Here is a 57288-nt window from a genome sequence, read left to right on the forward strand (position 1 = left end):
CAAACATCGAGCATCGTGATGCTAAGGCCGTGAAACCGCCGGGTGCGTCTTCGGACAATCTCGGAGTGGTGGAGCCGCCGGCCCAAGCGGTTAGTAGGTGAGTGATGGGGTGACGCAGGAAGGTAGTCCATCCCGGGCGGTGGTTGTCCCGGGGTAAGGGTGTAGGCCGGACGGTAGGTAAATCCGCCGTTCATCAAGGCTGAGACCTGATGCCGAGCCGATTGTGGTGAAGTGGATGATCCTATGCTGTCGAGAAAAGCCTCTAGCGAGTTTCATGGCGGCCCGTACCCTAAACCGACTCAGGTGGTCTGGTAGAGAATACCGAGGCGTTCGGGTGAACTATGGTTAAGGAACTCGGCAAAATGCCCCCGTAACTTCGGGAGAAGGGGGCCATGTCTGGTGAGCCGTCTTGCACGGTGAGCTGGGTGTGGCCGCAGAGACCAGCGAGAAGCGACTGTTTACTAAAAACACAGGTCCGTGCGAAGCCGTAAGGCGATGTATACGGACTGACGCCTGCCCGGTGCTGGAACGTTAAGGGGACCGGTTAGTCACTCTTCGGGGTGGCGAAGCTGAGAACTTAAGCGCCAGTAAACGGCGGTGGTAACTATAACCATCCTAAGGTAGCGAAATTCCTTGTCGGGTAAGTTCCGACCTGCACGAATGGCGTAACGACTTCTCGACTGTCTCAACCATAGGCCCGGTGAAATTGCACTACGAGTAAAGATGCTCGTTTCGCGCAGCAGGACGGAAAGACCCCGGGACCTTTACTACAGTTTGATATTGGTGTTCGGTTCGGCTTGTGTAGGATAGCTGGGAGACTGTGAAGCTCGGACGCCAGTTCGGGTGGAGTCGTCGTTGAAATACCAGTCTGGTCGTGCTGGATGTCTAACCTGGGTCCGTGATCCGGATCAGGGACAGTGTCTGATGGGTAGTTTAACTGGGGCGGTTGCCTCCTAAAGGGTAACGGAGGCGCCCAAAGGTTCCCTCAGCCTGGTTGGTAATCAGGTGGTGAGTGTAAGTGCACAAGGGAGCTTGACTGTGAGACCGACGGGTCGAGCAGGGACGAAAGTCGGGACTAGTGATCCGGCGGTGGCTTGTGGAAGCGCCGTCGCTCAACGGATAAAAGGTACCCCGGGGATAACAGGCTGATCTTCCCCAAGAGTCCATATCGACGGGATGGTTTGGCACCTCGATGTCGGCTCGTCGCATCCTGGGGCTGGAGTCGGTCCCAAGGGTTGGGCTGTTCGCCCATTAAAGCGGTACGCGAGCTGGGTTTAGAACGTCGTGAGACAGTTCGGTCCCTATCCGCTGCGCGCGTAGGAGTCTTGAGAAGGGCTGTCCCTAGTACGAGAGGACCGGGACGGACGAACCTCTGGTGTGCCAGTTGTTCTGCCAAGGGCATGGCTGGTTGGCTACGTTCGGGAGGGATAACCGCTGAAAGCATCTAAGCGGGAAGCCTGCTTCGAGATGAGGACTCCCACCCACTTGATGGGGTAAGGCTCCCAGTAGACGACTGGGTTGATAGGCCGGATCTGGAAGCCAGGTAACTGGTGGAGGTGACCGGTACTAATAGGCCGAGGGCTTGTCCTCAGTTGCTCGCGTCCACTGTGTTGGTTCTGAAACCACGAACGATCAGACCGTGTTTTGTTACCGGTTGCTGGTTGTGTGTTTCACAGTGTTTCGGTGGTCATAGCGTAGGGGAAACGCCCGGTTACATTCCGAACCCGGAAGCTAAGCCTTACAGCGCCGATGGTACTGCAGGGGGGACCCTGTGGGAGAGTAGGACACCGCCGAACAAATATTGAGGAAAACCCCGCACCATTTGGTGCGGGGTTTTCTGCGTTTAGGGTGTCCGGTATGCGCTATGACCTCGTCCTCTTCGACAACGACGGTGTCCTCGTCGACAGCGAGCCCCTGTCCAACACCCTTCTCGCCGCCTACCTCACCGAGCTGGGACATCCCACCAGCTACGAGGACTCGTTGCGCGACTACATGGGCGCCGCCCTGCACCGGGTGCACGACCTCGTGGAGGAACGGACCGGGCAGCGGTTGCCGGAGGACTTCGACGACGTCTTCCACGCGCGCGTGTTCGCCGCGTTCGAGCGGGAGTTGCGGCCGGTGGCCGGCGTGGACGCCGTGCTGGGGAAGCTGGCGGCGGACGGGGTGCCGTACTGCGTGGCCTCGTCGGGGAGCCATGAGCGGATCCGTGTGGGGCACCGGGCCGCCGGGCTGGACCGGTGGTTCGAGGAGAGCAGGATCTTCTCCTCGCAGGACGTGGGACGCGGAAAGCCGGCGCCGGATCTGTTCCTGTACGCCGCGGAGCGGATGGGAGTGCCGGTGGAGCGGTGCGCGGTCGTGGAGGACAGCCCGCTCGGGGTGCGGGCGGCCGTGGCGGCCGGGATGGACGTGTACGGGTTCACCGCGATGACGCCGCCCGAGCGACTGGCGGGGGCCACACGACTGTTCGGGGAGATGGGGGAGTTGCTCGACCTGCTGCGATGAGGCGGGGGGTGACCGCGTCCACGGTCGCGGCACTGACATTTGTCATGCGGAGCTCGGGACGAACGTTTCTATCGGCGGAGGGGGCCCCGACGCGAAGCTTTACCCATGACGACGAAGACCGCAGCAGCCCGCCGGAGTCCTCTCGCGAACCTCAAGCCGCTCCTCATCGACGTCGGCCTGCCCATCGGGTCGTACTACCTCCTCAAGGACGCCCTCGGCCTCGGCACGGTCGCCGCGCTGGCCTGGAGCAGCGTCGGCCCGGCCCTGCGCACCGGGTGGAGCGTGGTGAAGAAGCGCGAACTCAACGGGCCGTCGAGCCTGATCCTGCTCGTCAACGTCGCCGGGGTGCTGCTCAGCTTCCTCACCGGTGACCCGCGGCTGATGCTGGCCAAGGACAGCGGCGTGAGCAGCGTGATCGGGATCGGCGTCCTCGTCTCCGTCGCGCTGGGCCGGCCGATGATGACGTCGGCGGTCAAGCCGTGGCTGGTGAAGGGGGACGCGGGGCGGGAGGCCGCCTGGGAGCGGCTGCTGGGCGGGTCGCCGGAGTTCCGGCGGGCCGAGCGGCGGTTCTCGCTGGTGTGGGGTGCGGTGCTGCTCGGCGAGTGCGTGGTGCGGGTGGTCGGGGCGTACACGGTTCCCGTGGACACGATGGTCTGGCTCGGCTCGGTGATCATGGTCGTGAGCATGGTGCTCGGGTTCCTCGTCAGTGGTGCGACGGGTGCCGTGCCGATGGCGCACCTGCTGATCGCCGAGGCGGGCGGCACGGAGTGCGCCGCGGAGTGCGCCGCGGAGTGCGCCGCGGAGCAGGACGCTCCCGCCGCCCCGGCCGTCCTCGCCACGCGCGCCGCCGTCCCGGCCGTCTCCGCGGGGCCGGTCGTCGCGGCCGTCGCCCGGTGACACGCTGCCGGTGACACACCGCGGGAGGAACCGCGCCGGGGCTCGGCGCAGTTCCTCCTCCACCGCATCTACCCACCGGTAGTCCGGGGCCCTACGCTCGCCGCCATGACAGAGATGCTGCGGCGCGGCAGGGCCTCGTTGGCATTCGGCTTCTTCGCCCAGGGCGTCGCCTTCGCGCTGCTCGTCACGCGCATCCCCGCCATCCAGGACCGGTACGGCGTCTCCGACGCGCTGCTGCCGGTCTTCCTCGCCGCGGTGCCGATCCTGGCGGGCGTCGGCAGTGTCACCACCGAGCAGTTGGTGAAGCGGGTGCGGCCCAGCAGGGTGCTGCGGTGGTCGCAGCCGGTGGTGCTGCTGGCGCTGGTCGGGGTGGGCTCGGGGGACCGGATGCCCGTGCTGGGCCTCGCGCTCGCCGTGTTCGGTCTGTCCGTCGGGGCGCTGGACGCGTCGATGAACATGCTCGGGGTGAGCCTGCAACGGGCGTACGGGCGGAGCATCATGCTCGGTTTCCACGCTTCGTACAGCCTGGGCGGCATCCTCGGTGCCTCGCTGGCGTGGGCGGGGGCGCACTGGCATCTCGCACTGTGGGTCTCGTACGCGCCCGTGGTGCTCGTGCTGCTGCCGGCGGTGTTCGTGGGCAGCCGGTGGTACGTCGACGGGGGCGGGAGCGAGCCGGGAGAGGGCGAGCGGGAGGAGGCGCCGGAGGCGGCCCCGGAGGCCGGGGCCGGGAGCGGGCCGCTCGTCTTCCGGATGCTGCTGCCCTTCTGCCTGGTGATGACCTTCGCGTACATCGGGGACTCGACGGTCTCCAACTGGAGCGCGAAGTACCTCCAGGACGTCCTCGGCAGCAGCGAGCAGCTCGCGACCGTCCCTTACAACGTGTACATGGTGACGACCCTGGTGGGCCGCTCGCTCGGGGACCTCGGGGTGCGCAGGCTCGGTGCCGCGACGGTCGTGCGGCTGGGGGCGGTGACGGCGGCGGTGGGGTTCGCGGTGGTGGCCGCGGCGCCGGGGGCCTGGGTGGGGATGCTGGGGTTCACGCTGCTGGGGCTCGGGTTGTGCGTGCTGGTGCCGGGGACGTTCGCGGCGGCGGGGCGGCGGGCCTTCGAGCAGGGTGGGGCGGGGGCCTCGGACACGGCGATCGCGCGGCTCAACGTGTTCAACTACGTCGGTTTCCTGATCGGGTCGCCGTTGGTCGGAGCGCTGGGGGACGCGTGGAGCTACCGCGGTGCCATGTGCGTGCCGATGGTGCTCGTGCTGGCGACGCTGGGATACGCCCGCTCGTTCGCGCCGCGGGCGGCCGGATACGGTGACGGGCATGAGCGGGCGCGCACGGCTGATGTGGGACGAGCGGGTAACGGGCTATGACTTCGGGCCGGACCATCCGATGGATCCGGTCCGGCTGGCGCTGACCAAGGACCTGGTGGACGCCCTCGGGCTCGACCGGCACGTCGACGTGGTCGCGGCCCGGGCCGCCGGGGAGTCGACGCTGCGGCTCGTGCACCGCGAGGACTACGTGGCGGCGGTGCGGGCGGCGTCCGCGGATCCGGCCGCGGCGGACACGAAGTACGGGCTCGGCACGCTGGACGATCCCGCGTTCGCCGGGATGCACGAGGCGTCGGCGCTGATCGCGGGGCAGTCGGTGGGCGCGGCGGAGGCGGTGTGGCGGGGCGAGGCGCTGCACGCGGTCAACTTCTCGGGCGGGCTGCACCATGCGATGCCGGCCGCGGCGTCCGGGTTCTGCGTGTACAACGACGCGGCGCTCGCCGTCGCACGGCTGCTCGAGCTGGGTGCGGAGCGGGTCGTGTACGTGGACGTCGACGTGCATCACGGGGACGGGGTGCAGGCGGCGTTCTGGGAGGACCCGCGGGTGCTGACGATCTCGCTGCACGAGCATCCGCGGACCCTGTTCCCGCAGACCGGGTGGCCGGAGGAGACCGGGGCCCCGGGGGCGGAGGGCTCGGCGGTGAACGTGGCGCTGCCGGCCGGGACGGGGGACGCGGGCTGGCTGCGGGCCTTCCACGCGGTGGTGCCGGAGCTGGTGGCGGAGTTCCGGCCGCAGGTGCTGGTCTCGCAGCACGGGGCGGACACGCACTTCGAGGATCCGCTGGCGCATCTCGCGGTGTCGCTGGACGCGCAGCGGGCGGTGCAGCTCGCCTGCCACGAACTGGCGCACCGTCACGCGGACGGGCGCTGGGTGGCGCTGGGCGGGGGCGGTTACGCGGTCGTGGAGGTGGTGCCACGGTCCTGGACGCATCTCGTGGGCATCGCGGCGGGGCACGAGATCGCGCCGGAGACGGTGATCCCCGAGGGGTGGCGGCAGCGGGTGTACGCGCGGACGCGGCAGCTCGGTCCGGGGCGGATGACGGACGGGCGGTGGCCGGTGGCCCACGCGGACTGGGAGGCGGGCTACGACCCCGCGGACCGGCTGGACCAGGCGGTGCGGGCGACGCGGCGGGCGGCGTTCCCCCTGCGAGGGCTCCTGCCGTGAGGTTCGCGCTGCGCGGGGCTCCTGCCGTGAGGGGTGTGCTGTGCGGGGGGCCTGCCGTCAGGGGGATGCCGAGTCGGGTTCCCGCCGTCAGGGGCGTGCTCCTGCCGTAGGGGGCCGGCCGGCGTCGTGTGCGGGACGTCGGAGAGCGCCTCCCGCGGGGCGCCGGAGCCGTAACATTCCGTGGCGTGGTGCTTACCAGGGAGCTGCGGGCCCATCTGTTGCGCACGGGGCTCGCCGGGGTGGTGGGGACGCCGCGGGAGGTGAGTCTGCGCAGTTACCGACTCTTCGGCCTGCGCGATCCACGGGTGACGATCGGTGTCGATCCCGAAGGGGTATGGGACGAACGCGACGTGCTGCGGCTCATGGCCGAGAGGTGCGGTGTCTCGGACGATCCCCGGTGCACCTCCGGTCAGGATGTGATCGACCCCGGTCGTACCGTTCTCGCGCTGCACGCCTTCGCGGCCCGGCTGGCGCGGGCCGCGCGGCACCGGGAACCCGTGCTGCTCGGTACCGGTCACCCGCACCGGCTCCTGGGTTTCTACGTCGCGCTCGCAGACGCCTTGTCGACGGCGGGATGTGCCGTCCTCACCCCGGCGCAGGGTCGCTGTGTCGACATAACGACCCGGTTCGGTCTACGCACCCACCGTCTCGCGTACGTACGGGGAGTCGGGTGCGTCCGTGACCCCGCCGCCGAAGCCGCCGGTTGTGAGCCCGGCGCGCACACGCACTCCCCGCTGCCCGTCCGGCTGGCCCTGGCGGCGGCCGCGGAGGGCGGCGGGCCGCTCCCCGGGCTCGTGATCGGCGACCACGGGTGGATCTGCGGCGCAGGTCAGCTGGGGTTCGAGGCGGTCGGACCGGCGGACGTGAACGATCCCGCGCCCTTCGTGGGGCAGGCGGAGGGGCGCGTGTCCGTCGTCGTGCCCCTCGATGACGCTGCGCGGTCCTCTTACTACCGGCCGCTTACTCGCTATGTACTCAATCGAGCGTGTCTGTCACAGTAGGCCGCCGGGGAGATCCCCCTCTTCCCCACTTGCATCACCCGCCCCTAGTCTGGGGAGTGAGCACGCAACGACGAAGAGTCACCGGAAGGGGAAGCCGGTGGCCGTCGAGTGCGGAAGGTTCAGGTGTGTCATGGCTGCTGCTGGCGAGAGGCCTCTGAACGAGGTTCAGTTCCTGACCGTGGCGGAAGTCGCCGCGGTGATGCGAGTGTCGAAGATGACCGTGTACCGCTTGGTGCACAGCGGTCATCTGCCGGCGATCCGGGTGGGCAGGTCCTTCCGGGTGCCGGAGCAGGCGGTGCACGAGTACCTCAAGGACAGCTACGTGGGGGTGGAGACGGCCTGACCGAGGAGGCGACCGGACCGTCACAGGCCCCTCGGAACCCTCGATTACAAGCTCGGCGCCCGGGGCGGGTAGGCTGGCCCCTCGTAGGTCGTATGGGCCCATGGCGCCCAGCACCGAGTGATGAGAAGTGAGCGAGGGTAGTCGTGGGCTCTGTTATCAAGAAGCGGCGCAAGCGGATGGCCAAGAAGAAGCACCGCAAGCTGCTGAAGCGCACGCGAGTGCAGCGCCGCAACAAGAAGTAGCCGCGCGGTAGTGCACGGCATGCGGTAACGCACGCGACGCGTCGCGGCGTGTTCTGTGGCCCCCCGTCCTTCCGAGGACGGGGGGCCACAGCCGTCTCCGTACGGTGCCCGGTGGCTCCTCGGGCGGCCGGATCCGGTGGTTGGGCGTGACAGCGCCCGCCCGGTTCTGATCGGATGACCGGGAGCGGATGCGGGCGTGTGCCGGTGTCCGCGGGAACGTGCGGGTTACCGTGCGGGAAGGTACCGCCGCGTGTTCGGGGGTACCGGGAGGCGCACGGCGGCGTGCCGGGGCCGAGGGCGGCGGAAGGGAAGGCACTGGTCTTGGGAAAGGTCGTGCTGGTGACCGGGGTGGCCCGTCCGCTGGCGGGCAGGTTCGTGCGGCGCCTCGGGCGGGACCCCGACGTCGACCGGGTCGTCGCCGTGGACGCCGTCGAGCCCGAGCACGACCTGGGCGACGCGGAGTTCGTGCGGGCCGACATCAGGCAGCCGACCATCGCCCGGGTGCTCGCGCAGACCGCCGCCGACACGGTCGTCCACATGGACGTCAGCGGCACCCCGCTGGGCAGCGGCAGCCGGGCCTCGGTCAAGGAGACCAACGTCATCGGCACGATGCAGCTCCTCGGCGCCTGCCAGAAGTCGCCGAAGGTCAGGCGGCTGGTCGTGAAGTCCAGCACCAATGTCTACGGTTCGGCCCCCCGCGACCCGGCGGTCTTCACCGAGACGACGCCGCCGAAGTCGCTGCCCAGCGGCGGCTTCGCCAAGGACACCGTCGAGGTCGAGGGCTATGTCCGCGGGTTCGCCCGGCGGCGTCCCGACGTGGCCGTGTGCGTGCTGCGCTTCGCCAACATCCTGGGGCCCAGCGGGGATTCTCCGCTCGCCTCGTACTTCTCGCTGCCCGTGCTGCCGACCGTGTTCGGATACGACCCGCGGCTGCAGTTCGTGCACGAGGACGACGTGATCGAGGCCCTGTGGCTCGGCTCCGCCGAGGAGCGGCGGGCCACGCTCAACAGCGGCACCTTCAACATCGCGGGCGAGGGGGTGCTGCTGCTCTCGCAGTGCGCCCGGCGGCTGGGCCGGCCCACCGTGCCGCTGCCGCTGCCCGCCGTCACCTGGGCCGGTTCCGCCTTCCGTACGCTGGGCATGACGGACTTCTCGCCCGAGCAGATCCGCCTGCTGACCCACGGCCGGGTGGTGGCGACGGACCAGATGCGCGACACGCTGGGCTTCGTGCCCGCCCACACGACCGCCGGGACCTTCGAGGACTTCGCGCGCGGCCTGGGACCCGGGCTGCTCCCGCCGGAGGCCGTGGCGGGCGCCGTCGACCGGATCGCCGCACTGCCCGTGCCGGGCGGCACCCGGTCCCCGCACCCGTCCCCGGCGGGCCCACCGGCGCCCGGCGCCGGGGACGCCCACTGACGCAGAGCGCCCAGCAGAGCGCGAACCGAGGAGCGCAGCAACGATGGCGGACGCCAAGGTCATTCCGTTCGACGACGACCGGTCCCGCGGACCCGCCTCGCACCGCCCGCCGCGGCGACGGAGCGGGGCCGGCCGGCGCGGCGGCGAACCGGCGGCGGGCGACCGCGGGGTCAAGGCCGTGCCCGACGGCGCCCCGGCACACGAGGACGACTCGGCCGAGGCGCAGACGGAGGCGATGGACGCGGCCGGGCCGGGCGGGGGCGAGGGCCGGGGCGACGGCCTGGAGCGGCGCATCGCCGGCGGGCTCGCCTTCCTGCGGCGCCGGCTGACCGGTGACTACGAGGTCGACGACTTCGGCTACGACGAGGAACTCACCGACCAGGTCCTGATGTCGCTGCTGCGGCCGCTGTACGAGAAGTACTTCCGGGTCGAGGTGAAGGGCATCGAGAACATCCCGGCGGAGGGCGGGGCGCTCATCGTCGCCAACCACTCCGGGACGCTGCCGATGGACGGCCTGATGATGCAGGTCGCCGTCCACGACCATCATCCGGCGGGCCGTCATCTGCGGCTGCTCGCGGCCGACCTGGTGTTCGTGCTGCCGGTGGTCAACGAACTGGCCCGCAAGCTCGGCCACACCCTCGCCTGCGCCGAGGACGCGGCCCGGCTGCTGGAGCAGGGGGAACTGGTCGGGGTGATGCCGGAGGGGTTCAAGGGGCTCGGCAAGCCCTTCGGCGACCGGTACAAGCTGCAGCGCTTCGGCCGCGGCGGCTTCGTCTCGACGGCGCTGAAGCACGGCACGCCGATCATCCCCTGCTCGGTCGTCGGGGCCGAGGAGATCTATCCGATGATCGGCAACTCCAGGACGCTGGCGCGGCTGCTGGGCTTCCCGTACTTCCCGCTGACGCCGACGTTCCCGTGGCTGGGACCGCTGGGCGCGGTGCCGCTGCCGACGAAGTGGACGATCCAGTTCGGCGAGCCGATCCCCACGGACGGCTACCCGCCGGAGGCGGCCGAGGACCCGATGCTGATGTTCAACCTGACCGACCAGGTCAGGGAACAGATCCAGCACACGCTGTACAAGCTGCTGGTGCAGCGGCGCTCGGTCTTCTTCTGACCGAGTGCCGCGGGCCGTGCGGGCGGCGCCGCGTGCGGACGCGTACGGGGGGCGCCCCCGTCACCAAGGGCGCCCCCGTACGCGTGCGGCTTCCCGCTCTGCCCGCTCGGCTCCTACTCGGCGTCCTCCGTGTCGATGCCGAGGCCCGGCAGCAGGCCCGGGAGGAGCGGCGGGAGGGTGACGTCGGGCTCCATGGTCGGGTTCTTGCTGCTGCCGCCGCCCGTCGACGGGCCGGCGCCGGCGCTGCGCGAGGGCGGGTCGAGCAGGCCGCCGGTGCTGCCGCCGAGCAGGCCCTCCTCGCGGCCGTGGGAGGCGGAGGGCTCGGGCTTGTGGGCGGTGCCACCGCGGTGGCTGCCCGGGGAGCTGCTCCGGCCGGTGCCGGATTCCGGGTGGTCGCCGCGGGCGGAGCCGGTGGACGGGGCGGGGGCGGAGCCCCGCTCGTCCTCGGTGCCGTCCACCGGCGGGGCCGGGGGCAGGAGCGACTGGAGCGGTGCGACCTCGTCGTTTATGGCGGCGAAGACCTCCGAGACCTCGCTCGCCACGTCCCCGAGCTGCACCGGCAGCCGCCTGCTCAGCTCGCTCCAGGCCTCGCGGTGGGAGCGGGAGAAGGCGGAGAGGGTCCTGATGGGGCCCAGGGAATCGGGGTCCTGCGCATAGGCCTCGTGCAGCAGGCGGTGCCCTTCGGAGGCGTCGTGCCGCATGCCGTTGAGGGCGCGGCGGACCTCGCTCAGGGATTCGTGGTCCAGCGGGCCCGAGCGGTCGCGCTCCATCAGCCGGCGCGCCTCGCTCAGCCGGGTGGAGGCCTGGTCGAGGTAGAGGCGGCCGCGGTCGGAGTCGCCGTCGGCGAGGTTGAGCCGGACGTCCTCGATGCCGCGTTTGAGGCCGTAGAGCGAATCCCCGGGCAGGGCGTCCGTGCTGGCGGCGGCGACGCCGCCGAAGGACGCGGCGGCCACCCCGAGGCCGAGTCCGCCTGCGGTCAGGCCCTTGGCCAGCCGGGTGCGCGGACGCAGTTTCGCCAGGGGGCTCGCCCGGTGCGCGCCGCGTTCGCGGGCGTCGCGCTGCTCGGGAACCGCGGGATCCGGCGCCTCGCCCCCGGCCGTTCCCTCGCGCAGCATGGCCTCCATCGCGGCCACGAGCTGTGCGCGCTGCACGACCTTGACCTCGGGGTCGAGCTGGGGTTTGGGCAGCTCGCCGAGGCCCGCGGCGAGGGCGAGCAGACGCTGTTGCCCGGTGCCCTCCTCCGTGCTCGGAGCCGTGTCCGGAAGGTCGGGCTGCTCGGCCGCCGGGCCCCGGTCGGTCAGCTCCTCCAGGGCCTGGGCGAAGGCGTTCGCCCGCCGGTGCGCCGATACGTTCGCGATCACTGGCGGCACCTCCTCTCGTCATGACGGTCGACTCCCCAGGGGGTCCTGAGGGTTGCACACCTCCGACCACTTGCACACGAAAGGGTGAGCAGAGTCGGCAAGGTGTGACCACAGGGAGCCTGTATCCCGCACAACGAGCGGCTTGGCACTTGGGTTACGGACGGCGGGCGATCCGGCCGTACGGCCAACGGGCCGTCGACGGAAGGTGAGTTGAGGTGACGCTCGGTCAGCGGGCGTCAACCGGCGTACGGGGGGCTGTGGATCGGGGCGGGGTCAGCGGGCGTCTTCGGGCAGCAGTCGGGCGAGGGTGCGCACGGCGCGGTACTGCAGGGTCTTGATCGCCCCCTCGTTCTTGCCCATGACCCGGGCGGTCTCGGCGACGGACAGGCCCTGGAGGAACCGGAGCGTGACGCACTCCTGCTGCTGGGGGTTGAGCCTGCGGACGGCGTCGAGGAGGGCGGCGTTGGAGAGGTGCTCCAGGACGGAGTCCTCGGGGGAGCGCTCGACCTCGTTGGCGTCGAGCATCTCGCCGGTGGTGACCTCCAGCCGGAAGCGGCTGGACTTGAAGTGGTCGGCGACGAGGTTGCGGGCGATCGTGACGAGCCAGGCGCCGAAGTCGCGGCCCTGCCAGGTGAAGGTGCCGATCCGGCGCAGCGCGCGCAGAAAGGTCTCGCTGGTGAGGTCCTCGGCCGTGGCCTTGCTGTTCACGCGGTAGTAGATGTAGCGGTGGACGGTGTCGCTGTACTGGTCGTACAGGCGCCCGAATGCTTCGGCCTCGCCGGCCTGAGCGCGTTCGACGAGGTCCATCATGCGGGCGCTGTCACTGTCCGCCGCGGGACGGCGGGCGGTCGTGGCGGGGCCCGGTCGGCCGCGTCTTCCACCGACCGCGGCGCTGCCGTCGGCCAGTGCGTAGCACGGGCCGAGGGGCGCGGCGGCGGCGAAGGCGGGGACGGCGTACGCGGTGGGGACGAGACCGCGCAGCAGGTCGTGGACCGTAGCGCGGAGCGTAGCCAGGCCCGAGGCGTCAACCCCGACGTGTGGGTACACGGGACTCCCAGAGGCAGAGCTTCCATCACGTGCAGTACGGAACCATTCACCCGTCGTAGCGACGGAGGGGTGCCGGATTGCGTCTGAGGAGAATAACGCTTCGTACAGGCTGCGCTACGCCCAGTTGCTCAAATCGTCGATTACGTCGCTTCTGTTGCGCTTCCGTACGCGTTTGCGTATCGCCGACTGAGCGTTTGATGACCGCTCGGCTTCGGGTTCCGCTCACGTCCGACGTGTTGGCGGGCGCCCGGAGGCCGCTGTGCGACGGGTGTTCCCGTGCGGGGCCGGGGCGGGGGCGCGCGAGGAGCTAGCGGCGCCGGCGGGTCAGCGCGATCGCGGCGGCCGTGCCGCCCGCCACGGCGCCGACGCCCGCCGCCGCGGGGATGCCGACCTTCGCCGCCTTGCGCCCGGTGCGGTAGTCCCGCAGGCGCCAGTCGAGCCGGCGCGCGTGCTTGCGCAGCTTGGCGTCGGGGTTGATCGCGTACGGGTGCCCGACGAGGGAGAGCATCGGGATGTCGTTGTGGCTGTCGCTGTAGGCGGCGCAGCGGGACAGGTCCAGGCCCTCCGCCGCGGCCAGCGCTCGCACGGCCTCCGCCTTCGCCGGGCCGTGCAGCGGTTCGCCGACGAGGCGGCCGGTGTAGACGCCGTCGACGGACTCGGCGACCGTGCCCAGCGCGCCGGTCAGACCGAGCCGGCGGGCGATCACCGTGGCGATCTCCACGGGGGCGGCGGTGACGAGCCACACCTTCTGTCCGGCGTCGAGGTGCGCCTGGGCCAGCGCGCGGGTGCCGGGCCAGATGCGCTCGGCCATGTACTCGTCGTAGATCTCCTCGCCGATCGACTGCAGCTCGGCGACGCGGTGGCCCTTGACGATGGAGAGCGCGGAGTCGCGGGCCTCCTGCATGTGCTCGGGGTCCTCGACGCCGGCCAGCCGGAACCAGGCCTGCTGCCAGGCGAAGCGGGCGAGTTCGCGGGTGTCGAAGAACTTCCGCTTGTACAGGCCCCGCCCGAAGTGGAAGAGGGCGGCGCCCTGCATGACGGTGTTGTCCAGGTCGAAGAAGGCGGCGGCCCGGTCGTCGCCGAGGACGGGGAACTCGGGTTCCGGTTCCTCGTGGTCGGGCGCGGCCGGGGTGGTGGCGTCCTGGGACGTCTTGCGCGCGGCCTCCGCCGAGGCCTCGCCTGCCAGCACGCTCCGCGCGGTGGCGGAGCGCCTACGGGGGGTGAGCCATCCGAGAGCGGCCATGCGGTGAGCATAGCCAGTTCCCCCGGGCGTTCCGTGCCGTGGCGGTTGCCGGGTCGTGAACGTCGCGGGCGCCCGCCCTCGCGGGGACGGGGGAGGGGGGCGGGCGCGGGGGAGAATGGGCCGCATGAGTCCGCTGCTGCGCCGCGCGTCCCGCCCCCGTCTCGTCACCCTCGTGCGCAAGCCCGGCTGCCATCTGTGCGACGACGCCGAGGCCGTCGTCTCCCGGGTGTGCGCCGACCTCGGCGTTTCCTGGGAACACAAGGACATCACCGAGGACGAGGAGCTCAACCGCCGCTACTGGGAGCAGATCCCCGTCGTGCTGATCGACGGGGAACAGCACACCTTCTGGCGGGTGGACGAGAATCGCCTCCGCAAAGCCCTGCGGTGACCGGCCGCACTCCCGGGCCTGACCGACCAGTCCAATAAACGGCCCCGGTCGCTTAGGATCGAAGGCGTTCGTGTCTCGGGGGGCGGGATCGTCGAGGAGAGTGTGCGGTTTTGCCCCCTGGAGGAGAGGAACACGTGTGCACCCGCGCCGGTTCCAGCCGAGGCCGCCGAAGCTGCGTGAGCCCGGTCACGTTGGCCGGGCAAATCGGACACCATCTTTGTGCACGCGTTCACAAAGACATAGCCTGCATTCGACGGGGCGGTCCGGGGACACACGACCGCCTGCAGCCCCGCTCTACCCGCAGGAGCACCGTGGCAACTGGCCGAACTCACCGACCGGCGACCCGCAGCCGAGGAATTCCCGAGGCCACCGTCGCCCGTCTTCCGCTGTACCTCCGAGCCCTCACCGCACTGTCGGAACGCTCGGTACCCACGGTCTCCTCGGAGGAGCTCGCGGCCGCGGCGGGAGTCAACTCCGCCAAGCTGCGCAAGGACTTCTCCTACCTCGGTTCCTACGGCACCCGGGGCGTGGGCTACGACGTCGAGTACCTCGTCTACCAGATCTCCCGTGAGCTGGGCCTGACGCAGGACTGGCCGGTCGTCATCGTCGGCATCGGCAACCTCGGCGCCGCGCTCGCCAACTACGGCGGCTTCGCCTCCCGCGGCTTCCGGGTCGCCGCGCTGATAGACGCCGACCCCGCGCTGACCGGCAGGACGGTGGCGGGCATCGCGGTGCAGCACACGGACGAACTCGAGAAGATCATCGACGACAACGGCGTGTCGATCGGCGTCATCGCCACTCCCGCCGGTGCCGCCCAGCAGGTGTGCGAGCGGCTGGTCGCCGCCGGTGTCACCTCCATCCTGAACTTCGCGCCGACCGTGCTGTCCGTCCCCGACGGCGTCGACGTGCGCAAGGTCGACCTCTCCATCGAGCTGCAGATCCTCGCCTTCCACGAGCAGCGCAAGGCGAGCGAGGAGAACCCGGGCGCCGGCATCGACGGCTCCCTCCCGGCCGCCGAGGAGCCTCCGGTCGTCGCCAAGCGCGCCGCCCGGAACCAGACCCCGGCCGCCGGTGCCGAGCGGTCCGCCTCCCCCGACCAGGGGCCCGACGGGGACGTCCCCGCCGTGATGCCGGCATGAGTCTCCTCGTCGTCGGACTGAGCCACCGCAGCGCCCCCGTCAGCGTCCTGGAGCGCGCCGCTCTCGGCGCGGACGCCCAGGCCAAGCTGCTCACGGACACGGTCGCCGCCGAACCGGCCACCGAGGCCGCGGTGCTCGCCACCTGCAACCGCATCGAGCTCTACGCCGACGTGGACAAGTTCCACGCGGGCGTCGCCGAACTGTCCACGCTGCTCGCCCAGCACAGCGGGGTCGGCCTGGACGAGCTCACTCCTTATCTTTATGTGCACTACGAGGACCGCGCCGTCCACCACCTGTTCTCGGTGGCCTGCGGGCTGGACTCGATGGTCGTGGGCGAGGGGCAGATCCTCGGCCAGATCAAGGACTCCCTCGCCACCGCGCAGGAGCTGCACACCGCGGGACGGCTGCTGAACGACCTGTTCCAGCAGGCCCTGCGGGTCGGCAAGCGCGCCCACTCCGAGACCGGCATCGACCGCGCCGGGCAGTCCCTGGTCACCTTCGGCCTGGAACAGCTCGCCGCCGGTGCCCCGGTGGAGGGCTGGGCCCGCGGCAAGCGCGCCCTGGTGATCGGCGCCGGCTCCATGTCCTCGCTGGCGGCGGCGACGCTCGCCCGGGTCGGCGTGGCCGAGGTCGTGATCGCCAACCGCACGCAGGAGCGGGCCGAGCGGCTGGCGCGGATACTCACCGAGGGTGACGACACGGACGTCGCCGCGAGGGCCGTCCCGATGGAAACGGTCCCTGACGAGCTGACACGTGCCGACGTCGCGGTGTCCTGCACGGGCGCTACCGGCCTGGTGCTGACCGCCCAGGACATCGCCGCCGCCGTCGAGGGCCGCCTCCCCGCGCCGCGCGTCCCGGCCCCCGCGCCCGCGAGCGGACCGCGCGCGCACGGCGAGCGTCCCACCGACGCGGCCGGGGACGAGAACTGCCCGCTGGACCTTTCCGCGATGCCCGGCGCGACCAGCGGATTCTCCGTCGCGGGCGAGGCCGCCGTGGCCGGCATGGACGCCGCGACGCTGGAGCAGCACGCCGTCTGGGTCGACAAGGGCACCGACACCGCCGACCGCCGCGAGGGCGGCCGCCGCGCGCCGGCCCTCGAGGAGGACGCCGAGCTGATCGCCGCGCTTGCCGCCACCGCGGCCGCCGTCGGACGCATCCCCGAGCGCCGCCTGCCCGAGCCGGTGGCCGAGGTCCCGCGCCCCGCGCCCGCGCTCTCGCTGCTCGACCTGGCGATGCCCAGGGACGTGGACGCGGCTGCGCACCGGCTGCTCGGTGTGCGCCTGGTCGACCTGGAGTCGCTGGCCGAGGCCTCCGCGGACGCGCCGATGGCCGCCGACGTCGAGCAGGTCCGCCGGATCGTCTCCGACGAGGTGGCGGCGTTCGGCGCCGCCCAGCGGGCCGCGCACATCACCCCGACGGTCGTCGCGCTGCGTACGATGGCTGCCGACGTGGTCGCGAGCGAGATCGCCCGGCTCGACGGACGCCTGCCGGACCTCGACGAGAAGCAGCGCGGCGAGATCACCCAGACCGTGCGGCGCGTCGTCGACAAACTGCTGCACGCCCCGACCGTACGGGTCAAGCAGCTGGCCGCCGAGCCCGGCGGCGCCGGGTACGCGGACGCGTTGCGCACCCTGTTCGACCTGGACCCCGAGACGGTCGCCCGGGTCTCCCGGGCGGACGGAGCGGACCGGCCCCCGGCCGACGCGGTCGGCGCCCTGAGCGGCGCGGGGATCACGAGCACGGCCGCCGAGGGCGCGCGGAGCGGCACCAGCACCATGAACAACACCGAGAACGCCAAGAACCGAGGGCGAGCATGACTGAGCAGGCACTGAGGCTGGGGACCAGGCGCAGCAAGCTGGCCATGGCCCAGTCCGGACAGGTGGCCGATGCGGTCGGTGAGGTGACCGGACGGCCCGTCGAGCTCGTGGAGATCACGACGTACGGGGACACCTCGCGCGAGCACCTGGCGCAGATCGGCGGCACCGGCGTGTTCGTCGCCGCGCTGCGCGAGGCGCTGCTGCGCGGGGAGGTCGACCTCGCCGTGCACTCGCTCAAGGACCTGCCGACCACGCAGCCCGAAGAGCTGACGCTGGCCGCCGTGCCCCTGCGTGAGGACCCGCGGGACGTGCTGATCGCCCGGGACGGGCTGGCCTTCGCCGACCTGCCGGAGGGCGCGCGCGTCGGCACCGGCTCGCCGCGCCGCATGGCACAGCTCAACGCGTACGCCCGCGACCACGGGACGTGCATCGAGACGGTGCCGATCCGCGGCAACATCGACACCCGCATCGGATACGTCCGCAAGGGCGAGCTGGACGCGGTGGTGCTGGCCGCCGCCGGGCTCAACCGGATCGGCAGGACCTCCGAGGTGACCGACTTCCTGTCGGTCGACACCGTGCTTCCGGCCCCCGGCCAGGGGGCCCTGGCGGTCGAGTGCCGGACGGCGGGCAACCCCGCCGACGCCGCACTCGCCGCCGCGCTCGCGCAGCTCGACGACCCGTTCACCCGGGCCGCCGTCACCGCCGAGCGAGCCCTGCTCGCCGCTCTGGAGGCCGGCTGCAGCGCACCCGTGGGTGCGCTGGCCGACCTTCTGAACGACGGGCAGATTGACAAGGAAATGCGCCTGCGCGGCGTCGTCGGCACCACCGACGGCTCGACGCTGGTGCAGCTGTCCACCACCGGTCCCGTGCCCGAGACGCACGACCAGGCAATGGCGCTCGGTCGCGAACTCGCTGCCGAGATGCTGGCCAAGGGCGCGGCCGGTCTGATGGGGGAGCGAGCACAGTGAGCCCCACCAACCTTCCCGTCGGCCACGGATCCGGGCACGTCACCTTCCTGGGTGCCGGCCCCGGTGACCCGGGGCTGCTGACACTGCGCGCCGTGGAGGCGCTGGCGCACGCGGACGTCCTCGTCGCCGAGCCGGACGTGCTCGACGTCGTACGTGTGCACGCCCCGCCGGGCGTCACCGTGCTGTCCGCGGACGCGGACGCACCGGGGGCCTCCGCGGGCCTCGCGGGCACGGGCACGCCTCAACTGGCAGTCGTTGACGAGGCGTCAACAACCGCCGTCCTCCCCGCATCCAGGGATGCCGCCAATCTTGTCATGCAGGCCGCGCGGGGCGGCAGGCGGGTCGTGCGTGCGGTGACCGGGGACCCCGGGCTCGACACGTGCGCCGCCGAGGAGATGCTCGCCTGCGCCGCCGCGGGCGTGACCTTCGAGGTGGTGCCCGGCATCGCGACCGCCGTCGGCGTGCCCGCGTACGCCGGTGTGCCGCTGCGGGACGCCGAGGGCACGGACGTCCGCTTCGTCGACGCCCGTACCGCCTCCGACCGCTGCTGGAGCGAGGTCGGCGCCTCCGACTGCACGGTGGTCGTCTCCACCACGCTGGACGCGGTGGCCGCCACCGCGGGCGAACTGGTGACCGGGGGCCGCAAGCCGGACACCCCGCTGACCGTGACCGTCGGCGGTACGACGACGCGTCAGCGGACCTGGACCGCCACGCTCGGCACCATCGCCCAGACGCTGAAGCAGGCCAAGGTGCTGCCCTCGCCGGAGGGCGGCCGTCCGGTGATAGCCGTCGTCGGCGAGCGTTCGGCCGCGGCCCAGCGCGAGCGGCTGTCCTGGTTCGAGTCCAAGCCGCTGTTCGGCTGGAAGGTGCTCGTCCCGCGCACCAAGGAGCAGGCGGCCTCGCTCTCCGACCAGCTCCGCTCCTACGGCGCGGTGCCGCACGAGGTCCCGACGATCGCCGTCGAACCGCCGCGCACGCCCCAGCAGATGGAGCGCGCGGTCAAGGGCCTGGTCACGGGCCGCTACGAGTGGATCGCGTTCACCTCGGTCAACGCGGTCAAGGCGGTCAGGGAGAAGTTCGAGGAGTACGGCCTGGACGCGCGCGCCTTCGCGGGCATCAAGGTCGCCGCGGTCGGCGAGCAGACCGCGCAGGCGCTGATCGCCTTCGGCGTGAAGCCGGACCTGGTGCCGAGCGGCGAGCAGTCGGCCGCGGGGCTGCTGGAGGACTGGCCGCCGTACGACCCGGTCTTCGACCCGATCGACCGGGTCTTCCTGCCGCGCGCCGACATCGCCACCGAGACGCTGGTGGCCGGCCTGATCGAACTGGGCTGGGAGGTCGACGACGTCACCGCGTACCGCACGGTGCGTGCCTCGCCGCCGCCCGCGGAGACCCGTGAGGCGATCAAGGGCGGCGGCTTCGACGCGGTCCTGTTCACCTCGTCCTCGACGGTGCGGAACCTGGTCGGCATCGCCGGCAAGCCGCACAACGTCACGGTCATCGCCTGCATCGGTCCGGCGACGGCGAAGACGGCGGAGGAGCACGGGCTGCGGGTGGACGTCATGTCGCCCGAGCCCTCGGTGCAGAAGCTCGCCGAGGCGCTGGCGGACTTCGGCGCCCGCCGTCGCAGTGCGGCGCTGGAGGCGGGCGACCCGGTCACCCGCCCGAGCGAACGCCGTCCGGGCTCGCGCCGGAGACGTACGACGAGCACGACGTAACGGTTCGCTGCGGCGTTCTTCGTACGGCGGTGCCCCCGCACCCGAGTTGGCTCGGGTACGGGGGCACGGTCGTGCTTGGTGGGCTCGGTGCCGTGTGGGCTCAGCGGAACGCCTCGACGTGACGGGCGGCCCAGTCGGCGAAGGTGCGCGGGGCGCGGCCCAGCACCCGCTCGACGTCCGGGCTGACGCGCAGCTCGGCCGGGCTGGGGGAGCCGAGGATGTCCAGGGTGTCCTCGGCCAGCTCCGCCGGCATGGCCCGCCTCAGCCCGGCCCCGGCCTCCTCCCGGGTCAGCTCGTGGAAGGCGACGGGCAGGCCCAGCGCGGTGGCCAGTGCCTCCGTCTGCTGCCGGGGGGTGATCACCTCCGGGCCGGTCAGCTCGTAGGCGCCGCCGGTGTGCCGGTCCTCCAGCAGGCAGGCCGCCGCGACCTCGGCGATGTCCGCCGGGTCGACGAGCGGCACGCCGACGTCGCCGAAGGGCGCGGCGACGACCCGCCGGGTGCGGACCGACTCCGCCCACCACAGGGCGTTGGAGGCGAAGCCGCCCGGCCGCAGGAGGGACCACTCCATGCCGGACTCCCGCAGGGTGTCCTCCAGCGCCCGCATCGCGACCCGGGTGGGACCGAAGGGGCGGGTGACCACCCCCAGCGTGGAGAGCAGGACGACCCGCCGCACCCCGCTGTCGGCGGCCCGGGCGAGGAGACCGGCGTGCTCGGCGCCAGTCGCGTGCAGGTCGCCGGAGAGCAGCAGGAAGAGGGATTTCGCGCCGGTCAGCACGGGCGTGAGGCCGGCCGGGTCGGCGAGGTCGGCCACCACGTGGCGGACGCCGTCCGGCACCGGCGCCGCGTGCCGCGAGACGGCCGTCACCTGTGCGCCCGACGCGGTGAGCGCGCGCGTCAGCGGTCGCCCGATGTTCCCGGTGGCCCCGGTCACCACGATCATGTTCTGCTCCTGGGTCTCGTGCGTGTTCTCGTCGTCTGTGCCTCGCACGCTAGGAGAACGGGCTAACTTTCGGTAAGGACGTACCTCCGGGTAAGCTCATGACATGGTGGAAGGCGTGCAGCGCAGACAGGTCGAGTCGGGCGAGCGGTATGACGTGTTTCACACCGACTGCCTCGCGCGGACGATGGTCGATCACGTGACCAGCCGGTGGGGCGTCTGGGTGCTCATCTCCCTGCGGAAGAACGACCTCCGGTTCTTCGAGCTGCGCGAGAGCATCCAGGGCATCAGCGAGAAGATGCTCGCCCAGACCCTGCGGACGCTGGTCGAGGACGGCCTGGTCTGGCGCAAGGTCGAGCCGACGACGCCGCCCCAAGTGACCTACGGGCTGACGGATTTCGGCCGGGAGGTCGGCCGGCCGCTGACCGAGCTGTTCGACCGGATCACGGACCGGCTGTCCCGCGAGGAGCCACGTCCCTGATACCTGTCCCCCTGGGGAGCTACAGGCAGGTGTCCACGGTGGGGTGACGATTGCGACGGCGGACATCCATAGCGTTCAGTCATGGCCGCAGGGACTGGGCCGAGGGCCTGGTGAACGGGTCCACCGTTCGCTGATCGCTTCCTTGTCCGCCTGGAGGATCCCCATGAACCGCATGCTCAAGGCCACCGCCGTCGCCGCCCTTTGCTGCACCGCCGCCGCCGGTCTCGGATACGTCGGCGTGGCGCAGGCCGAGGGGGACGGCGGGCTGGGGGTGCGGGACGCCGCGAGCGCCGCGTGGACCCCGCGCACGGGTCACGCCGACCGCGGGGACGCCTTCCTCGGAGAGAAGAAGATCAACGTCGGTGGACACGCGGTGAACGTGTCCTGCGAGGGCCGGCAGTCGCGGCGGGGGCCGGTGGTGGTGCTGGTGGCGGGCCTCGGGGACGGTCTGGACAAGATGGCCGACCTGCAGAAGACGCTGAGCAGGAAGAACAGGGTCTGCTCCTACGACCGGCTCGGCGAGGGCAGGAGCGACAAGCCGGAGGGCCCGCAGAGCATGGCGGACACGGGGCGTGTGCTCACCGGGGTGATCAACCGGGTCGCGGCCGACTCCCCGGTGGTGCTGGCCGGTCACTCCCTGGGCGGTCTGATCGCCGCGCGGTACGCCCCTGACCACCGGGACAAGGTCAAGGGCCTGGTCCTGATGGACGCGACGTCGGCGACGACGTCGGCGGATGTGACGCGGGCGATCCCGAAGTCGGCGACGGGCGACGCCGGGGACCTGCGGGCGCAGACGGTGGCGGTGATGCAGGGCCAGAACCCGGAGAACCTGGTCGTGCCCGACGGCAGGGTGCGCTCGGCCGGGCGGATCCCGACGCAGGTCATCCGGCACGGTCAGCCGTACCTGTCCGAGTTCCCGACGTACGGTCCGCGGCTGGAGGCGGACTGGACGAAGGGCCAGTACGCGTGGACGGCGGTCTCCGGCCGTGCGACGGTCCACAAGGCCGAGGGCAGTGGCCACTACATCTACGTCGACCGCAAGGACATCGCCGTCAAGTCCATCGAACGGGTCGCGGCGCAGGCACGTCGCTGACGACGACGGACGGGGAGGGGCGGCCCGCGCTCACGGAGGTGAGCGCGGGCCGTGCACGTGCGGGTGGTCCACGCCCGGAGGCGTACGGCAGGAAGGCGGTCCCGGCGGCCGGGGCGAGGGCGAGCCGGGGGCCGGTGGGAACGGGGGCGTGTCTCGTGAATGAACACCTGAGTGGCATGAGTGCAGAAAACAGCCGGACCGGCGATTCCGCCGCGGCGGCGGGGCCGGCAGGACTCCGCTTCTCCGTCCCGCTGTCGGCGACGCGGCGCGGCGCGCGTCTGGCCAGGCTGCTGGCGGCCGAGCAGTTCGCGGAGTGGGGCGTGCCGCCTGACCCGGCACAACTGATCGTGGCGGAACTGGCGGCGAACGCGGCTCTGCACGGCAGGGTGCCGGGCCGCGGCTTCCGCCTCACGCTGACGCTGGCCACACCGTGGACGCTGCGGATCGAGCTGACGGACAGGCGGGGTGAACGGATGCCGGAACCAGGGCGCAGGAGCGACGAGTCGCCGGGCGAGTCGGGGCACGGACTGTCGCTGGTGGAGGAGCTGGCGACGAGGTGGGGCGTACGGGTCGGGCCCCCGCCGTCGAAGACGGTGTGGGCGGAGCTGGACCTCGCGCGCGGGACCGCTCCGCTCCGTGGTCCGCGAGGCGGACGGACGAAGGGGTAGGGGCAGGGTGGTCCGGGGCAACGCCCGTGTACCCGTGAGCGGTTCTTCCGTCGGCTCTGGCCGGTGCCCGAGCCCCCGCGTCGCGAACGACGTGGCGACGGGCTACCCCTGGTGCCCTGGACGGTTCTGGACCCGGGGGTGGAGTCGAGAGGGGCGGCTTCCCCCGGGAGAGCTACGAGAGGTGCCCTCTGTGGGGTGACGCTTTCTCAGGCGCCGGACCATAGCGTTCAGTCATGGCCGCGAAGCGCGGCCGGAGGGCCCGGGTGAAGGGGCCCTCCTCCACTGATCCACCATCTCGTGCTCCCGGAGGACCCCCCATGAACCGCATGCTCAAGGCCACCACCGTCGCCGCACTGTGCAGCACCGTCGCCGGTACGGGCTATGTGGGCGTGGCGCAGGCCGCGGGACACGGGGGCGGGTCGGCCAGGACCACCGTCCAGGTGAACCACGCGGACCACAGGGGCCACGCCGACTCCTTCGTCGGGGAGAAGAGGATCCGCGTCGAGGGGCACTCCGTGAACGTCTCCTGCTCGGGCCGGCAGACCGGCCACAAGCCCGTGGTGATGCTGGTCGCCGGCTACGGAGACGGCCTCGACGCGATGGCCGACCTGCAGAAGACCCTGAGCGCCAAGAACCGCGTCTGCTCCTACGACCGGCTCGGCGAGGGCAAGAGCGACAAGCCCGAGGGGCCGCAGAGCCTGAAGGACACCGGGCGGATCCTGACCGGAGTGATCGACCGGGTCGCCGGTGACTCCCCCGTCGTGCTGGCCGGACACTCGCTGGGCGGCCTGATCGCCGGCCGCTACGCCCCCGAGCACCGCGACCGCGTCAAGGGCCTGGTCCTGATGGACGCCACCTCCCCGACCATGACCGCCGACATCACCCGCGAGATCCCCGCGAACGCCACCGGCGACTCGGCCGACCTGCGGGCGGGGACCGTCGCCACGATGCGGGGCGAGAACCAGGAGAACCTCGCCACCCCCGACGGCCCGGTCCGCTCCGCCGGATGGATCCCGACCGAGGTGCTCCGCCACGGCCAGCAGTACCTGGCCGAGTTCCCCACCTACGGCCCCGCCATCGAGGCCGGTTGGACCAGGGCGCAGTACAAGTGGGCCGCGATATCCCACCGCAGCACGGTCCGCGTCGCCGAGGACAGCGGGCACTACATCTACGTCGACCGCAAGGACATGGCGGTCAAGTCGATCCAGCGGGTCGCCGCGGAGGTCACCCAGCAGAACAGCGGCCGGTGGGGGCACGCGGGGCGGTGACGGAGGGGGGGCGGCCATTTGATGCCTGCCTCTTGCTCCTGCAGGTAATGCACAAAAAGGTGGATGAGTCCTTACCGGCCGTCTGTCAGGAGCTCACGGCGGTGGTGATCCACACCGGGGGCGAACTGTGGCACGCCGCCGCGGGGTTCGAGATCTCCTTCGCCCTGGCCCCACCGCGGGCCACCGGCCAGTACCTCGGGGTCTTCGGTCCGGGAGCCGGTCTGGCGGAGGCCTTCGGCCCGGCGCTGCTCATCTGGCTGAGCCTCGGCTGGGGCGCCCCGACCGGTACGTCGTGGGCGTCCTGTCCGCCCTGACGGGCCTGCTCGCACCCGTGGCCGTCCGCCGGGCGGAACGGCACCGAGGGGCGCCGCGGACGGCGGAGTCGGCCTCGGCGGCCTGAACAGGGGCGGGCATCCGTCCGACTCCGCGTCGGTAAAGGCATCGCTCACGCGGGCGTAGCGTGGGTGGTATGACGACGTACGGATCCTTTCCGGGTACGCGGCCCCGGCGTCTGCGTACCACCCCGGCCATGCGCCGCATGGTCGCCGAGACCCGGCTGCATCCGGCCGACCTGATTCTTCCCGCGTTCGTGCGCGAGGGGGTCGGGGAGCCCGTGCCCGTGGGCGCGATGCCCGGGGTCGTGCAGCACACCCGGGACAGCCTGCGCAAGGCCGCGGTGGAGGCCGTAGAGGCGGGGATCTCCGGGATCATGCTGTTCGGCGTGCCCGAGGAGGCCAAGAAGGACGCGGTCGGCACCGCCGGCACCGATCCCGAGGGCATCCTCCAGGTCGCCCTGCGCGATGTGCGCGCGGAGGTCGGCGACGAGCTGATCGTCATGTCCGACCTGTGCCTGGACGAGTTCACCGACCACGGTCACTGCGGTGTCCTGGACGCCGAGGGCCGCGTCGACAACGACGCCACGCTCGAGCGCTACGCCGAGATGGCCCAGGTGCAGGCGGATGCCGGGGCCCACGTCGTGGGGCCCAGCGGCATGATGGACGGGCAGATCGGCGTCATCCGTGACGCGCTGGACCAGATCGGGCGCGAGGACGTCTCCATCCTCGCCTACACCGCGAAGTACTCCTCCGCCTTCTACGGCCCGTTCCGGGAGGCGGTCGGCTCCTCGCTCAAGGGCGACCGCAAGACCTACCAGCAGGACGCCGCGAACATCGGCGAGTCCCTGCGGGAGCTGGCCCTCGACCTGGAGGAGGGGGCGGACATGGTCATGGTCAAGCCGGCCGGGCCCTACCTCGACATCCTGGCGCGGGTCGCCGAGGCCTGCGACGTGCCCGTGGCGGCGTACCAGATCTCCGGCGAGTACGCGATGATCGAGGCCGCCGCGGAGAAGGGCTGGATCGACCGGGACGCGGCGATCATGGAGTCCCTCCTCGGCATCAGGCGCGCGGGGGCGCGGAACATCCTGACGTACTGGGCGGTCGAGGTCGCCCACCGGCTGCGCTGAACCGCGGACGGCCGCGTGGGACGGCCCTCGCGCGGGGGCACTTCCTTCGCGCGCCGACCCGTGCACGCGGCGGACCTCGCCCGCGGTGGATCTCGCCCGCGCCGGGGCGCGGCTGCCTCGTGGCGGCCGCGCCCGTGCGGGGCTGATCAGTACTCCAGGGCGTCGCTCATGCCGCCCTGCCAGTACGTCACCTTCAGCGAGTCGTCGACGAACACCCCGCCCGAGGGCAGCGTGGCGGTGCCGATGGTGCCGTCGTCGAGGGGGATGCTCAGGGTCTTCGCCGTGTAGCCGTTGCGCCCGCTGCCGTCGGCGGAGGACAGCAGGACGCCCGCGTACCCGGAGCCGCCGGGGGACAGCACCACCGTCGACTGCGGCCGGGACGCCTCGACGACCGGCGGCACGGACTGGGCGTCGCCCAGCTTCGCCATCGGGTAGGCGGGCAGGACGCAGGACTTCGTGCCGCGGTTCGTGGCCGTCAGCAGCAGGTGGTTGACCGGGCGGTTCACCTTCGACGCGGTGAAGCGCACGGAGGACGAGGAGCACTTGACGGGCTTGCCGGTGTCCTTCTTGCCGGCGCTCCGCCCGGCGGAGGCACGGGTGCCGCTCTTGCCCGCGGTGCCGCTCCCGGCGCTCGTTCCCTTCGCGGCGGAGGAACCGGAGTCGGCCCCGGAATCGTCGCTACCGGAGGACGTGTCCCCCAGGGCCGAGCCGCCCTTCGAGGAGTGCGAGGAACTGTCCGAGGCGGTCGAGCCGGACGAGGTCGAGGAACCGCTGTTCTCCGTGCCCGTGCCGTCCTCGCAGGCCGTCAGGGCGAACGCGGCCACGGCGAGCGTGGCGGCCGCCAGCAGCCGGGTGCGGGGGGTGCGGAAGGAAGCGCGGGAGGTGGTGCGGGCGTTACCGGACATGGCTGAACTCCTCGACAGGGAAGGGGAAGCGGAGGCCGCTCGACCGGGTGCCGGGAGCGGCGTGCTTGGATGACCACAGCTTGGGTCAGCAGTCGTCCCGGTGGCCACAACCGCCGCCGGATACGGGACAATGGAACGCCAGGAACGCCCCTGACCAGGGGAAACAGTGATCAGCTGGAATGCGCGTCCGGGACGCGGGGAGAGGGAGAAACGGTGGCGGGGGACGATTTCGCCGAACTGCTGCGCACGCTGAAGGAGCGTTCGGGGCTCAGTTACGGAGTGCTCGGCAAGCGGCTGCACATGAGTGCCTCGACGCTGCACCGCTACGTCAACGGCGATGTCGTCCCGGTGGAGTACGCGCCCGTCGAACGCCTCGCCCGCGTGTGCCGGGCGACGCCGGACGAGCTTCTCGAACTGCACCGCCGATGGGTGCGGGCGGACGCGCTGCGCGGGGTGAAGGGGGAGCAGGGGCCGACGGCGGCGCCCGGGACTCCCGGCTCCGCGAAGACGCCCGGGACTCCCGGCTCCGCGAAGACGCTCGGGACGCCCGGGGCCTCCGGTCCCGCCAAGGCCGCCGGGGCGGCGGGGGCCGCGGGCACGCCTTCGGGCGCCCCGGAGACGGCGGCGACCGCGCCGGACGCCCCCGCCGGAGCCCCCGACGACCCCGCCGCGAGTGACACCGGGGCCGAGCCCGGCACCCGCGCCGAGGGCGCCCTTGGCGAGAGCCCCGATGCCGGCACCGACACCGGCACCCGTACCGATGCCGGCACCGATGCCCGTACCGGCGGCGACGCCGATGCCGGCACCGATGCCCGTACCGGCGGCGACGCCGATGCCGGCACCGAGGCCACCTCCGCCGGCGGCGGCGCCGACGGCACCTCCGCCGCCCCCGCCGACACCGGCACCGCCCTCTCGGCGTTCGACGACCCCGTCACCCGGCTCTCCCCCGCCGCTTCCGCCCCCCGCTCCCGGCGCCCGCGACGGACCGCGCTGCTCGCCGGGGGCGGGGTCGCCGCCGTGGCCGCCGTGGCGCTGCTGGTGAGCCTGCTGCCGGGGGGTGACGACCGGGGGACCGGCGCGGCGAAGGGGGCCGCCGCCAGTGTGTCCCCCGAGCGTTCCTCCGCGCACGCCTCCCGCAAGGCGTCGGAGAGCGCGAGCACCTCGCCCTCGCCGACCACTCTCAAGAAGCACTCCGCGTCACCGAAGGCCACCGCCACCCGGGCCGGCGGTTCCGGCGGCTCGGGCGGTGCGCACGGGTCCTCCGGCGTGCCGCTCGCGGTGACCACCAACCCGTACTACTGGGACGCGCCCTGCGAGCAGGCCTTCCTGCTGGACCGCCGTCCGGAGAACGTCCCTCCGCCGCCCACGGAGCAGCAGGTCGTCGGCTGGATCACCCCGTTCGGCGGGGTCGCCGCCGACAGCCAGATGGTCTCGCTCACCCTCCAGGGCACCGGCGCGGAGACGGTGGTCCTGCGTGAGCTGCACGTGCGGGTGGTGAGCAGCAACCCGCCGCTGAACTGGTCCAAGTACGCGATGGGCGTCGGCTGCGGCGGCGGGGTGAACACCAGGTCCTTCGACGTCTCGCTCGACCAGGGGAACCCGCTGGCCATGCCGGTGGCGGGGCAGCGCGACTTCCCCTACAAGGTGAGCGAGTCGGACCCCGAGGTGTTCTTCGTCAACGCGCACACGAGCGGGCACGACGTGCGCTGGTACCTGGAGCTCGACTGGTCCAGCGGCGACCGCAGCGGCACCCTCCGCGTCGACGACCACGGCAAGCCGTTCCGTACGAGCGCGGGCGAGAGGTCGTACTACGCCTACGCGCTGACCGGCGACGCGGGCTGGGAGCGGGTGGACAACCCGAACTGAGCGGTCAGCCGTTCGTGCCGAACCAGGTCTCCGCCAGGATGTCCAGCCGGGGCTCCGCGGGGGTCGGGAGCTCGCTGAAGTAGAACGGCAGATCGCAGTACAGGTGCAGCAGCAGGTAGGACAGCATCTGGTCCGGGTCGAAGGGCTCGCGTCCGTAGGCCCGGAAGAAGCGCCGCATCTGCCGGGGCTGCCCGTAGGTGACGAAGGCGCCCACGCTGGCGAAGTCGTAGGCCGGGTCGCCGATCAGCGCCGTCTCGAAGTCGAACAGGCCGGTCATGCGCCAGTTATCGCGCGGCGCGACGGTCAGGTGCTCGCGCATGAACTCGGTGTGCAGCAGCACGCGTTCGTCCGTGACGGGCAGCCGTACCGAGGCCAGGAAGTCGGGGATCTGCTCCAGCCACACCCGGGGCACCGGCTTGGAGCTGTGCAGCTTCATGGCCTCCACACGGCGCTGGGCGACGAACTCCTCCCAGTTGAGCGGGGGGAGGGCGCCCTTCAGCGGGGTGATGTCCATCTTGTGCAGTGAGGCCAGCACCTCGCCGGCCTCACTGATCAGCCGGTCCTTGTCGGCGGGCGGGATGCGGTGCCAGCCGCGGGCCATGTCGATGCCGGGCAGGCGCGTCATCATGACGTAGCGCCAGCCGTTCACGTACTCGTTCGCGGTGATCAGGCGGGGTGTCTCGACGGGCAGTTGGCGCCACAGGTGGTCGAGCACGACCGCCTCGAAGGAGGACTTCTCGGCCTGGATGCCCGGGTAGAACTTGAACACCATGTCGTCCCCGACCGCGAACACCGGTAGGGAGCCGTCCTCGAAGTGGACCACCGGCGCTCCGTAGAGCCCCAGTTGGTGCACCAGTTCCCGGCAGGCGGCGCGCACCAGTTTCTCGTCGGCGCACACCGCGTCCAGTTCCTCGAATGTGTCCACCTTGGGCAACATGCGCGGCAGCCTACGACTCCCGGCGGCGTTCGTATGGAGAGAACAAGAGCTGTGTAACCCTCCCGGGTTGTTCCTCCCCGAACCGCTTGCGCGGACGCCGGAGACCGTGCTCACGACAGGGAGGGGCGGCACCGCAGCGGTGCCGCCCCCCCCCGGTGAACTCCGTGTCGCTCAGAGGCGCTCGGGCGTCCGGATGCCCAGCAGCGCCATGCCCCGGTGCAGCGTCCGCGCCGTCACGTCGCACAGGAGGAGCCGGTTCTCCACCTGCGCGGGCGACTCCGCCTTCAGCACCGGGCACTTGTCGTAGAACGTCGTGTACAGCGAGGCGAGCTGGTACAGGTACGCGGTCAGCTTGTGCGGGGCGTACTCCGCCGCCGCGTCGGCGACCGCCTCCGCGAACGCGTCGACGTGCAGGCCCAGCGCCCGCTCCGCCGGCGCCAGTTCCAGCTCCGGGTGCGCGGCCGGGGCCGCGTCCCCCGCCTTGCGCAGGATCGACTGGATACGGGCGTACGCGTACTGCAGGTACACGCTGGTGTCGCCGTTCAGCGACACCATCTGGTCGAGGTCGAACTTGTAGTCCCGGTTCGCCGAGGTCGACAGGTCCGCGTACTTCACCGCGCCGATGCCCACCTGGGCACCCCGCTCGGCGATCTCCGCCTCCGACAGGTCCTGCGCCTTCTCCCGGACGACGGCCGCGGCCCGGTCCACCGCCTCGTCCAGCAGGTCCACCAGCCGCACCGTCTCGCCCGCACGGGTCTTGAACGGCTTGCCGTCCGCGCCCAGCACCGTGCCGAAGGCGAGCTGGTGCGCCGTGACGTCCTCGCCGAGCCAGCCGGCCCGGCGCGCCGTCTCGAAGACCATCTTGAAGTGCAGCGACTGCCGGGCGTCCACCACGTACAGCAGGGTGTTCGCCTTGAGGCGGAAGACGCGGTCGCGGATCGCGGAGAGGTCGGTGGCGGCGTAGCCGTAGCCGCCGTCCGACTTCTGCACGATCAGCGGGACGGGATTGCCGTCCGGGCCCTTGACGTCGTCGAAGAAGACGCACAGCGCGCCCTCCGAGCGCACCGCGACGCCGGACTCCTCCAGCAGACGGCAGGTCTCGGCGAGCATGTCGTTGTAGCCGGACTCGCCGACGATGTCCGCGTCCCGGATCTCCATGTCCAGCTTGTCGAAGACGGAGAAGAAGTAGATCTTCGACTCGTCGACGAACTTCTGCCAGGTCGCGAGGGTGTGCGGGTCCCCCGCCTGGAGGTCCACCACCCGGCGCCGGGCACGGGTCTTGAACTCCTCGTCGGAGTCGAACAGGGCCCGCGCCGCCTTGTAGAGGCGGTCCAGGTTGGACATCGCCTCCTCGCCGCTCACCTCGGACGCCTCGTGGTCCAGCTCGCCGGGGTGCTCGTCCAGGTACTGGATCAGCATGCCGAACTGGGTGCCCCAGTCGCCGATGTGGTGCCGGCGCACGACGCTCTCACCGGTGAACTCCAGCAGCTGCACCACCGAGTCGCCGATCACCGCCGAGCGCAGGTGGCCGACGTGCATCTCCTTGGCCACGTTCGGCTGCGCGTAGTCGACGACCGTCGTGCCCGGCCGCTCCGCGCGCGGCACACCGAGCCGGCCCTCGGGGTCGGCGGCCCGCGCCGCGAGGTTCCGCACGATCGCCCCGTCGGCGACGGTGACGTTCAGGAAGCCGGGTCCGGAGACCTCGACGTCCGCGATCACCTCGCCGGTCACCACGTGCGAGACGACCTGCGTCGCCAGCTCCCGCGGGTTCGCCTTCTCCTTCTTCGCGAGCGCCAGGATCCCGTTGGCCTGGTAGTCCGCCCGGTCGCTTCGTCGCAGCAGCGGGTCCGCGCCGGCGGCCTGGGGCAGGGCGGCCGTCAGGGCGGACGAGAGGTGCTGCTGGACGGAGTCGCTGAGGGACGTGACCGAGGTCATAGGAAGGATTGCCGTTCTCCTCGAGGGATCGGATGGGCACGCCCAGTATCCCACGGGGGGTAAAGCGGTTTTCCCGGTCGCGCGCCGGGATGGGAAGATGGTGAGGCCCATCAAGAGGACCGGAAATCAAGAGGACGTGCCGAACGTGGCTCAGAGCAGCGAGACCACCGATTGGGTCTCCCGTTTCGCGGACGAGGTCATCGCATCGTCGGAGCGCCGCGCCCCGGGCAAACCCGTCGTCGTGGCGTCCGGGCTCTCCCCGTCCGGCCCCATCCACCTGGGGAACCTGCGCGAGGTCATGACCCCGCACCTGGTCGCCGACGAGATCCGCCGCCGCGGGTACGAGGTGCGGCACCTGATCTCCTGGGACGACTACGACCGCTACCGCAAGGTGCCGGCCGGCGTCCCCGGCGTCGACGAGTCCTGGGCCGAGCACATCGGCAAGCCGCTCACCTCGGTGCCGGCGCCGCGCGGCTCGGCCCACCCGAACTGGGCCGAGCACTTCAAGGCCGCGATGACCGCCTCGCTGGCCGATCTCGGCGTGGAGTTCGACGGGATCAGCCAGACGGCGCAGTACACCTCCGGCGCCTACCGCGCGCAGATCCTGCACGCGATGAGGCACCGCGCCGACATCGACGCGATCCTCGCGCAGTACCGCACGAAGAAGGCGCCCGCGAAGAAGCAGCAGAAGCCGCTGGACGAGGCAGAGCTGGAGGCCGCCGAGGGCTCCGGCGCCGCCGCCGAGGACGACGGCAGCTCCGGCGGCGCCGGCTACTTCCCGTACAGGCCCTACTGCGGCAACTGCGAGAAGGACCTCACCACCGTCACCGCGTACGACGACGACACCACCGAACTGTCGTACACCTGCACGGCCTGCGGGCACGCGGAGACCGTCCGGCTCGACGAGTTCGACCGCGGCAAGCTGGTCTGGAAGGTCGACTGGCCGATGCGCTGGGCCTACGAGGGCGTGATCTTCGAGCCCAGCGGCGTGGACCACTCCTCGCCCGGCTCCTCCTTCCAGGTCGGCGGGCAGATCGTCGGCATCTTCGGCGGCGAGCGGCCGATCGGCCCCATGTACGCCTTCGTCGGCATCTCCGGCATGGCCAAGATGTCCTCGTCGAAGGGCGGCGTGCCCACCCCGGCGGACGCGCTGCGGATCATGGAGCCGCAGCTCCTGCGCTGGCTCTACGCCCGCCGCAGGCCCAACCAGTCCTTCAAGATCGCCTTCGACCAGGAGATCCAGCGGCTCTACGACGAGTGGGACAAGCTCGCCGCCAAGGTCGCCGACGGCTCCGCCCTGCCGGGCGACGTCGCCGCGTACACCCGGGCCGTCGGCACCGCCGCCGGTGAGCTGCCGAAGACGCCGCGCCCGCTGCCGTACCGGACGCTCGCCTCGGTCGCCGACGTCACCGCCGGGCACCAGGACCAAGCCCTGCGCATCCTCTCCGAACTCGACCCCGCGCACCCGCTCGGCTCCCTGGACGAGGCCCGGCCCCGGTACGACCGGGCCGAGGCGTGGATCAACACGCACGTCCCCGCCGAGCAGCGCACCCTCGTGCGCTCGGAGCCCGACGCCGAACGCCTGAAGACGCTCGACGAGCGGGACCGGGAGTCGCTGCGGCTGCTGCTCGACGGACTCGAGGAGCACTGGTCGCTCGACGGCCTCACCCACCTCGTGTACGGCGTGCCCAAGGTGCGGGCCGGCTTCCCCGCCGACGCCACGCCCAAGGAGCTCCCGGCGGAGATCAAGACCGCCCAGCGGGCGTTCTTCGCGCTGCTGTACGAACTCCTCGTGGGCCGGGACACCGGGCCCCGTCTGCCGACCCTCCTCCTGGCGGTCGGTCAGGACCGGGTGCGGACACTGCTCGGCGCATAGCGGCGCACAGCGAAAAGGGCCCCCTCCCGTCAGGGGAGGGGGCCCGAACCTCGTTCACCGCCGTCGCCGTCGGGCTCAGGCGATGTGGTCGTCCTCCAGCTCCGCCGTGTGGCGGTTGGTGAAGCGCGACACCAGCCGCTTCGTCTCCTCGCCCGCCAGACGGTTGCCGAACTCGGCCTCCACGTTGTCGCCGAACTCCCGCGGCGTCGGGTAGCTCCCGTTGATCGACTGCTTGAACACCTGGTAGTACGCGTCCTCGTCCGGCTCCGCGGCCGGGGACGCGCCGCCCTCGCCCAGCTCCCGCGTCCGGTTCGGCCCCGCCGGGATCGGGAAGCTCCCCGTCTCCTCCGGCGCCGGCGCCTCGAACTGCTCCGGCGGCTGCTCCTCGTACCACTGCCCGTACTGGTCCTCGGGGCCGTACGCCGGGTCGTACGAGGGGTCATAGCCCCCCTGGTAGGGGATGTCACGAGGCGGCCGGAACCACGGGCTCTGCTCGCCCTGGACATCGGGCGGCAACTGCTCCTCGTAGCCCTCGAAGCCCTCCGGACCCTCGTACGCCTCGAACCCCGCGGCCTGCGCCGGCCCGGGGCCGCCCGGCTGCCCGGCGCCGCCCGCCAGCTCGGGCCGCCGGCCGGCGTCCGGGCCCGCACCCGCGAGGGCGGCCTCGCCCGCCCCCTGCTCCACCGCCGAGGAGGCGAGGGACACCGGTGGCAGCACCGCGGGCTCGATGCCCGCCGCCGCCAGACCCGAGGGCGCCGTCTGCGCCAGCGGCACCCCGTACCGGGCCAGCCGCAGCGGCATCAGCGACTCCACCGGGGCCTTGCGCCGCCACGCCCGGCCGAAACGCGAGCGCAGCCGCGCCTGGTAGACCAGCCGCTCCTGCTCCAGCTTGATCACCTGCTCGTACGAGCGCAGCTCCCACAGCTTCATCCGCCGCCACAGCAGGAACGTCGGCAGCGGGGAGAGCAGCCAGCGGGTCAGCCGCACGCCCTCCATGTGCTTGTCGGCCGTGATGTCGGCGATCCGCCCGACCGCGTGCCGGGCCGCCTCCACCGACACCACGAACAGCACGGGGATCACCGCGTGCATGCCCACGCCCAGCGGGTCCGGCCAGGCCGCCGCGCCGTTGAACGCGATCGTCGCCGCCGTCAGCACCCACGCCGTCTGGCGCAGCAGCGGGAAGGGTATGCGGATCCAGGTCAGCAGCAGGTCCAGCGCGAGCAGCACGCAGATGCCCGCGTCGATGCCGATCGGGAAGACGTAACTGAAGTTCCCGAAGCCCTTCTCCAGCGCGAGCTCCCGCACGGCCGCGTACGAACCCGCGAAGCCGATACCGGCGATGATGACGGCGCCGGTGACGACCACGCCGATGAGCACCCGGTGCATCCGTGTCAGCTTCAGTGGCGCGGCCACCCTGACTCCCCTCCCTGTGCGTGTTGTTGCGCGGAACAGAGTGGCACACATGTGCGGGTGTTCGAGCCTCCGGTCCGGAAGCTGCCGGGAACCGGTACGCGAAGGGCCCGGTCCGCGCCGGACCGGGCCCCTCGACGTGCGCGTGACCTCAGCTGTCGGCGGCCGACTTGAGCGAGGCTCCGGCCGAGGGCGCGGACTTCCCGCCGGAATCCTTCTCGTCCCCGGAGTCCCCGGAGTCCTTGGCCTGCGTGGAGTCCTTCGAGCCCTTCGCGTCCTTGGAGTCCTTGGAGCCCTTGGAGTCCTTCGAATCCGACGAGGACTTCGACGCGTCCGGCGAGGAACCGCCGTCCGAGCCGCCGCCCTTGTTCGCCGAGGCCACGGAGGCCACCGCCTCCTTGGCCGCCTTCTTCGCCAGCTTCACCAGACCGTCGGCGTCCGGCGTCTTGTCGCCGGCCAGGCCCGCGCCGTTGTAGTCCAGCGTGAGGACCACGTTCTCCACGCGCGTGACGACCGTCTGCTGCTTGAAGACGCCCTCCTTCTTCTTCAGGTCGTACCGCACCAGCGTCGCCTCGTCGCCCGTGCCCGGCACCGGCTCCGTCTTCGCCTTCTTCGCGCCCTCGACCGCCTGCGCGTCGGCGACCTGCTTGGTGTAGTACTCCTGCGCCCGCTTGTCGCCCTCGCCCCGCGAGGCGTCCGAGTCGAAGCGCAGCATCGCCACGTTCAGCCAGCGGAACTGCGAGCCCTTCACCCCGTTGTTGTCGAGGCTGTCCCAGGAGCAGTTCGCTCGGGTGTCCGTGTCGTCGGACGAGCCCGCCTTGCCCTTCACATCCTTCGGGACCAGGTCCTCCAGGGTCTTCTTCGCCAGCACGGCACACGCGTCCGGCAGCTTCGCGTACGCCGCCTCGCGCACCGCGGGCGGCGAGGAGGACGCGGAGTCCGACGCGGTCGCACTCGCCGCCGGCTTCTTGGCGTCGGTGTCGCCGCCGTTCTCGGACGAGCCGGAGGAGCAGCCCGCGGCGATCAGCATCGCCGGAACGACGACAGCCGCGCCCCACAGCAGCCGGCCGGGCCGGCGCCCGGCCCCCGGGCCGTGCCCCTGGTGCCCCGCGCCGTCCGCGGGCGACTGCTCTCGACGGTCTCGCTGTGCAGGTCGGTGCATGGTTCCTTCACTCATGGCGCTCGTGCTTCGTGCGTGCGGTCGAACGGGTCCGAGGGGCCACGGTACGCGGTGGGAACAGCCCGCGGTTCCGGTTCGGGCGCTTCCTCCCCGGGCCCCGACGGCCGCCGGGAAGCGGCTACCCCTTGAAGGAACCGGCCAGTTGCCGCGCCAGATTCTGGGCCCTGTCCTGCATTTCCTCGCTTCCGGCGACCGTGCCGGTACGCGTCGGCTGCTCCTCGTACTGGACCGTCACGAGCACGTTGGACGTGCGGAACACCACAGTCACCGTGCGCTGCTGGGTGGGACTCAGCGCGTCGTCGAGGAAGGCCTCGTCACCCAGGCCGTCGAGCAGACGCGGCAGCACGCTCGCCGAGGAGGAGCCGGAGGAGGGGTCCGGGCTCTCGGAACCGGAGTTGCCCGGCCCCTTGGCGGCCTCGGCCCCGTCGGCGCCCTTCGCGCCCTTGGAACCCTTGGCGTCCTTGGAGTTCTTGCCGTTCTCGGCGGAGGCCGAGGACGTGGAGGAGGGGCCGACGGAGGTGACGGCACCGTCGCGGGGGATGTCCGCCGCCTCCGCCTTCTCGTCGAAGACCCGCGCCGCGCTGTCGTCGTCGCTGACCGAGGCGTCGTAGGACACGACCCGCTCGAAGTCGATGTAGAGCTGGTCCGAGGCCGCGTCCGACTCGGCCTTCCAACGGCAGCCGGAACGACGGTCGTTGTCGTAGGTGAGAGTCGCGGTGCCGTCGTAGGCCTTCTCGCGCTGCTCCTCGTCCGTCAGCAGCTTCAACCCCGGCAGCAGCGCCTCGAGTTCCTCGCTGTCCGGCACGGTGCAGGCGTCGGAGAGGGTGCTGTACTTGCCGGGCTGCGCGACCGGGGTGGACGTGGCGGAGCCGCCGGCCTTGTCGTCCTGGGCCGAGCCGTCGCCGGAGCCGCCGGTACAGGCGGCGAGCAGGGCCGCGAGGAGCGCGACGGCGGCCGGGACGTACGCCTTCCGCTGCACGGTTCAGGCTCCTCTCCTCGGGTTCCCCGGGCCGGGTCCGGCGGGCGGGGCGGGGCGTGCCCTGCGGTTATTCGGTTGCCGCGCGGTGGGTGCCCCTGCGGACAATGTCTATCGCACGCGCTGCCGTGGACGCCGGTCCGCTGTCCGGTACACCGATCTTGGTGACGGTTTTTGCGCTTTGATGCCTTCGCGTCGTTCATGGGGAAACGCGCGGAAGATTCGGGGAAGTAAGAGGAGTGGGGGACGGCATGTCGTACGTCGAGGTACCGGGCGCGAAGGTTCCGATCCGGATGTGGACCGACCCGGCGTCGGTCGAGGACGCCGCGATGGGACAGCTGCGCAATGTGGCGACGCTGCCGTGGATCAAGGGGCTGGCGGTCATGCCGGACGTCCACTTCGGCAAGGGCGCCACGGTCGGCTCGGTCATCGCGATGCGGGGCGCGGTCTGCCCGGCGGCGGTGGGCGTGGACATCGGCTGCGGCATGTCGGCCGTGAAGACGTCCCTGACCGCGAACGACCTGCCCGGCGACCTCTCCCGCCTCCGCTCGAAGATCGAGCAGTCCATCCCGGTGGGCCGCGGCATGCACGAGGCCCCGATCGACCCCTCCCGCTTCCACGGGCTGGCGACGGCGGGGTGGGAGGGGTTCTGGGAGCGGTTCGGCGGGGTCGCGGAGGCGGTCAAGTTCCGGCGGGAGCGTGCCACGAAGCAGATGGGAACGCTCGGCGGAGGAAACCACTTTGTCGAAGTCTGCACGGATTCGACCGGCTCTGTTTGGCTCATGTTGCACTCCGGCTCCCGGAACATCGGCAAGGAGCTGGCCGAGCACCACATCGGCGTGGCCCAGAAGCTCGCGCACAACCAGGGCCTGGTCGACCGCGACCTCGCCGTCTTCGTCGCGGACACCCCGCAGATGGCGGCGTACCGCAACGACCTGTTCTGGGCCCAGGAGTACGCGAAGTACAACCGCACGCTGATGATGGCGCTGCTGAAGGACGTCGTCCGCAAGGAGTTCAAGAAGGCGCGGCCCACCTTCGAGCAGGAGATCTCCTGCCACCACAACTACGTGGCGGAGGAGCGGTACGAGGGCATGGACCTGCTGGTCACCCGCAAGGGCGCGATCCGGGCGGGCTCCGGCGAGTACGGGATCATTCCGGGATCGATGGGCACCAGCTCCTACATCGTGAAGGGCCTCGGAAACGAGGCCGCGTTCAACTCGGCCTCGCACGGGGCGGGCCGGCGGATGAGCCGCAACGCGGCGAAGCGCCGCTTCTCGACGAAGGACCTGGAGGACCAGACGCGGGGCGTGGAGTGCCGCAAGGACTCCGGTGTCGTGGACGAGATCCCGGGCGCCTACAAGCCGATCGAGAAGGTCATCGACCAGCAGCGCGACCTCGTGGAGGTCGTGGCGAAGCTGAAGCAGGTGGTGTGCGTCAAGGGCTGAGGCGCACCGGCCCGCCCGACTGCCCGCGGCCCGCGGTTCCCCTTCACGGGGCCGCGGGCCGCTTCGCGTCACCGCTCCCGGTGGACCTTCGTGTTGGATGCCTGGGCGCGGGGGCGGACGACCAGGAGGTCGATGTTGACGTGGGAGGGGCGGGTGACGGCCCAGGTGATCGTCTCGGCGACGTCCTCGGCGGTGAGGGGTTCGGCGACGCCCTCGTAGACCTTGGCGGCCTTCGTCTCGTCGCCCGCGAAACGGGTCAGGGCGAACTCGTCGGTCTTGACCATGCCGGGGGCGACCTCGATCACCCGGACCGGGGTGCCGACGATCTCCAGGCGCAGCGTCTCGGCCAGGACGTGGGCGCCGTGCTTGGCGGCGGCGTAGCCCGCGCCGCCCTCGTAGGTGCCGTGGCCGGCGGTGGAGGAGACGACGACCACGGTGCCGTCGCCGCTCGCGGTGAGCGCGGGGAGCATGGCCTGGGTCATGTGCAGGGTGCCGAGGACGTTCGTCTCGTACATCCGGCGCCAGTCCTCGGGGTCCCCGGTGGCGACCGGGTCCAGGCCGAGGGCGCCGCCCGCGTTGTTGACCAGGAGGCCGAGGGTGGGGAAGGCGGTGGCGAACTCGTCCACCGCCGCGCGGTCGGTGACGTCGAGGGCGTAGGCCGTCGCGGAGTGGCCGGCCGCGGTCAGTTCCGCGGCGAGTGCCTCGATGCGGTCCTTGCGGCGGGCGGTGAGGACGACGCGGTGACCGGCGGCGGCGAGCTGCCGGGCCGTCGCGGCACCGATCCCACTGCTCGCGCCGGTGACGACGGCGATGCGGGAGGCGGTGGAGGTCATGGGGTGCTCCTGCGCGGTGTGGGGCGGGTGACGGGGGGCGGGCGGGAGGGGTACGCGGTGGGTACGGGTGTGCGACCTCGTCAGGATAGGCGGCCCGGTTCGGGTGGATGTGGGGTGGTGCCGGGGCACGGGGCGGACGGACGCCGACGGAATACGAGGGTGCGGGGCATCGTTGGAAGGGTATAGTTGAAGCGTCAACAACCTGGAGGGTGAGCGGCCATGCAGTTCGGGATCTTCAGCGTCGGGGATGTCACCCCCGACCCGACCACCGGGCGCACGCCCACCGAGCGCGAGCGCATCAAGGCCATGGTCGCCCTCGCCCTGAAGGCCGAGGAGGTGGGCCTGGACGTCTTCGCGACCGGCGAGCACCACAACCCGCCCTTCGTGCCGTCCTCGCCGACCACGATGCTCGGCTACATCGCCGCCCGCACCGAGCGGCTGATCCTCTCCACCTCCACCACGCTGATCACCACCAACGACCCGGTGAAGATCGCCGAGGACTTCGCGATGCTCCAGCACCTGGCCGACGGCCGGGTCGACCTGATGATGGGCCGCGGCAACACCGGCCCCGTCTATCCCTGGTTCGGGCAGGACATCCGCCAGGGCATCAACCTGGCGGTGGAGAACTACGCCCTGCTGCACCGGCTGTGGCGCGAGGACGTCGTCGACTGGGAGGGGACCTTCCGCACACCGCTGCAGGGCTTCACCTCCACCCCGCGCCCGCTGGACGGCGTGCCGCCCTTCGTCTGGCACGGCTCCATCCGCTCCCCGGAGATCGCCGAACAGGCCGCGTACTACGGCGACGGCTTCTTCCACAACAACATCTTCTGGCCCGCCGACCACACCAAGCGGATGGTCGAGCTGTACCGGGCCCGGTACGCGCACTACGGGCACGGCACGCCCGAGCAGGCGATCGTCGGGCTGGGCGGGCAGGTCTTCATGCGGAAGAACTCCCAGGACGCGGTCCGCGAGTTCCGCCCCTACTTCGACAACGCGCCGGTGTACGGGCACGGGCCCTCCCTGGAGGACTTCACCGAGCAGACCCCGCTCACCGTCGGCTCGCCGCAGCAGGTCATCGAACGGACGCTGTCCTTCCGCGAGTACGCGGGCGACTACCAGCGCCAGCTCTTCCTCATGGACCACGCGGGGCTGCCGCTGAAGACCGTCCTGGAGCAGCTCGACATGCTCGGCGAGGAGGTCGTGCCGGTGCTGCGCAAGGAGTTCGCCGCGCGGCGCCCGGCGGGGGTGCCGGACGCGCCGGAGCACGCCTCGCTGGTCGCGGCGGCGAAGGACACGGGGCGGGAACGGACGGAAGGTGTGAGCACGGTATGAGTGAGGAGAGCGTGCGGGCCGGGGAGGGGCGGGACGCCCTGCGGGTCGTGCTCGTCTCGGCGGGGCTGAGCGTGCCCTCGTCCACGCGGCTGCTGGGCGACCGGCTGGCCGCGGCGGTCGTGCGGCGGGCGGCGGGGGACGGGGCCGGCGGCACGGACGTGATCGACCGCACGGACGTGGCCGAGGGCGCGGACGGGGCCGCGTCCGGGTCCGGGGCCGGTTCCCCGAACGTGGAGGTCCAGGTCGTCGAACTGCGGGAGCTCGCCGTCGAGATCGCGCACCACTTCACCAACGGCTTCCCCGGGCCCTCGCTGGCCGCGGCGCTCCGGGCGGTCACGGAGGCGGACGCCCTGATCGTGGTGACGCCGGTGTTCTCGGCCTCGTACAGCGGGCTCTTCAAGTCCTTCTTCGACGTCATGGAGAAGGACGCGCTGGCGGGCACACCGGTGCTGATCGGCGCGACCGGCGGCTCGGCGCGGCACTCGCTGGTCCTGGAGCACGCGATGCGGCCGCTGTTCGCGTATCTGCGGGCGGTCGTGGTGCCGACGGCGGTGTACGCGGCCTCGGAGGACTGGGGCGCGGACGGGCTCGCGGAGCGGATCGAGCGGGCGGCGGGGGAGCTGGCCGGGCTGCTCGGCGGCGCGGGGGCGCGGCGGCGGGCGCCGGCGGTGTCCCCGGCCGGGGCCGCCGTGGAGGACGTCGTGCCGTTCGCCGAACGGCTCGCGGCGCTGCGGCGGTAGCCGCCCCCCGGCCCGTCCTCAGCGGACGAGCCGGCGCAGGCGGCGCAGACGGCGGCGCACTCCGCGGTACGCGCGGCCCAGGCGCAGGGTGGCGAAGAGCTGGTCGTAGCGGGCCACGATCGGGGCGGGGTCGTAGCGGTGGGCGCTCTCGAGGGCGGCCTCGGCCATGCGATGGCGCAGGGTGTCGTCCGCGATGAGGTCGAGGATCGCGTCGGCGAGTGCCGGGGCGTCGCCGACGGGGACGAGGCGGCCGTCGACGCCGTCGGTGACGATCTCGGCGGGGCCGAGCGGGCAGTCCGTGCTGATCACCGGTACCCCGCAGCGCATCGCCTCCACGAGGGTCATCCCGAAGGACTCCGCGTCCGAGGCGCTGACCACCAGGGACGCCCGCGCGAACTCCGCCTCGATCGGGGTGCGCGGTCCCAGCAGCCGGGCCCGCCCGGTGAGCCCGAGGTCGTCGATGAGGCTCTGGAGCTCCCCCTGGGCGCTGCCGCCGCCGTAGATCCGCAGCTCCCAGTCGGGCTCCTTGGCGGCGACCGTGGCGAAGGCCTCCAGGAGCAGGTCGAAGCGCTTGCCGGGGGCGAGCCGCCCGGCCGCCGCGATCACCTTCGAGGTGCCCTCGGAGGGCGGCACGTCCACCGGCGGCACGATGTTCGGCACCGGCACCACCCGTACCCCGGGCAGCGGCATCCGCCGCCGGTAGACCCGCGCGTCGGCCTCGGTCATCGTCACCACCGCGTCCATGGACCGGTAGTGCCGGGCGAGTACGGCGCGCAGCCGTTTGCCGTGCGCGTCGTGCCGCAGGTGCTCCTGGGCGAGGCGCAGCGCGCGGCGGGGGCCGAAGCGGGCGAGGTAGACGTTGATGCCGGGCCGGGTGCCGATGAGCACGTCGGCCTCGCATGCCTCGAGGTAGGCGCGCACGCGCAGGTCGGTGAGGCGGGAGTACTGCCCGTGCCGCTTCTCGGCGGCGGGGAAGTCCTCGGCCGGCCGGGCGTACGCGGGCTCGTCCAGGTCGGAGCTGCCGGGGCGGGTGTCGACGAGGGGGACGAGGCGGACGCGCGGGTCGAGGTCGAAACGGGGGGTGTCCCGGTGCCGGGACATGGAGACGATCTCCACCTCGTGCTCCTCGGCGAGCGCGGCGGCGAGGTTGAAGGTGGTGCGGACGGTGCCGCCGATGGCGTACGCGTTGTGCAGCAGGAAGGTGATCCGCCTGCGGCGGCGGCGCCACAGGCCCAGGGCCAGCGCGGAGGCGGCCCGCCGGGCCGGCCCCGGACCCGGGAGGGGTTCGGTGCCGGGGCCGGCGTCCGTGGCGCGGCCGGTCGTGCTCGGAGCACTCGTCGTGCCCGGAGTGCCCGGAGCGCCCGGAGTGCTCGGCGTGTGCGGCGTGCTCGGCGTGTGGTTCATCCAGTGCCTTCCCGACGCGACCCCTGGGCGGGACGCGCGACGCGTGACGTACGGAACACGGTGGCTCGGCGAGGTGAGCCACCGGGCGATTCGCGGTGAGAGGCGGGTAAGAAGCCCGCCCGCACCCCGGCCCATCCGGTGGGTACCCGGCCGTGGCCTTGGCAGACTGTGGGAGTGACCCAGACAGTTCTGCTGGCCGAGGACGACCGTGCCATCCGTCATGCCCTGGAACGCGCCCTGACACTCGAGGGTTACGAGGTGACCGCCGTGGCCGACGGGGTGGAGGCGCTGGCGCACGCCCACCGCACCCCGCCCGACGTGCTGCTTCTCGACGTGATGATGCCCGGCATCGACGGCCTGCAGGTCTGCCGTGTACTCCGTGCGGAGGGCGACCGCACGCCCATCCTGATGCTGACCGCGCTGGTCGAGACGGCGGACCGGATCGCCGGTCTGGACGCGGGCGCGGACGACTACGTCGTCAAACCGTTCGACGTGGAGGAGGTCTTCGCACGGCTGCGCGCGCTGCTGCGGCGCACGGGGAACGGCGGGTACGGCGGCGCGCCCGCCGCACCGGCCGCACCCGGGTCGGCGCGGCCCGCCGGGCCGGCCGAGCGCGGGGGCGGCGGGCAGCTCGCGGTGGCGGGACTGCGCATGGACGTGCAGGCGCGACGCGCGTGGCGCGGGGAACGGGAGCTGGAACTGACCCGCACGGAGTTCGACCTGCTGGAACTCCTCGCCCGCAACTCCGGGATCGTGCTCGACCACACGACGATCTACGACCGCATCTGGGGCTACGACTTCGGCCCCGGCTCGAAGAACCTCGCGGTGTACGTCGGCTACCTGCGGCGCAAGCTGGACGCACCGGGGGCGCCCGCGCTGATCCACACGGTGCGGGGCGTGGGGTACGTGCTGAGGGAGGACTAGGGCATGGGCGGACGGCGCTGCTTTCGAGACGGGCCCTAGAGGTGCGCCGTGACGCGGCCGCCGCAGCGCGGCGGATGTCCTCGCTGCGCACGACCTTCACCGTGTCCTTCGCCGCCGTCGCCGCCGGCGTCACCGTGCTGATCGGCTTCCTCAGCTACGACGCCGCCGCGCGGCTCGTGCGCGTGGACGAGAAGACGGTGTTCTCGGAGCGGGTGGCGGACCTGCGCGGCCAGGTGCGCCAGCAGCGCCTCGACGCCGACGACTTCGCCACCGACGACCCCGGGCGCGAGGGGCCCCGGTCCGTGATCTTCCGCTCCAACCGGATGGACATCCAGGTACTCGGCCCGGACGGCGGGGTCGTCGACCCGGGCAAGCCCCGGCTGCCGGTGGACGTGACCGGCCGCCGCATGGCGGGGGAGGAGCAGGCCGGCAGGCTGGTCGAGCAGGGCGAGATCGAGGTCGCCGGGGACTCCTACCGGGTGGCGATCGTCTCGCTGGGCGGCGGGCGGGGCGCGGTGCAGGTGGCGCAGGAGTTCAGCGACACCGAGGACCTGCTGCGGGAGCTGCAGCAGCGGACGGTCTCGCTGGTCGCCGCCGTGGTGATCGGCTCCGGTCTGTTCGGCTGGTGGCTGGCCCGGCGGATCACCCGCCGGCTGGTCCGGCTCACGGCGGCGGCGGAGGACGTGGCCCGCACCCGGCGGCTCGGCATCCAGGTGCCGGTGACGGGGCACGACGAGGTGGCCAGGCTCGGCCGCTCCTTCGACCGGATGCTCGGCCGGCTGGCCCAGTCGGAGGAGGACCAGCGGCGGCTGGTGCAGGACGCGGGACACGAGCTGCGGACGCCGCTGACCTCGCTGCGGACGAACATCTCGCTGCTGCGCCGTATCGACGAACTGCCGCCCCCGGCGCGGGAGGAGCTGGTCGCCGACCTCGCGCAGGAGTCGCGGGAGCTGACGGACCTCGTCAACGAGCTGGTCGACCTCGCGGCCGGGCAGTCGGACGCCGAACCGGTGCAGCGGATCGCGCTCGGGTACATCGCGGAGGACGTGGCGGTGATCGCCCGCCGCCGCACCGGCAGGCAGGTGACGGTCACGGTCACCGGGGACACGACGGTGGACGGGCGGGCCTCGGCCCTGCAGCGGGCGGTCTCGAACCTCGTCGACAACGCGGTGAAGTTCGACCGCGCCGGAACGACTCCCGTCGGCATCACGGTGGCGGGGGCGGCGCACCGGGGCGCCACCCGCGCGGACACGGCGCGGCCGCCCCGGGCGAGCGCGGTGCGGGTGGAGGTGCTGGACCGGGGGCCGGGCGTGGCGGAGGAGGACCTGCCGCGGATCTTCGACCGCTTCTACCGCACGGCCGACGCGCGCAGCCTGCCCGGTTCCGGCCTCGGCCTGTCGATCGTCCGTGAGGTGGCGACCTCGCACGGGGGCGCTCCCTTCGCCTACCGGCGCGAGGGCGGCGGCTCCGTCATGGGGTTCACGGTGGCGGGCGCGCCGCCGGGGGACGACCCGCCCGGCCCTTACCCGGGCCCGTCGGCAGGCTGACCGCGAGCGGTCGCGGCCCGGGGCGGTCCCCGCTCCGGGCCCTCAGTCCACCACCGGGCTGCGGCGCTCCACCAGGACGACGTCACGCCAGCGCCCGTGCCGCCGGCCGATCCGTTCCCTCACACCGAGGACGCGGAAACCCAGGCGGGTGTGCAGGGCGAGGCTGGCGGTGTTCTCGGGGAAGACGCCCGACTGCACGGTCCAGATCCCGGCCGCCTCCGTGGAGGCGATCAGCGCCCGCAGCAGCGCGGAGGCCACGCCCCGGCCCCGGGCGTCCGGGCGGACGTACACCGAGTGCTCGACGACACCGGCGTAGGCGGGCCGGTCGGAGACCTTCGACGCGGCGACCCAGCCGAGCACCGGCCCGTCGCCGCCGGTCCCGGAGCCGTCCGGTCCCGAGCCGTCCGCCCGGGCCCCGTCCAGCGCCACGAAGCGGTGTCCGGGCAGCCTGGCCGCGTCGAAGGCCGGCCAGTCGGGCACGGTCGTCTCGAAGGTCGCATCGCCCTCCTCGATGCCCGCGCGGTAGATCGCCAGGACCTCGTCCGCGTGCGCGGCGGTCATCGGTACGAGGCGGAAGGCGGCCGTGCGGGGCCCCTCGCCCCCGTGAGCGGTCACGGCGTCGCGGGCCGGCCGGAGGCGCCGAACAGAGCGCCCATCGCGGCGAGGGCCGAGGGCTCGACCCGGTAGTACACCCACGTGCCGCGCCGCTCGGAGGCGAGCAGACCGGCCTCCTTGAGCTTCTTCAGGTGGTGGGAGACGGTCGGCTGGGAGACGCCCACGTCGGAGATGTCGCACACGCACGCCTCGCCGCCCTCGTGCGAGGCGACCGAGGAGAACAGCCGCAGCCGTACCGGGTCGCCGAGGGCCTTGAACATCCGCGCGGCCCTCTCGGACTCCTCCGCGGTGAAGGGCCGTTCGGTGAGCGGCGGGCAGCACGGCGCCGGGGGCTCGGTCGTGTGGGACATGCCTCTATTTTGACACACGTCGATGTGGTCGCACCGCTGCCGGGCGCCGGTGGGTGAGGCCCTCGCGCCTCCTCAGTCGCCGCGCGGGGCGTACATCAGGACCGCCATCCCCGCGAGGCAGATCAGCGCGCCCAGGATGTCGTAGCGGTCGGGACGGTAGCCGTCGGCGACCACACCCCACACGATCGACCCGGCGACGAAGATCCCGCCGTACGCGGCGAGGACGCGTCCGAAGTGGTCCTCGCTCTGGAAGGTGGCCACGAGTCCGTACAGACCCAGCGCGATCACCCCGGCGCCGATCCACACCCACCCGCGGTGCTCGCGGACCCCCTGCCACACCAGCCAGGCGCCCCCGATCTCGAACAGCGCGGCGAGGGAGAACAGGGCGAGGGAGCGCACGACGAGCACGGCGGAGCCTTTTCCGGGAGGCGACGGGTGGGCGGGGCGGGCGGCCGGTTCCGAGGGCGCCCGGCACTAAACGAAGCATAAAGATTGCCGGAAGTCGGCAATGCGGTGAGAGCGCACGGTCGAGATCATGGACTAGGGGAAATCGCATCGGAAGCGCTCGATGCCGGACACCGGCAGGTGTCGGCACCGCTGTTCGTGCTGCCCGCCTTCCCTCCCTCCCCTCCTGCCGAGGACGCCGAGGACGCCGGACGCCGAGCACGCCGAGACACCCAGTACGCCGAGACACCGAGTACGCCAAGAGCACCGAGTACGCCAAGACGAACGTTAGGGACGTTGCTGATGAATGCCATGATCGTGGGCCTGGGCGCGGTGGTCGTCCTCTGCCTGCTCCTCGTACTGGTGGTCTCCCGGTTGTTCCGCAAGGTGGAACAGGGCAAGGCGCTCATCGTCTCCAAGATGCGCAAGGTGGACGTGACCTTCACCGGGCAGATCGTGCTGCCGGTGCTGCACCGCGCCGAGGTCATGGACATCTCGGTGAAGACCATCGAGATCACCCGGGCCGGCAAGGAGGGGCTGATCTGCCGGGACAACATCCGCGCGGACATCCGCATCTCGTTCTTCGTCAAGGTCAACAAGACCGTCGAGGACGTCGTCAAGGTCGCCCAGGCGGTCGGCACGGCGCGGGCCAGTGACCGCGACACCCTCCAGGAGCTGTTCCACGCGAAGTTCTCCGAGGCGCTCAAGACCGTCGGCAAGCAGCTCGACTTCACCGACCTCTACACCAAGCGCGAGGAACTGCGGTACCGGATCATCGAGGTCATCGGGGTCGACCTCAACGGCTACCACCTCGAGGACGCGGCGATCGACTACCTGGAGCAGACGCCGCTCACCCAGCTCGACCCGGCCAACGTCCTCGACGCCCAGGGCATCCGCAAGATCACCGAGCTGACGGCCGTGGAGCACGTGCGCACCAACGAGGCGCAGCGCACGGAGGAGAAGGAGATCACCCGGCAGAACGTGGACGCCCGGGAGGCCGTCCTGGAGCTGGAGCGGCGGCAGGTCGACGCGGAGATCAAGCAGAAGCGCGAGATCGAGACCGTACGGGCCCGCGAGGAAGCCGAGACGGCCCGCGTGGTGGAGGAGGAGCGGCTGCGCGCGCAGGGCGCCTTCCTGCGCACCGAGGAGCAGCTCGGGGTGCAGCGCGAGAACCAGGCCCGCGAGGTCGCCGTCGCCGCGAAGAACCGGGAGCGGGTCATCGCGATCGAGAACGAGCGGATCGAGAAGGACCGGCTGCTGGAGGTCATCGCCCGGGAACGGGAGACCGAGCTGACCCGGATCGCGGCCTCCAAGGAGGTCGAGGCGGAGAAGCGGGACATCGCCGAGGTGGTGCGCGAGCGGGTCGCCGTGGACCGCACGGTCGCCGAGCAGGAGGAGTCCATCAAGAAGCTCCGCGCGGTCGAGGAGGCGGAGCGGCAGCGGCAGACCGTGATCATCGCCGCCGAGGCGGAGGCGCAGGAGAAGCTGGTCAAGAACATCAAGGCGGCGGAGGCCGCCGAGCAGGCCGCCGCCCACCGCGCGGCCGAGGAACTGACCATGGCCGAGGCCCGGTTGAAGAGCGCCGACCTGGAGGCCCAGGCCAAGCTGAAGCTCGCGGAGGCCCTGCGGGCGGAGGCCGCGGCCGAGGGGCTGGCCGCGGTGGAGGTCCGCGACGCCGAGGCGGACGTCATCGGCAAGGCCGGCCGGGCGGAGGCCGAGGCGGCCGAGGCACGGCTGCGGGCGGAGGCCGAGGGCACGCGGGCCAAGGCGCTCGCGGAGGCCGAGGGCGTCGGCGAGAAGCTGAAGGCCGAGGCGGCCGGGCTGACGGAGAAGGCGGCGGCGATGGCCGCGCTCGACGAGGCGTCCCGCGCCCACGAGGAGTACCGGCTGCGGCTGGAGGCCGAGAAGGACATCCGGCTGGCCGGTCTGGACGTGCAGCGGCAGATCGCCGAGGCGCAGGCGACGGTGCTGGCCACCGGTCTCGAGAACGCGGACATCGACATCGTCGGCGGCGAGTCGGTCTTCTTCGACCGGCTGATGTCCTCCATCTCGCTGGGCAAGGGCGTGGACGGCTTCGTCGAGCACTCCGCGACCGCGCAGGCGCTGGTCGGGCCGTACCTGGACGGCAGCTCCAGCCTCGCCGACGACCTGGGCCGCATCCTCGGTTCGGTCTCCACGGCCGACGTGCAGAACCTCACCGTGTCGGCCCTGCTGATGCGGCTGATGAAGACGGGCGACGCGCAGGCCGGACAGGTGCGCAAGCTGCTCGACCGGGCGGGCGAACTGGGCCTCGCGGACACCCCGCTGACGTCCTTCGGGATCGGCGCCGCGGCCCTCAACGGCAGCGCCGGCGCCTGACCCGGGGCCCACGGAACACGCCCCGGCCCCCTCATCCTCCGGAGCCGCCGCACAGGGGACGGCGGCTCCGGAACGCGCGCACGCGCGTCCCCTCGCGGAAAGGAACCCCATGACGACCGGGGTGAACAGCGTCACGCACGAGACACCGGGCACGCCCGTCCCGCCCGCCGAGGCGGCCGCGGCGGCTTCCGAGGAAGCCCGCACCAGGGCCCCCGGCGCCCTCGGAACGGCGGCTGAAGGCAGCCGCGGAACGGCGGCCCCGGGCGCCCCCGGGGCGGCGGCGCCCGGCGCCTACGAACTGCTCCGCGACCGCCTCCTCGCCCAGGCCGCCGAACTCTCCTCCCGCACCGAGGAACTGAACCGCCGCCGGATCGAGGAGTTCGGGGCGGCCCGCCTCGAACTCACCGGCACCGAACGGCTGCGGACCGGCCGCGCGAGCGTGCCGCAGGACGTCGTCGCGATCGGCCCGGCCCTGCTCGTCGGGTACGACACCGGGCCCGCCGGCCGCGGGGAGACGACAGTCGGCGACGTCTTCGCGCTGCACGGCCCCGACCTCGCCCGGCTGCCCGAGGACGCCGTGCCGGGCCTGCTCGACGACCCGGCGTTCGTACGGGAGTTCGCGGCCTTGTACCGCTACTACCGCGAGGCGACCCTGCTGCGGCTGCGCCGGGTCGAGGGCCGGCTGCTCGCCGTCTTCCGCACCGGCGAGAAGGCCGAGGACATCCGGGTGCTGCGCTGGGCGCTCACCGAGGACGGCGGCGTCTCCTTCCTCGACGCGCGCGGCGACCGCGACCACGTCCTGCCGCCCGCCCACGACGTCACCTGGACCCCCGCCACCCGCGAGGACCACGTCCTCGGCCGCCACCCGCACGTCTCCGTCGGCGGCGAGGTCTTCCTCGCCACCGTCGGCGGCGCGCTCACCGTCAAGACCGAGAACGACACCGAGACCGCCGAGGGCATCCACTCCGAGCCGGTCGACGAACCGCTCCAGGCCCTCGCCGACGCGGACATCGCCCACGCCCGCGTGGGCGCCCTGATCCTGCTGCGGGTGCGCCCCTACAAGGAGGACACCGACCGGTACCTGGTGTTCAACACCCTCACCAGGACCGTCGTCCGCCTCGACGGCATCGGGCAGGCCTGCCGCCGTCTCCCCGACGACCAGGGCATCGTCTTCCCCGGCGGCCACTGCCTGGCCACCGGCGCCCACCGCACCTACCGGATCGACACCGAGGGCCTGCGCTTCGAGCGCGAGGTGCGCTCCCCGAACGGCGAGGACGTGCTGTACGCCTTCCGCGCACCCGCCGGCGGCCGCACCCTGCTGCTCTCGTACCACACGATCCGCAAGGAGGTCGCGGCCCCGCTGTCCTGCCGCGGCTGGGCGCTCTCCGAGGACGGAACGCTCACCCTGCTGCGCGCCGGCGGCGAGCCGGCCCGGGTGCACCCCGTGCAGCGCTGGTCCTCGCCCTACGTGTCCGACACCCACGAGGCCGCCCGCACCGCCGCCCTCGCCGGCGCGGGGGAGGGCACCGCGCTCGCCCGCATCGGCAACGCCGACCTCGTACGGGGCATCGCCGCCTGTCTGTCCGTGGCCCGGGCCGCCACCGAGACCACGCCCACCGGCGAGGTCTACGCCGAACTGGCCGCCGCCTGCGTCCGCACCGCCGACGCCCACCACTGGCTCGGCGACCCGGAGGCCGGCGACCTCGCGCAGCCGCTGGGCCGGCTGCGGGAGACCGCCGAGCAGGTGCTCGCCGAGTTCGCCACCGTGCGCACCCTGACCCGGCAGGCCGCCGACGCCCTCGACGAGGCCGAGGCGCGGCTGACCGCCGTCGTGCGCCGGCTGCGCGGCGAGGCCCCGCGCGGGGCCGCTGACTGGGCGGCCGGACTGACCGAGCTGCGCCGCGCGCACGGGCACCTGCTGACCCTGCGCGAGACGCGGTACGCCGACACCGCCCGCATCGAGGAACTGGCCGCCGGCGCCGAGGAGGACCTCGCCGCCTTCGGCCGGCGGGCCGTCACCCACCTCGCCCGCCCGGACGCCTTCGACGGCACCCACGCCGACGTCGACCGGATCGCCGCCGAGGCCGAGGAGATCACCACCGCCGCCAAGGCCGCGCCGCTCGCCGCCCGGCTGGACCGGCTGGCCGAGGGCCTGGGCGCGGTCACCGACGTCGTCGCCGGGCTCGACATCGGCGACGCCACCGTCCGCACCGCCGTCCTGGAGGCCGTCGCCGGGGCCCTCGGCGGCGTCAACCGGGCCCGCGCGGTCCTCGACGCCCGGCGCCGCGCCCTGGTGGCCGAGGAGGGGCGGGCCGGGTTCGCCGCCGAGTTCGCGCTGCTCGGGCAGGCCGTCACCGGCGCGCTCGCCGTCGCCGACACCCCCGAGGCCTGCGAGGAGCAACTGGCCCGCCTGCTCGTGCAGGTGGAGAACCTGGAGTCCCGCTTCGCCGAGTCCGACGACTTCCTCGACGCGCTCGCCGACAAGCGCGAGGAGATCCACGAGGCGCTCTCCGCCCGCAAGCAGTCCCTCGCCGACGCCCGCGCCCGCCGCGCCGAACGCCTCGCGGAGTCCGCCGCGCGCGTCCTCGGCACCGTCGTCCGCCGCGCCGCCGCCCTGCCCGACGCGGACGCCGTCACGACCTACTTCGCCTCCGACCCGATGCCCGCCAAGGTCCGTCGCACCGCCGCCGAGCTGCGCGCGCTCGGCGACCCGGTCCGCGCGGAGGAACTCGACGGCCGCCTCGACGCCGCCCGCCAGGAGGCCGCCCGCGCCCTGCGCGACCGCACCGACCTCTACACCGACGACGGCCGCACCCTGCGCCTGGGCGCCCACCGCTTCGCCGTCTCCACCCAGCCCCTGGACCTCACCCTCGTCCCGCACGGCGAGGGCCTCGCCTTCGCCGTCACCGGCACCGACTACCGCGCCCCCGTCACCGACCCCGGCTTCGCGGCCACCCGCCCCTACTGGGACCGGCTGCTGCCCTCGGAGTCGCCCGAGGTCTACCGCGCCGAACACCTGGCCGCCCGGCTGCTCGACGAGCACGGCCCGGCCGCCCTCGCCGCCACCGGCGACCTGGCCGCCCTCGTCCGGGAGGCGGCCGAGGCCGCCTGGGACGAGGGCCACGAGCGGGGCGTCCACGACCACGACGCCACCGCGATCCTCACCGCCCTGCTGCGGCTGCACGAGGGCGCGGGAACGCTGCGCCACGAGCCCGCCGCCCGGGCCGCCGCCCAGCTCTTCTGGACGCACTGCACGGACGAGCGCGCCCGGCAGGACTGGCGCCGCCGCGCGCGCTCCCTGGCCCGCGCCCGGGAGACCTTCGGCCTCGCGCCCGCCATCGCCGACCTGCGCGCCGAACTCGCGCGGGCCGTCGTCGAGTGGAGCGCGGACGCCGCTCCGCGGGCGGAGCCCCTCTCCGCCCGGCAGGCCGAGGCCGCCGCCGCGTACCTCTTCGACGAGCTGACCACCGGCCCCGAGGGCTTCGTCCTCGCCGCCGGCACCCGCGCGCTGCTGGAGGCGTTCCACCGCACGGCGGGCGGCCCCGCCTACGCCGAGGACCTCGCCGCCCTCGACGGCCCGAGCGCCCGTCACCAGCTCGCCGAGGCATGGCTGAGCGCGTACACGGCCGCCACCGGCACGGACCTCCCACCCGGCGACCTCGCCGAGGCGGTCGCCGCCGAACTCTGCCCCGAGCTGCCCCGCTACCCGGGCGAGGCCCCGCTCACCGAGACCGTGCACGGCCTGCTCGGCTCCCACCCGCGCCTCACCGACCGCTCCCTCACCGTCCGTGTGGACGAACTCCTCGCCCGCACCCGCGCCTTCCGCGCCCACGACGTGCCCGGCCACCAGGACTACACCGCCCGCCGCGGCGCCCTCGTCGCCGCCGAGCGCGCCCGGCTGCGACTGGACGACCACCGGCCGCGCGTCCTGCCGGGCTTCGTCCGCGGACGGCTCATCGACGAGGTGTACCTGCCGCTGATCGGCGACAGCCTCGCCAAGCAGCTCGGCACCGCGGACCCCGCCCACCGCACCGGCTCCGGCGGCCTCCTGCTGCTGGTCTCCCCGCCGGGCTACGGCAAGACGACGCTCCTGGAGTACGTCGCCGACCGCCTCGGCCTGATGCTGGTGCGGATCAGCGGACCCGCCCTCGGCACCGCCGTGACCTCGCTCGACCCCGCCGAGGCCCCCGACGCCACCGCCCGCCAGGAGATCGAGAAGATCAACTTCGCGCTGGCGGCGGGCAACAACACGCTCCTGTACCTCGACGACATCCAGCACACCTCGCCCGAACTGCTGCAGAGGTTCATCCCGCTGTGCGACGCCACCCGCCGCGTCGACGGGGTCAGGGACGGCGTTCCGCACACCTACGACCTGCGCGGGAAGCGGTTCGCGGTGTGCATGGCCGGCAACCCCTACACCGAGTCGGGCGGCCGCTTCCAGGTCCCCGACATGCTCGCCAACCGCGCCGACGTGTGGAACCTCGGCGACGTCCTCACGGGCAAGGAGCACGCCTTCGCCCTGAGCTTCGTGGAGAACGCGCTGACCGCCAACCCGGTCCTCGCCCCGCTCGCGGGCCGCGACCGGGCCGACCTCGACCTGCTGCTCCGCCTCGCCGAGAAGGACCCCACGGCCCGCGCGGACCGGCTCGTCCACCCCTACGCCCCGGCCGAACTGGAGCGCGTCCTCGCGACCCTGCGCCATCTGCTCACGGCCCGCGCCACGGTCCTCGCGGTGAACGCCGCGTACATCGCCTCCGCCGCGCAGACCGACGCCACCCGCGTCGAGCCGCCCTTCCGGCTCCAGGGCTCCTACCGCAACATGCGCAGGATCGCCCAGCGGATCCAGCCCGTGATGAACGAGGCGGAACTCTCGGCGCTGGTCGAGGACCACTACCGGGCCGAGGCCCAGACCCTCACCTCGGGCGCCGAGGCCAACCTGCTCAAACTCGCCGAACTGCGCGGCACCCTCACCCCCGCCCGGGCGGCCCGCTGGACCGAGCTGAAGGCCGCCCACGTCCGCGCCCGCACCCTGGGCGGCCCCGAGGAGGACAAGCTCACCCGCGCGGTCGCCGCCCTCGGCCTCCTCGCCGACCGCCTCGCCGCCGTGGAGACGGCCATCACCGGTACCGGACACCGCCCACGTCACGGGGGCGACGCGTCCGCGTGACGGGATCCCACGACCGGCGGGCCGCCGGGGGCCGTCGTGGGCGCGGGCCCGGTCGGCGCGCCCCCGCCCCGAGTGCCGGACGCCCCCTCCGGGTGTCACCCGGAGGGGGCGTCGGACGACCTGCCACGTTCGGCGGAGCCGCTCGGATCAGGGCCACACCAGGCAGTACGGCTGGTGCCCCGCCTCGTGCAGGCGGTGGCTGAAGTCCTGCCACTCGTGCAGCAGTTGGTAGACGTTGAAGGCGTCGCGGGGGCCGCCGCGGTCGGGGACCGTGGACCAGATGAAGGCGGCCGCGCCGACCGCCTCCTCGCCTATGCCGCGCAGCGGGTCGACGACCGTCATGGGGAGTTTCACGACCGCGTAGTCGGGGTGCAGGACCACCAGCTCCAGCGGGGGGACCTTGTGCAGCGGGACGCCCTCGATGCCGGTGAGGACCATGGCCGCCATGGTCTCCGGCTTGATCTTGGTGAACATGCCGCCCATGCCGAGCTCGTCCCCGCCGAGTTCCTCGGGGCGCATCGAGATCGGGACGCGGGCCGCCGTGGCGCCGTCGGGCGCGCCGAAGTACTTGTACGTCACCCCCACCCGACCACCATTCCCGCTTCCTGCGCCGAGTCGATCCGGCCTGTGATCAGCCCTACGGTTCGCATGGTCCATGCCATCCATACGCGCCAGGCGCTCGATTCGCTCAGGTTCCGCCGTCGAAGCCTCCGGACCCGTCGTCCGAGAGGACTGCGTGGGCTGCGAGGGCTGAGAGGTCTGCGGTGGCTGGGACGTCTGCGGTGGCTGGGATGTCTGTCGCGTCTGCTGCTGCTCCGTCGTCTCCTCCGCGTCGCGTCGGTGCCTTCCCCGCCGGGCACGCCGAGGACCCCGGTCATCGGTCCCCTCGCCCAGTCCGCCACCGCGATGCATATCTCCACCCGCATGCTTTTCTAGGACTCGTGGTCCCCGCCGCGCAACCCGATCATCGTGTCAGTGACCTCCCCCACGGCCGCCCGCCGAAACGTGCGGCGAAACACCAGTCCGCGGGATCCCCGACGCCTCTGACACCATGGCTCATGTGAGCTATCCGTACGAAGCCCCAGTTTCGCAGACTCTTTTCGCGCGCGCCGAGGCCGTCACGCCGGGCGGCGTGAACTCTCCGGTCCGCGCCTTCGGTGCCGTGGGCGGTACGCCCCGGTTCATGGTGTCCGGCACCGGTCCCTATCTGACCGACGCCGACGGCAGGGAGTACGTGGACCTCGTGTGCTCCTGGGGTCCCATGATCCTCGGCCACGCCCGGCCCGAGGTGATCGCGGCCGTCCAGGAGGCCGTCGCCCGCGGCACCTCCTTCGGCACGCCCGGCGAGGGCGAGGTCGCGCTCGCGGAGGAGATGGTCGCCCGCGTCGCGCCCCTGGAGCAGGTCCGGCTGGTCTCCAGCGGCACCGAGGCCACCATGTCCGCGATCCGCCTCGCGCGCGGGTTCACGCGGCGCGCGAAGGTGGTGAAGTTCGCCGGGTGCTACCACGGGCACGTCGACTCCCTGCTCGCCGCGGCCGGTTCCGGCCTCGCCACGTTCGCGCTGCCCGACACCCCGGGGGTGACCGGCGCGCAGGCCGGCGACACGATCGTGCTGCCGTACAACGACCTCGACGCGGTGCGTGCCGCCTTCGCCGCGCACCCGGGCGAGATCGCCTGTGTGATCACCGAGGCCTCGCCCGGCAACATGGGCGTCGTCCCGCCGCTGCCCGGCTTCAACCGGGGGCTGCGCGACCTGTGCCGGGAGAACGGCGCGCTGTACGTCTCCGACGAGGTGATGACCGGCTTCCGCACGAGCCGCGCCGGCTGGTTCGGCGTCGACGGCGTCGAGCCCGACCTGATGACCTTCGGCAAGGTGATGGGCGGCGGCTTCCCCGCCGCCGCGTTCGGCGGTCGTGCGGACGTCATGGCGCACCTGGCCCCGGCGGGCCCGGTCTACCAGGCCGGCACCCTCTCCGGGAACCCGGTCGCCACCGCCGCCGGCCTGGCCCAGCTCCGGCTCCTGGACGAGGCCGCGTACGCCACGGTCGACGCGGTCTCCGAGCGGCTGCGGGCGCTGGTGACCGAGGCGCTCACCAAGGAGGGCGTCGCACACACCGTGCAGAACGCCTCCAACATGTTCTCCGTGTTCTTCACCGAGCGTCCGGTGCGGAACTACGAGGACGCCCGGGCTCAGGAGTCGTTCCGCTTCACCGCGTTCTTCCACTCGATGCTCGCCCAGGGCGTCCACCTTCCCCCTTCCTCCTTCGAGTCCTGGTTCGTGTCGACGGCGCACGACGAGCGGGCCCTGGAGCGGATCGCCGACGCCCTTCCGGCGGCGGCCAGAGCAGCAGCGGAGGCCACGGCCGCATGAGCACCAGCGACAACAGCCACACGAGCGACGAGATCACCGTCGTGCACGTGATGCGGCACGGCGAGGTGGAGAACCCGGAGGGCGTCCTCTACGGGCGGCTGCCCGGCTACCACCTCTCCGAGCTGGGCCGGAAGATGGCCGAGCGAGTGGCCGAGCACCTCACCTCCCGTGACATCACGCACGTCGCCGCCTCCCCGCTGGAGCGGGCCCAGGAGACGGCGAGTCCGATCGCGAAGGCGCACGGCCTCGACCTCGCCACGGACGGGCGGCTGATCGAGGCGGAGAACGTCTTCCAGGGCAAGACCTTCGGCGTCGGGGACGGCGCGCTGCGGCGGCCGGCCAACTGGAAGCACGTCGTCAACCCGTTCAAGCCGTCCTGGGGCGAGCCGTACGTGGACCAGGTCGTGCGGATGATGGGCGCGCTGCACGCCGCGAAGGACGCGGCGCGGGGGCACGAGGCGGTGTGCGTGAGCCACCAGCTCCCGATCTGGACCCTGCGGTCGTACGTGGAGAAGCGGCGGCTGTGGCACGACCCGCGCAAGCGGCAGTGCACGCTCGCCTCGTTGACGACGTTCACGTTCCAGGGGGACCGGATCGTCTCGGTGGGGTACACCGAGCCGGCCCGGGACCTGGTGCCGCCCCACCTGCTGGCCGGGGCCAAGGCCAAGGGGAACACCAAGGCCTTCGGGGCCTGACCCCGAGCACGGCGACAGGGGCGGGAAAGGGGGCGCGTACGGTTGCGTGCGCTGCCCCCGCGCCCCCGACGACAGCCCGGCCCCGTGCCCTGATCTGCACGGGGCCAAATGATCGTATTTTCGTAACAACCGGTCGATAGTTGTCCCCCGAACGGAACCCCCGACTCGCCCCCGCCCTCTATCCCTGTGTCAGCTGGGAGTCAGCTGAGCGAAAGCTGAGTGCAGCGAGATCGAGGGGCCGCCCCATGGGGAACATCAGCCGGCGAGGAATGATCGGGCTCGGCGCGGGGGCCGCCGCGGCGATGGGACTCACCGCGTGCGGCGGAGGCGACGACGCCACCGGCCAGGCCGGCGGGTCCGGTGCCAGGAAGAAGAAGCCCGGCAC

At 72.4% G+C, this 57288-nt stretch carries 48 protein-coding genes and 2 rRNA genes (2 of these 50 running past the window's edge); 34 read left to right on the forward strand and 16 right to left on the reverse strand.

Annotation, left to right across the window (positions count from 1 at the left end; genetic code table 11):
* The 11 genes from OHB09_RS18630 to OHB09_RS18680 form a co-directional block, all read left to right on the forward strand.
* A 23S ribosomal RNA gene (locus OHB09_RS18630) occupies positions 1-1590 on the forward strand (it extends 1533 nt beyond the left edge of the window).
* A gap of 89 nt (positions 1591-1679) precedes the next feature.
* A 5S ribosomal RNA gene (gene rrf, locus OHB09_RS18635) occupies positions 1680-1796 on the forward strand.
* A gap of 61 nt (positions 1797-1857) precedes the next feature.
* Positions 1858-2502: an HAD family hydrolase gene (locus tag OHB09_RS18640; RefSeq protein WP_006138965.1), complete on the forward strand. Its 645-nt coding sequence runs from the start codon at positions 1858-1860 to the stop codon at positions 2500-2502.
* A gap of 105 nt (positions 2503-2607) precedes the next feature.
* Complete coding sequence (locus OHB09_RS18645; protein WP_328922270.1) at positions 2608-3399, forward strand: VC0807 family protein; 792 nt, start codon at positions 2608-2610, stop codon at positions 3397-3399.
* A 105-nt stretch (positions 3400-3504) separates the two neighbouring features.
* The gene (locus OHB09_RS18650) at positions 3505-4767 is read left to right on the forward strand and encodes an MFS transporter (RefSeq protein ID WP_093593558.1); all 1263 of its coding nucleotides are present in this window, start codon (positions 3505-3507) and stop codon (positions 4765-4767) included.
* Positions 4718-5890, forward strand: a complete 1173-nt coding sequence (locus OHB09_RS18655; RefSeq protein WP_006138962.1) for an acetoin utilization protein AcuC — start codon at positions 4718-4720, stop codon at positions 5888-5890. The genes OHB09_RS18650 and OHB09_RS18655 overlap by 50 nt, the downstream gene beginning before the upstream one ends.
* A 188-nt stretch (positions 5891-6078) precedes the next feature.
* Positions 6079-6891, forward strand: coding sequence for a phosphatase (locus OHB09_RS18660; RefSeq protein WP_093593996.1), 813 nt, complete (start codon positions 6079-6081; stop codon positions 6889-6891).
* A 130-nt stretch (positions 6892-7021) separates the two neighbouring features.
* Positions 7022-7234 carry a helix-turn-helix domain-containing protein gene (locus OHB09_RS18665; protein WP_006138960.1) on the forward strand — a complete coding sequence of 71 codons (213 nt, stop codon included), beginning with the start codon at positions 7022-7024 and terminating at the stop codon, positions 7232-7234.
* A gap of 143 nt (positions 7235-7377) precedes the next feature.
* Positions 7378-7476: a 30S ribosomal protein bS22 gene (locus OHB09_RS18670; RefSeq protein WP_003948845.1), complete on the forward strand. Its 99-nt coding sequence runs from the start codon at positions 7378-7380 to the stop codon at positions 7474-7476.
* Positions 7477-7797: 321 nt separating this feature from the next.
* Complete coding sequence (locus tag OHB09_RS18675; RefSeq protein WP_050811117.1) at positions 7798-8892, forward strand: NAD-dependent epimerase/dehydratase family protein; 1095 nt, start codon at positions 7798-7800, stop codon at positions 8890-8892.
* Between the two features lie 43 nt (positions 8893-8935).
* Positions 8936-10006, forward strand: a complete 1071-nt coding sequence (locus OHB09_RS18680) for a lysophospholipid acyltransferase family protein (protein ID WP_234528034.1) — start codon at positions 8936-8938, stop codon at positions 10004-10006.
* A gap of 113 nt (positions 10007-10119) precedes the next feature.
* Here OHB09_RS18680 and OHB09_RS18685 read toward each other — a convergent pair whose 3' ends face one another.
* The 3 genes from OHB09_RS18685 to OHB09_RS18695 form a co-directional block, all read right to left on the reverse strand.
* On the reverse strand, positions 10120-11367 hold the full coding sequence (locus tag OHB09_RS18685) for a DUF5667 domain-containing protein (RefSeq protein ID WP_093593564.1): 1248 nt from the start codon (positions 11365-11367) through the stop codon (positions 10120-10122).
* A gap of 273 nt (positions 11368-11640) precedes the next feature.
* A complete protein-coding gene (locus tag OHB09_RS18690; protein WP_328922271.1) occupies positions 11641-12414 on the reverse strand; it encodes an ECF subfamily RNA polymerase sigma factor, BldN family in 774 nt (257 codons plus the stop codon).
* A gap of 307 nt (positions 12415-12721) precedes the next feature.
* A complete protein-coding gene (locus OHB09_RS18695; protein WP_040894418.1) occupies positions 12722-13657 on the reverse strand; it encodes an HAD family hydrolase in 936 nt (311 codons plus the stop codon).
* Positions 13658-13781: 124 nt separating this feature from the next.
* Here OHB09_RS18695 and OHB09_RS18700 point away from each other — a divergent pair, with 124 nt between their 5' ends.
* From OHB09_RS18700 to OHB09_RS18720, 5 genes are all read left to right on the forward strand, one after another.
* Positions 13782-14045 (forward strand): glutaredoxin family protein, encoded by a 264-nt coding sequence (locus OHB09_RS18700; RefSeq protein ID WP_006138954.1) that lies wholly within the window; start codon positions 13782-13784, stop codon positions 14043-14045.
* Positions 14046-14356: 311 nt separating this feature from the next.
* On the forward strand, positions 14357-15184 hold the full coding sequence (locus tag OHB09_RS18705) for a redox-sensing transcriptional repressor Rex (RefSeq protein ID WP_006138953.1): 828 nt from the start codon (positions 14357-14359) through the stop codon (positions 15182-15184).
* The gene (locus OHB09_RS18710; RefSeq protein ID WP_328728770.1) at positions 15181-17001 is read left to right on the forward strand and encodes a glutamyl-tRNA reductase; all 1821 of its coding nucleotides are present in this window, start codon (positions 15181-15183) and stop codon (positions 16999-17001) included. Before OHB09_RS18705 ends, OHB09_RS18710 begins: the two co-directional genes overlap by 4 nt.
* Positions 16998-17969 (forward strand): hydroxymethylbilane synthase, encoded by a 972-nt coding sequence (gene hemC, locus OHB09_RS18715; protein ID WP_328922272.1) that lies wholly within the window; start codon positions 16998-17000, stop codon positions 17967-17969. The genes OHB09_RS18710 and hemC overlap by 4 nt, the downstream gene beginning before the upstream one ends.
* Complete coding sequence (locus OHB09_RS18720; protein ID WP_006138950.1) at positions 17966-19684, forward strand: bifunctional uroporphyrinogen-III C-methyltransferase/uroporphyrinogen-III synthase; 1719 nt, start codon at positions 17966-17968, stop codon at positions 19682-19684. The genes hemC and OHB09_RS18720 overlap by 4 nt, the downstream gene beginning before the upstream one ends.
* Before the next feature lie 100 nt (positions 19685-19784).
* Here the strand turns inward: OHB09_RS18720 and OHB09_RS18725 are convergent, their stop codons facing one another.
* Entirely contained in the window at positions 19785-20624 is an 840-nt protein-coding gene (locus OHB09_RS18725) for an SDR family oxidoreductase (RefSeq protein WP_328923035.1), read from the reverse strand.
* A 103-nt stretch (positions 20625-20727) separates the two neighbouring features.
* Here OHB09_RS18725 and OHB09_RS18730 point away from each other — a divergent pair, with 103 nt between their 5' ends.
* From OHB09_RS18730 to hemB, 6 genes are all read left to right on the forward strand, one after another.
* Positions 20728-21102, forward strand: coding sequence for a winged helix-turn-helix transcriptional regulator (locus tag OHB09_RS18730; RefSeq protein WP_328922273.1), 375 nt, complete (start codon positions 20728-20730; stop codon positions 21100-21102).
* Positions 21103-21265: 163 nt separating this feature from the next.
* Entirely contained in the window at positions 21266-22195 is a 930-nt protein-coding gene (locus OHB09_RS18735; RefSeq protein WP_328922274.1) for an alpha/beta fold hydrolase, read from the forward strand.
* A gap of 176 nt (positions 22196-22371) precedes the next feature.
* Entirely contained in the window at positions 22372-22863 is a 492-nt protein-coding gene (locus OHB09_RS18740; protein ID WP_328922275.1) for an ATP-binding protein, read from the forward strand.
* Between the two features lie 317 nt (positions 22864-23180).
* Positions 23181-24131: an alpha/beta fold hydrolase gene (locus tag OHB09_RS18745; protein WP_328922276.1), complete on the forward strand. Its 951-nt coding sequence runs from the start codon at positions 23181-23183 to the stop codon at positions 24129-24131.
* Positions 24132-24232: 101 nt separating this feature from the next.
* The gene (locus tag OHB09_RS18750; protein ID WP_328922277.1) at positions 24233-24445 is read left to right on the forward strand and encodes a hypothetical protein; all 213 of its coding nucleotides are present in this window, start codon (positions 24233-24235) and stop codon (positions 24443-24445) included.
* Positions 24446-24600: 155 nt separating this feature from the next.
* Positions 24601-25593 carry a porphobilinogen synthase gene (gene hemB / locus OHB09_RS18755; RefSeq protein WP_006138942.1) on the forward strand — a complete coding sequence of 331 codons (993 nt, stop codon included), beginning with the start codon at positions 24601-24603 and terminating at the stop codon, positions 25591-25593.
* Positions 25594-25739: 146 nt separating this feature from the next.
* On the opposite strand, the gene OHB09_RS18760 is transcribed toward hemB, so the two are convergent.
* Positions 25740-26498 (reverse strand): DUF4232 domain-containing protein, encoded by a 759-nt coding sequence (locus OHB09_RS18760; RefSeq protein ID WP_093593585.1) that lies wholly within the window; start codon positions 26496-26498, stop codon positions 25740-25742.
* Between the two features lie 213 nt (positions 26499-26711).
* Here OHB09_RS18760 and OHB09_RS18765 point away from each other — a divergent pair, with 213 nt between their 5' ends.
* Positions 26712-28364, forward strand: coding sequence for a helix-turn-helix domain-containing protein (locus OHB09_RS18765; protein WP_328922278.1), 1653 nt, complete (start codon positions 26712-26714; stop codon positions 28362-28364).
* Between the two features lie 4 nt (positions 28365-28368).
* Here OHB09_RS18765 and OHB09_RS18770 read toward each other — a convergent pair whose 3' ends face one another.
* Positions 28369-29301 carry a phosphotransferase family protein gene (locus OHB09_RS18770; protein ID WP_328922279.1) on the reverse strand — a complete coding sequence of 311 codons (933 nt, stop codon included), beginning with the start codon at positions 29299-29301 and terminating at the stop codon, positions 28369-28371.
* Between the two features lie 171 nt (positions 29302-29472).
* Complete coding sequence (argS, locus tag OHB09_RS18775) at positions 29473-31236, reverse strand: arginine--tRNA ligase (RefSeq protein ID WP_328922280.1); 1764 nt, start codon at positions 31234-31236, stop codon at positions 29473-29475.
* A 136-nt stretch (positions 31237-31372) separates the two neighbouring features.
* Between argS and lysS the strand changes: the two genes are divergently transcribed.
* Positions 31373-33112: a lysine--tRNA ligase gene (gene lysS, locus OHB09_RS18780; RefSeq protein WP_040894412.1), complete on the forward strand. Its 1740-nt coding sequence runs from the start codon at positions 31373-31375 to the stop codon at positions 33110-33112.
* A gap of 75 nt (positions 33113-33187) precedes the next feature.
* Here lysS and OHB09_RS18785 read toward each other — a convergent pair whose 3' ends face one another.
* From OHB09_RS18785 to OHB09_RS18795, 3 genes are all read right to left on the reverse strand, one after another.
* Positions 33188-34498, reverse strand: coding sequence for a DUF2637 domain-containing protein (locus OHB09_RS18785; protein ID WP_040894429.1), 1311 nt, complete (start codon positions 34496-34498; stop codon positions 33188-33190).
* A gap of 175 nt (positions 34499-34673) precedes the next feature.
* The gene (locus tag OHB09_RS18790; protein WP_328922281.1) at positions 34674-35684 is read right to left on the reverse strand and encodes a DUF3558 family protein; all 1011 of its coding nucleotides are present in this window, start codon (positions 35682-35684) and stop codon (positions 34674-34676) included.
* 136 nt (positions 35685-35820) lie between these two features.
* Positions 35821-36681, reverse strand: coding sequence for a DUF3558 domain-containing protein (locus OHB09_RS18795; protein ID WP_328922282.1), 861 nt, complete (start codon positions 36679-36681; stop codon positions 35821-35823).
* 248 nt (positions 36682-36929) lie between these two features.
* On the opposite strand from OHB09_RS18795, the gene OHB09_RS18800 reads away from it, so the two are divergent.
* Positions 36930-38123, forward strand: a complete 1194-nt coding sequence (locus OHB09_RS18800) for an RtcB family protein (protein WP_328922283.1) — start codon at positions 36930-36932, stop codon at positions 38121-38123.
* Positions 38124-38191: 68 nt separating this feature from the next.
* On the opposite strand, the gene OHB09_RS18805 is transcribed toward OHB09_RS18800, so the two are convergent.
* Positions 38192-38956 (reverse strand): SDR family NAD(P)-dependent oxidoreductase, encoded by a 765-nt coding sequence (locus OHB09_RS18805; RefSeq protein WP_006138932.1) that lies wholly within the window; start codon positions 38954-38956, stop codon positions 38192-38194.
* A gap of 219 nt (positions 38957-39175) precedes the next feature.
* On the opposite strand from OHB09_RS18805, the gene OHB09_RS18810 reads away from it, so the two are divergent.
* Together OHB09_RS18810 and OHB09_RS18815 are read left to right on the forward strand one after the other, a co-directional pair.
* Positions 39176-40288: an LLM class flavin-dependent oxidoreductase gene (locus OHB09_RS18810; RefSeq protein WP_093593606.1), complete on the forward strand. Its 1113-nt coding sequence runs from the start codon at positions 39176-39178 to the stop codon at positions 40286-40288.
* A 38-nt stretch (positions 40289-40326) separates the two neighbouring features.
* Complete coding sequence (locus tag OHB09_RS18815; protein ID WP_406308446.1) at positions 40327-41028, forward strand: CE1759 family FMN reductase; 702 nt, start codon at positions 40327-40329, stop codon at positions 41026-41028.
* 18 nt (positions 41029-41046) lie between these two features.
* On the opposite strand, the gene OHB09_RS18820 is transcribed toward OHB09_RS18815, so the two are convergent.
* Positions 41047-42432, reverse strand: coding sequence for a glycosyltransferase family 4 protein (locus OHB09_RS18820; RefSeq protein ID WP_328922284.1), 1386 nt, complete (start codon positions 42430-42432; stop codon positions 41047-41049).
* A 174-nt stretch (positions 42433-42606) separates the two neighbouring features.
* On the opposite strand from OHB09_RS18820, the gene OHB09_RS18825 reads away from it, so the two are divergent.
* Together OHB09_RS18825 and OHB09_RS18830 are read left to right on the forward strand one after the other, a co-directional pair.
* On the forward strand, positions 42607-43356 hold the full coding sequence (locus OHB09_RS18825) for a response regulator transcription factor (protein WP_328922285.1): 750 nt from the start codon (positions 42607-42609) through the stop codon (positions 43354-43356).
* A 74-nt stretch (positions 43357-43430) separates the two neighbouring features.
* Positions 43431-44903 carry a sensor histidine kinase gene (locus tag OHB09_RS18830; protein WP_328923036.1) on the forward strand — a complete coding sequence of 491 codons (1473 nt, stop codon included), beginning with the start codon at positions 43431-43433 and terminating at the stop codon, positions 44901-44903.
* 42 nt (positions 44904-44945) lie between these two features.
* Here the strand turns inward: OHB09_RS18830 and OHB09_RS18835 are convergent, their stop codons facing one another.
* From OHB09_RS18835 to OHB09_RS18845, 3 genes are all read right to left on the reverse strand, one after another.
* Positions 44946-45464 carry a GNAT family N-acetyltransferase gene (locus tag OHB09_RS18835; protein ID WP_191854583.1) on the reverse strand — a complete coding sequence of 173 codons (519 nt, stop codon included), beginning with the start codon at positions 45462-45464 and terminating at the stop codon, positions 44946-44948.
* Between the two features lie 50 nt (positions 45465-45514).
* A complete protein-coding gene (locus OHB09_RS18840) occupies positions 45515-45868 on the reverse strand; it encodes an ArsR/SmtB family transcription factor (protein WP_167793092.1) in 354 nt (117 codons plus the stop codon).
* A gap of 72 nt (positions 45869-45940) precedes the next feature.
* Entirely contained in the window at positions 45941-46276 is a 336-nt protein-coding gene (locus OHB09_RS18845; RefSeq protein ID WP_006138923.1) for a YnfA family protein, read from the reverse strand.
* Positions 46277-46615: 339 nt separating this feature from the next.
* Between OHB09_RS18845 and OHB09_RS18850 the strand changes: the two genes are divergently transcribed.
* Both OHB09_RS18850 and OHB09_RS18855 read left to right on the forward strand, forming a co-directional pair.
* The gene (locus OHB09_RS18850) at positions 46616-48670 is read left to right on the forward strand and encodes a flotillin family protein (RefSeq protein WP_040894406.1); all 2055 of its coding nucleotides are present in this window, start codon (positions 46616-46618) and stop codon (positions 48668-48670) included.
* Between the two features lie 109 nt (positions 48671-48779).
* Positions 48780-53837: a DNA repair ATPase gene (locus OHB09_RS18855; RefSeq protein WP_328922286.1), complete on the forward strand. Its 5058-nt coding sequence runs from the start codon at positions 48780-48782 to the stop codon at positions 53835-53837.
* A gap of 147 nt (positions 53838-53984) precedes the next feature.
* Here the strand turns inward: OHB09_RS18855 and OHB09_RS18860 are convergent, their stop codons facing one another.
* The gene (locus OHB09_RS18860; RefSeq protein ID WP_176945022.1) at positions 53985-54749 is read right to left on the reverse strand and encodes a hypothetical protein; all 765 of its coding nucleotides are present in this window, start codon (positions 54747-54749) and stop codon (positions 53985-53987) included.
* A gap of 139 nt (positions 54750-54888) precedes the next feature.
* Between OHB09_RS18860 and hemL the strand changes: the two genes are divergently transcribed.
* The 3 genes from hemL to OHB09_RS18875 form a co-directional block, all read left to right on the forward strand.
* The gene (gene hemL / locus OHB09_RS18865; protein ID WP_040894404.1) at positions 54889-56208 is read left to right on the forward strand and encodes a glutamate-1-semialdehyde 2,1-aminomutase; all 1320 of its coding nucleotides are present in this window, start codon (positions 54889-54891) and stop codon (positions 56206-56208) included.
* The gene (locus OHB09_RS18870; RefSeq protein WP_328922287.1) at positions 56205-56903 is read left to right on the forward strand and encodes a histidine phosphatase family protein; all 699 of its coding nucleotides are present in this window, start codon (positions 56205-56207) and stop codon (positions 56901-56903) included. The genes hemL and OHB09_RS18870 overlap by 4 nt, the downstream gene beginning before the upstream one ends.
* Before the next feature lie 245 nt (positions 56904-57148).
* Positions 57149-57288, forward strand: the start of a protein-coding gene (locus OHB09_RS18875) for a polysaccharide deacetylase family protein (RefSeq protein ID WP_328922288.1). It continues 1180 nt past the right edge of the window; only the first 140 of its 1320 coding nucleotides appear in the window; the start codon lies at positions 57149-57151; its stop codon lies off the right edge, out of view.

The organism is Streptomyces griseoaurantiacus, assembly GCF_036189845.1.
Lineage (GTDB): Bacteria > Actinomycetota > Actinomycetes > Streptomycetales > Streptomycetaceae > Streptomyces > Streptomyces griseoaurantiacus.

What these genes read in the sequence shown, in the direction of transcription:
- OHB09_RS18735 (WP_328922274.1), top strand. Translation starts at nt 21,266, where the DNA reads ATGAACCGCATGCTCAAGGCCACCGCCGTCGCCGCCCTTTGCTGCACC.
- OHB09_RS18650 (WP_093593558.1), top strand. Translation starts at nt 3,505, where the DNA reads ATGACAGAGATGCTGCGGCGCGGCAGGGCCTCGTTGGCATTCGGCTTC.
- OHB09_RS18745 (WP_328922276.1), top strand. Translation starts at nt 23,181, where the DNA reads ATGAACCGCATGCTCAAGGCCACCACCGTCGCCGCACTGTGCAGCACC.
- OHB09_RS18800 (WP_328922283.1), top strand. Translation starts at nt 36,930, where the DNA reads ATGTCGTACGTCGAGGTACCGGGCGCGAAGGTTCCGATCCGGATGTGG.
- OHB09_RS18790 (WP_328922281.1), bottom strand. Translation starts at nt 35,684, where the DNA reads ATGCACCGACCTGCACAGCGAGACCGTCGAGAGCAGTCGCCCGCGGAC.
- OHB09_RS18730 (WP_328922273.1), top strand. Translation starts at nt 20,728, where the DNA reads ATGGTGGAAGGCGTGCAGCGCAGACAGGTCGAGTCGGGCGAGCGGTAT.
- OHB09_RS18740 (WP_328922275.1), top strand. Translation starts at nt 22,372, where the DNA reads ATGAGTGCAGAAAACAGCCGGACCGGCGATTCCGCCGCGGCGGCGGGG.
- OHB09_RS18665 (WP_006138960.1), top strand. Translation starts at nt 7,022, where the DNA reads ATGGCTGCTGCTGGCGAGAGGCCTCTGAACGAGGTTCAGTTCCTGACC.
- OHB09_RS18770 (WP_328922279.1), bottom strand. Translation starts at nt 29,301, where the DNA reads ATGTTGCCCAAGGTGGACACATTCGAGGAACTGGACGCGGTGTGCGCC.
- OHB09_RS18860 (WP_176945022.1), bottom strand. Translation starts at nt 54,749, where the DNA reads ATGCATCGCGGTGGCGGACTGGGCGAGGGGACCGATGACCGGGGTCCT.
- OHB09_RS18760 (WP_093593585.1), bottom strand. Translation starts at nt 26,498, where the DNA reads ATGTCCGGTAACGCCCGCACCACCTCCCGCGCTTCCTTCCGCACCCCC.
- OHB09_RS18855 (WP_328922286.1), top strand. Translation starts at nt 48,780, where the DNA reads ATGACGACCGGGGTGAACAGCGTCACGCACGAGACACCGGGCACGCCC.
- hemB (WP_006138942.1), top strand. Translation starts at nt 24,601, where the DNA reads ATGACGACGTACGGATCCTTTCCGGGTACGCGGCCCCGGCGTCTGCGT.
- OHB09_RS18840 (WP_167793092.1), bottom strand. Translation starts at nt 45,868, where the DNA reads ATGTCCCACACGACCGAGCCCCCGGCGCCGTGCTGCCCGCCGCTCACC.
- OHB09_RS18655 (WP_006138962.1), top strand. Translation starts at nt 4,718, where the DNA reads ATGAGCGGGCGCGCACGGCTGATGTGGGACGAGCGGGTAACGGGCTAT.
- OHB09_RS18810 (WP_093593606.1), top strand. Translation starts at nt 39,176, where the DNA reads ATGCAGTTCGGGATCTTCAGCGTCGGGGATGTCACCCCCGACCCGACC.
- OHB09_RS18700 (WP_006138954.1), top strand. Translation starts at nt 13,782, where the DNA reads ATGAGTCCGCTGCTGCGCCGCGCGTCCCGCCCCCGTCTCGTCACCCTC.
- OHB09_RS18785 (WP_040894429.1), bottom strand. Translation starts at nt 34,498, where the DNA reads ATGCACCGGGTGCTCATCGGCGTGGTCGTCACCGGCGCCGTCATCATC.
- OHB09_RS18820 (WP_328922284.1), bottom strand. Translation starts at nt 42,432, where the DNA reads ATGAACCACACGCCGAGCACGCCGCACACGCCGAGCACTCCGGGCGCT.
- OHB09_RS18640 (WP_006138965.1), top strand. Translation starts at nt 1,858, where the DNA reads ATGCGCTATGACCTCGTCCTCTTCGACAACGACGGTGTCCTCGTCGAC.
- OHB09_RS18645 (WP_328922270.1), top strand. Translation starts at nt 2,608, where the DNA reads ATGACGACGAAGACCGCAGCAGCCCGCCGGAGTCCTCTCGCGAACCTC.
- OHB09_RS18725 (WP_328923035.1), bottom strand. Translation starts at nt 20,624, where the DNA reads ATGATCGTGGTGACCGGGGCCACCGGGAACATCGGGCGACCGCTGACG.
- OHB09_RS18835 (WP_191854583.1), bottom strand. Translation starts at nt 45,464, where the DNA reads ATGACCGCCGCGCACGCGGACGAGGTCCTGGCGATCTACCGCGCGGGC.
- hemC (WP_328922272.1), top strand. Translation starts at nt 16,998, where the DNA reads ATGACTGAGCAGGCACTGAGGCTGGGGACCAGGCGCAGCAAGCTGGCC.
- OHB09_RS18710 (WP_328728770.1), top strand. Translation starts at nt 15,181, where the DNA reads ATGAGTCTCCTCGTCGTCGGACTGAGCCACCGCAGCGCCCCCGTCAGC.
- OHB09_RS18870 (WP_328922287.1), top strand. Translation starts at nt 56,205, where the DNA reads ATGAGCACCAGCGACAACAGCCACACGAGCGACGAGATCACCGTCGTG.
- OHB09_RS18680 (WP_234528034.1), top strand. Translation starts at nt 8,936, where the DNA reads ATGGCGGACGCCAAGGTCATTCCGTTCGACGACGACCGGTCCCGCGGA.
- hemL (WP_040894404.1), top strand. Translation starts at nt 54,889, where the DNA reads ATGGCTCATGTGAGCTATCCGTACGAAGCCCCAGTTTCGCAGACTCTT.
- OHB09_RS18805 (WP_006138932.1), bottom strand. Translation starts at nt 38,956, where the DNA reads ATGACCTCCACCGCCTCCCGCATCGCCGTCGTCACCGGCGCGAGCAGT.
- argS (WP_328922280.1), bottom strand. Translation starts at nt 31,236, where the DNA reads ATGACCTCGGTCACGTCCCTCAGCGACTCCGTCCAGCAGCACCTCTCG.
- OHB09_RS18830 (WP_328923036.1), top strand. Translation starts at nt 43,431, where the DNA reads ATGTCCTCGCTGCGCACGACCTTCACCGTGTCCTTCGCCGCCGTCGCC.
- OHB09_RS18850 (WP_040894406.1), top strand. Translation starts at nt 46,616, where the DNA reads ATGAATGCCATGATCGTGGGCCTGGGCGCGGTGGTCGTCCTCTGCCTG.
- OHB09_RS18695 (WP_040894418.1), bottom strand. Translation starts at nt 13,657, where the DNA reads ATGGCCGCTCTCGGATGGCTCACCCCCCGTAGGCGCTCCGCCACCGCG.